This is a genomic window from Massilia sp. UYP34, assembly GCF_056279385.1.
In genome coordinates, this window is the sequence record NZ_JBWBRF010000026.1 from 1 (window position 1) to 42,472 (window position 42,472).

At 66.6% G+C, this 42,472-nt stretch carries 35 protein-coding genes, 1 tRNA gene, 1 other RNA gene and 1 riboswitch; of the genes, 19 read left to right on the forward strand and 18 right to left on the reverse strand.

Going from position 1 to position 42,472, the window contains the following annotated elements:
- Positions 1–37: 37 nt before the first annotated feature.
- From ACZ9AQ_RS22405 to ACZ9AQ_RS22455, 11 genes are all read right to left on the reverse strand, one after another.
- Positions 38–3,013 (reverse strand): type VI secretion system Vgr family protein, encoded by a 2,976-nt coding sequence (locus tag ACZ9AQ_RS22405; protein WP_429206911.1) that lies wholly within the window; start codon positions 3,011–3,013, stop codon positions 38–40.
- A gap of 444 nt (positions 3,014–3,457) precedes the next feature.
- Complete coding sequence (locus ACZ9AQ_RS22410; protein WP_429206910.1) at positions 3,458–3,715, reverse strand: hypothetical protein; 258 nt, start codon at positions 3,713–3,715, stop codon at positions 3,458–3,460.
- A 96-nt stretch (positions 3,716–3,811) separates the two neighbouring features.
- A tRNA-Lys gene (locus ACZ9AQ_RS22415) sits at positions 3,812–3,887 on the reverse strand.
- A 94-nt stretch (positions 3,888–3,981) separates the two neighbouring features.
- Entirely contained in the window at positions 3,982–4,737 is a 756-nt protein-coding gene (gene ybgF, locus ACZ9AQ_RS22420; protein WP_429206909.1) for a tol-pal system protein YbgF, read from the reverse strand.
- Positions 4,738–4,848: 111 nt separating this feature from the next.
- Entirely contained in the window at positions 4,849–5,373 is a 525-nt protein-coding gene (gene pal / locus ACZ9AQ_RS22425; RefSeq protein WP_109344256.1) for a peptidoglycan-associated lipoprotein Pal, read from the reverse strand.
- Positions 5,374–5,407: 34 nt separating this feature from the next.
- Positions 5,408–6,679, reverse strand: a complete 1,272-nt coding sequence (gene tolB, locus ACZ9AQ_RS22430; RefSeq protein ID WP_429206908.1) for a Tol-Pal system beta propeller repeat protein TolB — start codon at positions 6,677–6,679, stop codon at positions 5,408–5,410.
- A gap of 31 nt (positions 6,680–6,710) precedes the next feature.
- Positions 6,711–7,676 carry a cell envelope integrity protein TolA gene (tolA, locus tag ACZ9AQ_RS22435; RefSeq protein WP_429206907.1) on the reverse strand — a complete coding sequence of 322 codons (966 nt, stop codon included), beginning with the start codon at positions 7,674–7,676 and terminating at the stop codon, positions 6,711–6,713.
- A 10-nt stretch (positions 7,677–7,686) separates the two neighbouring features.
- The gene (locus tag ACZ9AQ_RS22440; RefSeq protein ID WP_429206906.1) at positions 7,687–8,118 is read right to left on the reverse strand and encodes a biopolymer transporter ExbD; all 432 of its coding nucleotides are present in this window, start codon (positions 8,116–8,118) and stop codon (positions 7,687–7,689) included.
- Positions 8,119–8,148: 30 nt separating this feature from the next.
- Entirely contained in the window at positions 8,149–8,832 is a 684-nt protein-coding gene (gene tolQ, locus ACZ9AQ_RS22445; protein WP_429206905.1) for a protein TolQ, read from the reverse strand.
- A 20-nt stretch (positions 8,833–8,852) separates the two neighbouring features.
- Positions 8,853–9,257, reverse strand: a complete 405-nt coding sequence (gene ybgC / locus ACZ9AQ_RS22450) for a tol-pal system-associated acyl-CoA thioesterase (RefSeq protein WP_429206904.1) — start codon at positions 9,255–9,257, stop codon at positions 8,853–8,855.
- 263 nt (positions 9,258–9,520) lie between these two features.
- The gene (locus ACZ9AQ_RS22455; RefSeq protein ID WP_429206903.1) at positions 9,521–10,267 is read right to left on the reverse strand and encodes an SDR family oxidoreductase; all 747 of its coding nucleotides are present in this window, start codon (positions 10,265–10,267) and stop codon (positions 9,521–9,523) included.
- A gap of 169 nt (positions 10,268–10,436) precedes the next feature.
- Positions 10,437–10,556, forward strand: a riboswitch (ZMP/ZTP riboswitch).
- Between the two features lie 109 nt (positions 10,557–10,665).
- On the opposite strand from ACZ9AQ_RS22455, the gene glyA reads away from it, so the two are divergent.
- The 9 genes from glyA (at position 10,666) to ACZ9AQ_RS22500 (ending at position 17,587) form a co-directional block, all read left to right on the forward strand.
- Positions 10,666–11,913 carry a serine hydroxymethyltransferase gene (gene glyA / locus ACZ9AQ_RS22460; protein WP_429206902.1) on the forward strand — a complete coding sequence of 416 codons (1,248 nt, stop codon included), beginning with the start codon at positions 10,666–10,668 and terminating at the stop codon, positions 11,911–11,913.
- Positions 11,914–11,977: 64 nt separating this feature from the next.
- Positions 11,978–12,445 carry a transcriptional regulator NrdR gene (nrdR, locus tag ACZ9AQ_RS22465; RefSeq protein WP_137173569.1) on the forward strand — a complete coding sequence of 156 codons (468 nt, stop codon included), beginning with the start codon at positions 11,978–11,980 and terminating at the stop codon, positions 12,443–12,445.
- Between the two features lie 111 nt (positions 12,446–12,556).
- A complete protein-coding gene (pilV, locus tag ACZ9AQ_RS22470) occupies positions 12,557–13,093 on the forward strand; it encodes a type IV pilus modification protein PilV (protein ID WP_429206901.1) in 537 nt (178 codons plus the stop codon).
- The gene (locus ACZ9AQ_RS22475; protein ID WP_429206900.1) at positions 13,090–14,046 is read left to right on the forward strand and encodes a PilW family protein; all 957 of its coding nucleotides are present in this window, start codon (positions 13,090–13,092) and stop codon (positions 14,044–14,046) included. The genes pilV and ACZ9AQ_RS22475 overlap by 4 nt, the downstream gene beginning before the upstream one ends.
- 6 nt (positions 14,047–14,052) lie before the next feature.
- Entirely contained in the window at positions 14,053–14,736 is a 684-nt protein-coding gene (locus tag ACZ9AQ_RS22480) for a pilus assembly PilX family protein (protein ID WP_429206899.1), read from the forward strand.
- A complete protein-coding gene (locus tag ACZ9AQ_RS22485) occupies positions 14,733–15,185 on the forward strand; it encodes a type IV pilin protein (protein WP_429206898.1) in 453 nt (150 codons plus the stop codon). Before ACZ9AQ_RS22480 ends, ACZ9AQ_RS22485 begins: the two co-directional genes overlap by 4 nt.
- Before the next feature lie 44 nt (positions 15,186–15,229).
- On the forward strand, positions 15,230–15,787 hold the full coding sequence (locus ACZ9AQ_RS22490; RefSeq protein WP_429206897.1) for a GspH/FimT family pseudopilin: 558 nt from the start codon (positions 15,230–15,232) through the stop codon (positions 15,785–15,787).
- Positions 15,788–15,796: 9 nt separating this feature from the next.
- Positions 15,797–16,933: a bifunctional diaminohydroxyphosphoribosylaminopyrimidine deaminase/5-amino-6-(5-phosphoribosylamino)uracil reductase RibD gene (gene ribD, locus ACZ9AQ_RS22495; protein WP_429206896.1), complete on the forward strand. Its 1,137-nt coding sequence runs from the start codon at positions 15,797–15,799 to the stop codon at positions 16,931–16,933.
- A 30-nt stretch (positions 16,934–16,963) separates the two neighbouring features.
- Positions 16,964–17,587, forward strand: a complete 624-nt coding sequence (locus tag ACZ9AQ_RS22500) for a riboflavin synthase (protein ID WP_429206895.1) — start codon at positions 16,964–16,966, stop codon at positions 17,585–17,587.
- 50 nt (positions 17,588–17,637) lie between these two features.
- Here ACZ9AQ_RS22500 and ACZ9AQ_RS22505 read toward each other — a convergent pair whose 3' ends face one another.
- Together ACZ9AQ_RS22505 and ACZ9AQ_RS22510 are read right to left on the reverse strand one after the other, a co-directional pair.
- Entirely contained in the window at positions 17,638–20,583 is a 2,946-nt protein-coding gene (locus ACZ9AQ_RS22505) for a M16 family metallopeptidase (RefSeq protein ID WP_429206894.1), read from the reverse strand.
- A gap of 147 nt (positions 20,584–20,730) precedes the next feature.
- Complete coding sequence (locus ACZ9AQ_RS22510) at positions 20,731–23,421, reverse strand: two-component system response regulator (protein WP_429206893.1); 2,691 nt, start codon at positions 23,419–23,421, stop codon at positions 20,731–20,733.
- A gap of 329 nt (positions 23,422–23,750) precedes the next feature.
- On the opposite strand from ACZ9AQ_RS22510, the gene ribBA reads away from it, so the two are divergent.
- Genes ribBA through nusB form a run of 3 tightly spaced genes read left to right on the forward strand, consistent with a single transcriptional unit; the run spans position 23,751 to position 25,865 of the window.
- Complete coding sequence (gene ribBA / locus ACZ9AQ_RS22515; protein WP_429206892.1) at positions 23,751–24,863, forward strand: bifunctional 3,4-dihydroxy-2-butanone-4-phosphate synthase/GTP cyclohydrolase II; 1,113 nt, start codon at positions 23,751–23,753, stop codon at positions 24,861–24,863.
- 32 nt (positions 24,864–24,895) lie between these two features.
- Positions 24,896–25,375 carry a 6,7-dimethyl-8-ribityllumazine synthase gene (gene ribH, locus ACZ9AQ_RS22520; RefSeq protein WP_005671273.1) on the forward strand — a complete coding sequence of 160 codons (480 nt, stop codon included), beginning with the start codon at positions 24,896–24,898 and terminating at the stop codon, positions 25,373–25,375.
- Between the two features lie 19 nt (positions 25,376–25,394).
- Positions 25,395–25,865: a transcription antitermination factor NusB gene (gene nusB, locus ACZ9AQ_RS22525; protein ID WP_429206891.1), complete on the forward strand. Its 471-nt coding sequence runs from the start codon at positions 25,395–25,397 to the stop codon at positions 25,863–25,865.
- Positions 25,866–26,075: 210 nt separating this feature from the next.
- On the opposite strand, the gene ACZ9AQ_RS22530 is transcribed toward nusB, so the two are convergent.
- A complete protein-coding gene (locus ACZ9AQ_RS22530) occupies positions 26,076–26,981 on the reverse strand; it encodes a transglycosylase SLT domain-containing protein (protein ID WP_429206890.1) in 906 nt (301 codons plus the stop codon).
- Positions 26,982–27,497: 516 nt separating this feature from the next.
- On the opposite strand from ACZ9AQ_RS22530, the gene ubiD reads away from it, so the two are divergent.
- The 6 genes from ubiD (at position 27,498) to ACZ9AQ_RS22560 (ending at position 33,807) form a co-directional block, all read left to right on the forward strand.
- Positions 27,498–28,982, forward strand: a complete 1,485-nt coding sequence (gene ubiD, locus ACZ9AQ_RS22535) for a 4-hydroxy-3-polyprenylbenzoate decarboxylase (protein ID WP_429206889.1) — start codon at positions 27,498–27,500, stop codon at positions 28,980–28,982.
- Between the two features lie 77 nt (positions 28,983–29,059).
- Positions 29,060–29,158: signal recognition particle sRNA small type (gene ffs / locus ACZ9AQ_RS22540), an RNA gene on the forward strand.
- Between the two features lie 183 nt (positions 29,159–29,341).
- Positions 29,342–31,513 carry a DNA polymerase III subunit gamma/tau gene (locus ACZ9AQ_RS22545; protein ID WP_429206888.1) on the forward strand — a complete coding sequence of 724 codons (2,172 nt, stop codon included), beginning with the start codon at positions 29,342–29,344 and terminating at the stop codon, positions 31,511–31,513.
- Between the two features lie 49 nt (positions 31,514–31,562).
- Positions 31,563–31,892: a YbaB/EbfC family nucleoid-associated protein gene (locus ACZ9AQ_RS22550; protein WP_005671283.1), complete on the forward strand. Its 330-nt coding sequence runs from the start codon at positions 31,563–31,565 to the stop codon at positions 31,890–31,892.
- Between the two features lie 48 nt (positions 31,893–31,940).
- Positions 31,941–32,531 (forward strand): recombination mediator RecR, encoded by a 591-nt coding sequence (recR, locus tag ACZ9AQ_RS22555; protein ID WP_429206887.1) that lies wholly within the window; start codon positions 31,941–31,943, stop codon positions 32,529–32,531.
- A gap of 106 nt (positions 32,532–32,637) precedes the next feature.
- Positions 32,638–33,807, forward strand: a complete 1,170-nt coding sequence (locus tag ACZ9AQ_RS22560; RefSeq protein ID WP_429206886.1) for a glycosyltransferase — start codon at positions 32,638–32,640, stop codon at positions 33,805–33,807.
- Here the strand turns inward: ACZ9AQ_RS22560 and ACZ9AQ_RS22565 are convergent.
- Positions 33,798–34,115, reverse strand: coding sequence for a hypothetical protein (locus ACZ9AQ_RS22565; RefSeq protein ID WP_429206885.1), 318 nt, complete (start codon positions 34,113–34,115; stop codon positions 33,798–33,800). The two genes, ACZ9AQ_RS22560 and ACZ9AQ_RS22565, sit on opposite strands and share 10 nt — an antisense overlap.
- A 277-nt stretch (positions 34,116–34,392) precedes the next feature.
- Here ACZ9AQ_RS22565 and ACZ9AQ_RS22570 point away from each other — a divergent pair, with 277 nt between their 5' ends.
- A complete protein-coding gene (locus ACZ9AQ_RS22570; RefSeq protein WP_429206884.1) occupies positions 34,393–36,885 on the forward strand; it encodes a penicillin acylase family protein in 2,493 nt (830 codons plus the stop codon).
- A 196-nt stretch (positions 36,886–37,081) separates the two neighbouring features.
- Here ACZ9AQ_RS22570 and ACZ9AQ_RS22575 read toward each other — a convergent pair whose 3' ends face one another.
- The 3 genes from ACZ9AQ_RS22575 to ACZ9AQ_RS22585 all read right to left on the reverse strand — a co-directional run.
- Positions 37,082–39,280, reverse strand: a complete 2,199-nt coding sequence (locus ACZ9AQ_RS22575; RefSeq protein WP_429206883.1) for a putative bifunctional diguanylate cyclase/phosphodiesterase — start codon at positions 39,278–39,280, stop codon at positions 37,082–37,084.
- 1 nt (position 39,281) lies between these two features.
- The gene (locus ACZ9AQ_RS22580) at positions 39,282–42,188 is read right to left on the reverse strand and encodes a hybrid sensor histidine kinase/response regulator (protein ID WP_429206882.1); all 2,907 of its coding nucleotides are present in this window, start codon (positions 42,186–42,188) and stop codon (positions 39,282–39,284) included.
- A gap of 54 nt (positions 42,189–42,242) precedes the next feature.
- Positions 42,243–42,472: hypothetical protein (locus ACZ9AQ_RS22585; RefSeq protein WP_429206881.1), on the reverse strand; the 230-nt coding region annotated here is incomplete at its 5' end.

Genomic DNA, 42,472 nt, shown 5'->3' on the forward strand with positions numbered 1-42,472 from the left:
TTGGACGGGGCCTGCGTGGTCTCGGTCATGGTGGTTTTTATATGACGGATTTTTTCGGGATCGAGGGCGGCGCTTCAGCGCCGGTGCGCGGCAGCGATCCGGGCAAGCCGAAGGTGGAGGCAACGGCGGCGGACCTGCCTGCACTTGCGGCGCCATAGGTGTGCAGGGCCGTCGCGCCGCCCGCGGATTTGCCCGCGAGATTGCCCGTAACATGGGCCATGCCCGCCTGGCCCACCGACGCCAGCAATGCTTGCGCGCCGCCTTTTGGCAGCGACTGCACTGCGTCCGCCGCTTGCTGCGTCGCTTGCGCAATCGCGCCGAACTTGCCGGCCGCACCGTTGAGCGTGCCTGCTGCCGCACCGGCGCCAGTCTCGGACAGCGCCACGGCCGGCCATTCGGTTCCCTGGCCGAAGTAGCTGCCTTCATCCCACGGGTCGCGCGGGTCCTTGCCGTAGCTGACTGTGGCCATCCCCATTGGCAGGCCAGCCACGCTGGCAAAGCCATTGCCGTCGAGCGTCCCCTGGTGGACGCCTCCTTCGGCGTCGACGACGGTATAGTCGCCTCCCTGGATGCCTTGTTTCGTGCCGCCTTCCGGGTTCACGTACTGGTGATACAGCGCAAGCTGTCCCGGGGGCAGCTGGACGGGCTGCGGCAAGGCCGGCGTGCCTTCGCTCTTGCCGGGGTCGAAGCTGTGATGCGCCGCGTGCTGGCGCAAGGTGCCGCCCGTGCCATGGACGATCCCCGATGCGTTCCAGCGGCTGAAACTGGTGCCGCCGTTGATCACCACTTCTTCCTTTGCCGTGATCGTGATCCGGTTGGCGGTATGGGTGATGTTGAGCTTGGCCAGGATGTTGACGCTGTCCTTCAAGGCCGTGATGTCGATGTCGGCGCTCGCCGCCACCAGCTTCATGCCGGCCTTGTAGGCAAACATGCGCACCGCTTCCTTGACGCTGACGAGCAGGCTCTTGCCCGCGCTCAGGCTGGCATGGCCGCCGCTGGTCAGGGCGGTGTGCTCCACGCTCATCAGGTGGGTGGAGCCTTGCGTGCTGGTTTCGATGCCGGCGGGGCTGGCCAGAACCAGGTGGGGAGCCTGGAATTCCGGGAATTCGCCTTGTGCCGGGGCACCTCCCTTGCCCTTGATGGCGTCGACCTGCGCCTGCAGCGCGGCGACGACCTGATCCTGGTCGCCTGCCTGATGCGCCTGCGCCTGTTGCGCAACCTGCGACAGGCTGTCGTGCAACTCGTGGCCTTGCGCCATACGCGCCAGCGTCTCCGCCATGTCGGCGATATGGGCGCGGGCGTTCGGCCGTCCTTCGGTGCTGAGCAGCAGGCCCTGCTGCGCCCGCACCGCACCAATGCCGTCGGTGCGCAGCTCGAAACCCTGGCCGCGCGCATCCTTGCGTCCGGCGTTGTCGTCGATGCGGTTGATATGGCCAAGACTGAGCTGGCTGGCCAGATGGTCGCTCTTGAGCTGCGCCTGGATCTTTCCCTGTGTGTCATCGAGCACCAGGTGATTGCTGCGTCCGCCGGGCGTGTTGCCGCCCTCGGCGGTCAGCTCCCGGCTCCTGAGCCCCGTCAAGGCCTGCTGTTCGGGCAGCTTCCACGGCGGCATATAATTCTGGTTATATACGCAGCCGGTCACAATCGGATGGTCGGGATTGCCATCGAGCCATTGCACAATCACTTCCGATCCCACCCGCGGATGGCTGGCTAGACCCTTTTCGCCGCCGGCCCAGTTGCTGCTTACCCGTACCCAACAGCTGCCGCTTTCGTCCCGGTCCCAGTGAAACTTGACCTGGATGCGCCCGTACTGGTCCACGTTCAGGCTCCCCTGGCCTTGTGGACCGACCACGGTGCCGGTCTGCAGGGCCAGCAGCCTGGTATCCGTGCTGTTGAAGCCGCGCCCGGGCCGCCAAGGCAAGGCCTTGCTCAGGCAGAGCAGGCGGTTCTTGTACTCGGCGGGCGCACTCTTACCTTGCAGGTAATTGTTGCTGGCTTCGTGGTGCACTTCCAGGATCAGGAACTCGCTGTCGGCGCTTTCGCTGAAATGCTCAAACAGCCTGAACCACCTGCCTGGGGCGACGCACCGGTTGTTGCCTTGTGCTTCGACCAGCCTGGCGCGGGCTTCGATTTCTTCCATGCGCAATTGGGCAAGCTGGTAGGCGCCGGACTGGTGCTTGAATCCGTAATGCCCCTCGTAGCCGTGCACCTCCAGTCGCGGAATATCGCCCTGCTGGTTGATGGTGACGGTATCCGCATGGATCGGGCGCGGATTCTTGAAGTCGAAGCCGCTGACCACCGCTTGTCCCGAGGCGCACTGGCGCCGCGGGCTCCAGTCGCCGATGGCATCCTCGTCGACCGCACCGCCGGCGCGCTGAAAGCGGATGCCGGGCGATGGCCCGTCGATCGGCGCCGCGGCGTGGGTGTCGTCAGAGACCGTGAGCGTATGACCTTCGCTGCCGTGCTCGTACCAATAGCTGTAGCCCGCCGCTTCCCAGCGCCGGCACAGGTAGTTGTGATCGGTCTCGTCCCATTGCGTGGCCATCGTGAACTGCGGCTGTTCGCCGGCGACTTTCCACTCCCACACAGGCAGGCGACCGTAGCCGGTGAAGATCGTTTCCGCCTGCTCGCGCAAGCCTTGCGCATGGAACAGCCGGTTGTTCCGGCGCAGGCGCGTGTACGCCAGCCATGGCTCGAGGATGGCTTCATAGAAGGCCACGCCGCCATCCGTCTTGACCAGCATGAACGACGTGACATAACCGGTGAACGGACGCAGGCTGCCGTCAGCCTGAACGAGCGAGACGCACAGCAGCTTGCCGTGCATCGACTCGAGTTCGATCCTGGCGTCGTCGCTCAGGAGTTCCACCTTGAATGCGAAGTCGCGCGACAAGTATTCCGTGCCGACGAACCGGTTCACCATCAGCCTGGCCTGCGGGCCGTCGTTTTTCGGGAACGAGATGCGCAGCAGGCGGGTGTGTTGGTGAGATTCCAGCAGTGCTTGCAGGTCAGTCATCGTGTTTACTCATCGATGCGGGTACAAGGAAATTTTTGTAATTATTCAGGTACTTGCAACGACGAAACTTGCGTAGTCTCAACGATGAGAGCGCGAAGTGAAACGCTTAGCTGGCGCTACCAGGCGAACGAGTTCGACAGGCAATCGACCGCATCAGATTTTTTGGGGGGAAAGCTGTGGGCTGATATCGCATGTGCAGTGCGATGAAACCGAAGGGGTTGCTGACGGACGGGCCGTTCGGTGCGCTCGATGCGTTGATGCGGCATCTGCAGGACGAGCTACCGAGAATGGTGGCCGCGACCAGGTCGACCGAGGATGGGAGGGGGAGGGGAGCTGGCGCTGGACGCGCTTTTTACCGAGCACCGCAAGGCGGTGCTGGAATTCCTGTGTCGCCAGAAGGCGCGCCCAGCGGCCAAGCCGCCTGCATACGCGCCAGGGATGGAATCAGGGCGCTTTCTTCTTCTGCACCTGACGCTGCTGCTGCTTGCGCTGCGTCTGGTTGCGGTTCTGCTTGGCCTCGTACAGCGCCACGGCGTCCAGCTTGGCCTGGGCGACCGTACGCAGCTCTTCGTTGTCGTCGTGGGCGACGAAGTAATCGTTGGCCTGCGCGTCGACCACCAGCTTGATCGCGGCTTCGTCGTCGAGGTTGTAGATCTCGGTAAGCAGGGTCGTTACTTCATCAAGAAAGTCTTCATAAGTCATGGCGCGATCGTCCTGGAACAAAAAGGGAATAATAGAATGAAAAACAGGCTGAAAACAAAAACGCCAACCCGAAGGCTGGCGTTTTCGTTGAATCTTTGGTAGGCCGTGCGTGGCTCGAACACGCGACCAACGGATTAAAAGTCCGCTGCTCTACCAACTGAGCTAACGACCCGAAGAAACGAGATTATAGGGCCCGTCCTCGAAGCTGTCAATTGCCGAGCCCGATCGGTGCCAGCCCAATCAGGGCGATGCCATCGCCCTGACGGTTATTTCAGCGACGCCAGCCGATCGCGCGCCGTCTGCGCCGCGCTCGAGTCCGGATACCTGGACACCAGCGTCTGCAGCGACTTCTTCGCGTTCTTGTTGTCCTTCAGGAGGGCGTAGCTGCTGGCGATGTTCAGCATGGCGTCCGGCACCTTGGCGCTGTCGGCATACGTGGTGGTCACGACCTGCTGGGCCGCGATCGCCCTCTTGTAGTCGCCCAGCGCGTAATAAGTGTTGCCCAGCCAGTACTGCGCGTTGGACGCATAGGGCGATTGCGGATACTGCTTCACGAATTCCTGCAGCGCGCTCGATGCGCCTTTGTAGTCGCCGGACTGGAACAGGGCGGTGGCGGCCTCGTAGGCGGTCTTCTCGGTGGGCATCACTTCGGCGGTCTGGCCGTCGATGACTTCCTGGCGCGGCTCGAACCGTTTCAGGCGCGCGTCGAGGTCGGCGTACAGCTGCTTCTGGCTTTCCTGGGCCTTGGACAATTCGTTCTGCAGCACTTCGATCTGGCCGCGCAGACGGGCGATCTCGCGCATGGTCTGCTCGTGCTGGTTCAGCATCTCGATCTGGACCGTCTTGTCCGATTTGCCGTCGATGCGCGTGGTCAGGTCGCGCGTGATGTTGTCGACCTTGGTGCGCAGGTCCAGGATGGCCTTGCGCGCCTCGTTGTCATCGAACGGGCCGGCCACGGCATGCAGCGGCATCCACAGGGCCAGCACGAGGCAGGCGAGGCGGGACGGAGACAGTTTGATCATAAGCGTTGCTCTTTCTAAACCGGTTGCTGAGATAAAACGGGGCGGGTAGCAGTCTGCACTGCGTCCCGCCCCCTGTCAATCAACGCTGATCGGCTGGATCAGCCGGATTGATTACTGATAAACGATGTCAGCGCGGCGGTTTTCAGCCCAGGCTTCTTCGTTGCTGCCGGTTGCTTTTGGCTTTTCTTCGCCCAGCGAGACAGCTTCCATCTGGCCTTCCGACACGCCCAGCGACGCCATCGAGCGACGGACGGCTTCGGCACGCTTCTGGCCCAGGGCCAGGTTGTACTCGGTGCCGCCGCGTTCGTCGGTGTTGCCCTGGATCAGGACTTTACGCGAGGTGTTCTTGGTCAGGTAGCCCGAGTGGTTCTGCACCACTGGCTGGCCGTCGGCGCGGACCACGAAGCTGTCGTAGTCGAAGTAGACGCTGCGGTTGGCCAGGACGCCTTTTGGATCGTTCAGTGGATCGACGGTGCCGGTTTCCACTGGACGGATGTCACGGCTGTCAGCCACTGGTGCTGCTGGCTCTGGCGACTTTTCAACGACTGGGGTTTCGTCCAGTTTGGTTGGCGACGAGCAAGCGGCCAGCAGGGCGGCAGCGGAAGCGATGAAAGCGAGACTCTTGAAGTTGCGCATGGATTTTCTCCTGTTCTGGTTAAGGTTTTACTTCTTACTTCATGAAAGGACCCCAGCTGGGCTCCCGAATGTTTCCCGCTTTGGTCGTCAAGCGTTGCTTGACCCGTCCATCCACAGACACCACTGCAAGCGAGACGCGCCCGCCGCCCTTGGTTGCATACATGATGTACTTGCCGTTAGGCGAAAAACTCGGTTCGGTGGCCCCATCGGCCAGGCGAAGTTCCCGGCCGGTCGCCAGGTCCATCGCATATAAGGAGAAAGCGCCGCCGCGCTGTGAAATCCAGGCCAGCGTCTTGCCGTCGGACGACACGCGCGGGCTGATATTGTAATTGCCGTTGAAGGTCACGCGGGTGGCATTGCCGCCCGCGACGCTCATCTTGTAGATCTGGGGACCGCCGCTGCGGTCGCTCGTGAAATAAATGGTCTGGCCATCCGCCGAGAACTGAGGCTCGGTATCGATCGCCGGATTGTTGGTCAGGCGACGATGGCCGCTGCCGCTCGAATTGACGCTGTAGATTTCGGTATTGCCGTCCTGCGACAGGGCGACGGCCAGGGTGGAGCCGTCCGGCGACCATGCTGGCGCGGAGTTGTTGCCCTTCTGGTTCGAGATCACGTTGCGGCGACCGGTCATCAGGTCTTGCAGGTAGACCACCGGCTTGCGGTTTTCCATCGAAACGTAGGCAACCTTCATGCCGTCCGGCGACCAGGCCGGCGAGATGATCGGCTCCTTGCCCTGGGTGGCGATGATCTCGTTCTCGCCGTCGGCGTCGGCCACGGCCAGCGCGAAGCGGTTGGCCGCGCGGTCTTCCTTCACGTACGCGATGCGGGTCGAGAAGATGCCGCGCACGCCGGTCAGTTTTTCGTAGACGTCGTCGGCGATGCGGTGCGCCTGCAGGCGGGTGTAGCGCGGCTGCACTTCACCGCCCAGTTGCGAGATTTCGCCGCCCTTGACGGTGTCGAGCAGCTTGTAGCGGATCGCAAAGCGGCCGTCAGGCTGGCGCGCCACGCTGCCGACCACCAGCGCGTCGGCGCCGCTGGCCTTGAACGCGCCCAGGTTCACCTGGCCGGCGTCGGCATCGCTGATCACCCGGCCGGCGTCGATGACCTTGAACACGCCGCTGCGCTCGAGGTCGGCGCGGATGATGGCCGACACCTTGTCGGGGGCGACGGATTCGTCGGCAAAGGCGGCAATGGCCACAGGGATCTGGTTGCTGCCGACGCCGGCGATTTCGATCTGGATCTGCGCATTGGCTGTAGTCCCTATTGCGAGGGAAACGCTGAACAGCAAAATGTGAAGTTTTTTCATGGTGTCTCTAGTAAAACTGGTTCGAACCGAATCAATCGTAATCTTTCATCGAGAAATTCACGTCAAGCGTACGCTCCACGGTCCCGTCCTTCTTCTTGGGAAGCGGAGATGCTTTCTTGATACCATTTTCCACTGCTCTGTCAAATTCCGGCACACCGCTGCTTTTCACCAGGCGCACCGACATGATTTCGCCGGTTGGCAGTTGCTCCACCCGGAAAGTGGCGCGCGGATTGCCGGCCACGTCGGTATTGCCCGGGTACGCCGTCGCGCTCTTGATCGCGGCCGTGATCGCGGCGACATAGCCGCCATCGCTGCGCGGACCGGTCGATTTCGCCGCCGTGCCGGTGCTGCCCATGGCGCCGGCCATGCGCTTGAGCTCTTCCTGACGGAATTTCTCCAGCTTGGCGGCCTCGGCCTTGGCGGCAGCGGCTTCCTTCCGCTTTTTCTCGGCAGCAGCAGCGTCGGCCTTCTTCTTCTCTGCGGCTTCCTGCTTCTTGCGTTCGGCTTCCGCGAGTTTCTTCTTCTCGGCTTCGTCGCGCTTCTTCTGCTCGGCCTTCTGCTCGATCTCTTCGCGCTTCTTCTCTTCGGCTTCCTTGCGCTTCTTCTCTTCGGCAGCAGCCTTCTTCGCTTGTTCTTCCTTGCGCTTCTTTTCCTCGCGCAGCGCGATCTCCGGATCCGGCGTCGGCGCAGGACGCTCCACCACCGGCTCCGGTGGGGGCGGCGGCGGCGGTTCCGGCGCGGGCTCGGGTTCGGGCTGCGGCTCGGGTTCCGGCGCCGGCTCGGACGGCAATTCGGGCGCCGCCGCGGTTTGCACCGACATATCCCATACCTCGGCCTCGACCGAGACCGGATTGACCTTCTGCCAGCTCACGCCGATCGCCAGGAAGGCCAGCAGCGCCGCGTGCACCGCCACCGCCAGCAAAAACGATGGCAGTGGTTTCGGTTCGGGCGGCACGTAGTAGGGCGTGCCGTCGTTGACTGACTTCTTTGCGGTCATATCTTCGGCGTCACTGGGTGGCCAGGCCGACCCGGTTGATGCCCATCTTCTTGGCTTCCGAAATCAGCTGGATCACGTCGTCATACTTGCTGTCGCGGTCGCCTGCAATCAGGACCGGAAAGTCCGGATGCTCTTCGTGCAGCGCGCGCAGGCGCTGCAGCAGGGCGGAGCGGTCGGCCACTTCGTCCGGGGCCACCTTTACCTTGCCGTGCACGCCGATCGACAGCTTGTTGCCGGGCTCGATGGAAATCTGGATATACGTGTCCGGCGGCAGCGCGGATTTCTCGGCGCGCGGCAGATTGACGACACTGGGCGCCTCATTCGCCGGCACCGCCATGAAAATGATGAGCAGCACCAGCATCACGTCGATATACGGCACGACGTTGATCTCGGACTTGAACTTGCGGCGACGTCCGCCGCGCATGCTGCTGGAAAATGCCATCCCGATGCTCTCCCGGTTCTCGTGGGCGGATCAGCGCGACTGGCGCTGGAGGATGTTCGAGAATTCCTCGACGAAGCTCTCGAAGCGGTTCGCCAGGCGGTCGATGTCGTGGGTGAAGCGGTTGTACGCGACCACGGCAGGGATTGCAGCGAACAGGCCGATCGCGGTCGCGATCAGCGCTTCGGCGATGCCGGGAGCGACCACCGCCAGGGTGGCCTGCTCGACGCTGGCCAGGCCGCGGAACGAGTTCATGATGCCCCACACGGTGCCCAGCAGGCCGATGTACGGCGAGACCGAGCCGACCGACGCCAGGAAGTTCAGGTGGGTGTCGAGCGAATCGAGTTCGCGCTGGAACGAGGCGCGCATGGCGCGGCGGGCGCCGTCGAGCACCGAGTTCATGTCCAGGGCTTCGCGCGACGCCTGCTTGCCCTTGATGAACTCGCCCATGCCGGCCTCGAAGATGCGGGCCAGCGGGCCGCTCTGGTCGCGCTGGCTGCTGGCGCTCTGGTGCAGGGTGTGCAGGTTGCCGCCGGCCCAGAAACTGCGCTCGAACTGCTCGGTCTGCATGCGCGCGGCGCGGATCGCGAACACCTTGCGGAAGATATAAGTCCAACTCACGATCGACAGCACCAAGAGCAAGGCCATGATCAGCTGCACCAGTATGTGGGCATTGGCGATCAGGGATACAAACGAGAGGTCGTGGGTTGCGGTCATGGCTCAACTTATAAGATTTTTCAGGCGGCACGCATTTTAGCAGCCACGTCGTCGGGCAGGGGGCGGGGACGCGTGGTTCTGACGTCAACGCAGCCGATTTTCACGCTGGCCGAATTGAGCAGCACCTCGCCGCGCCATGCTTCCTGGAGAAACTGGACCGAGGCGCCGCCCACTTTCGTCACGCTGGTGCGGATGCTCAGTTCATCGTCGAGACGGGCGGCGAAGCGGTAATCGAGAGTCATGCTCCTGACGACGAACGCCGTGTGGTCCGCGTCGATCAGCGCTTGTTGCTCGATCCCGAGCGCGCGCAGGAACTCGGTGCGGCCGCGCTCGAAGAACTTCAGGTAGTTGGCATAATAGACAATGCCTCCGGCGTCGGTATCTTCGTAATAAACCCTGACTGGCCAGTTGTACACTGAAGGCATTCTTTGGTGCCAAATAAATGAAATCGGGAAACATTTTACGCGACTTTCCACTTTAATATGTACGCTGACGTACGTTGCAAGCGGAAAAATTTTGCGTTTGGATAGCACGGGCTCGTGCTTTTGAGCAGTAGTAGACTTGAAACGTGGTTAAAAGACCAATCACTGTAACACTTTCTCACAAATGACAGGCGGGTGATTGGTCTTGCTGGGCCGGGCATGCGGATGAGGCAATACATGCGCGACGGGAGGCGTGCGCCGCCCGGTCAACCCCGGCGTACGTTCAACGGCGAGAACCCCTGGCAAGTCGGCATCAGCTCGATGCTGTTGACGTTGACGTGCGGCGGCAGCGTCGCGATCCAGAAGGCGGTGTCGGCGATGTCCTTCGCGGTCAGCGGTTGCGTGCCCTCGTAGACCCTGGCCGCGGCGGCGTCGTCGCCCTTGAAGCGCACGTTCGAGAATTCGGTGCCGCCACACAGGCCGGGCGCGATATTGGTGGCGCGCACGCCGGTTCCGGCCAGGTCGGCGCGCAGGTTCAGCGTGAACTGCTCGACGAAGGCTTTGGTTGCGCCATACACATTGCCGCCCGGGTAAGGATAGTGGCCGGCGACCGAACCGATATTGATCACCAGGCCGCTGCCGCGCGCCACCATGTCCGGCAGCACGGCGCGGGTCATGGTCACCAGGCCCTGGCAGTTGGTCGCGATCATGGTTTCCCAGTCTTCCAGCGGCACTTGATGGGCCGGCGCCGTGTTCAGCGCCAGGCCGGCATTGTTGACCAGCACGTCGATGGGTTGCCAGTCGGGCGGCAGGCTGGAGAGAGCAGCCTCGATCGAGGCGCGGCTGGTGACGTCCAGGGTCACGGCCAGCGCCTGGTCGCCCAGTTCGCGCGCCAGGTCCGCGAGGCGGTCGGTGCGGCGCGCGGCGAGGACGACGCGGTGGCCGTGCGAGACGAAGGTGCGCGCCATTTCGGCGCCGAAGCCGGCCGATGCGCCGGTGATGAAGACGATCATGATGGGTCCTTGGATGGCAACAGAGTGACAGGCGGGAAAGGCAAGGCGCGCTGCCGAACCATAAAATTGTAGCCGAAACGACCACGAGCGCGCTGGAGGCCGCGGTTTCTCGGCCGGCACAGCGGTTTCCTTGCCCTGCGATGGGGAGTTCAGTACAATTTGGAGTCCTTACGTCTCACGTAACTGGCGAAATACCGCGTGTGCGTACCAATCGGATGCGCGGCGCGGCAAAGGTGGGCACCCACCGGGGAACGTGAGACGCCATACGCCGTTCGCCTGGGCAGCCATCAACCGGTACGCGTTCGATCGCGGCTGCCTGCGCCCGTGCCTACGGCCCGCCCCGGCTCCCGCCATTCGACGCCACCAGTTGCCTGGATTACTATCGATTGGAGTTTTACATGTTTGCCAAAGACCATACGCTCGCCAATATCGACCCGGAACTGTGGGATGCAATTCAAAAAGAAAACGTTCGCCAGCAAGACCACATCGAGCTGATCGCTTCCGAGAACTACACCTCGCCGGCCGTGATGGAAGCGCAGGGCTCGCAGCTGACCAACAAGTATGCCGAAGGCTATCCGGGCAAGCGCTACTATGGCGGCTGTGAATACGTCGACGTCGCCGAGCAGCTGGCGATCGACCGCCTGAAGCAACTGTTCGGCGCCGAAGCCGCCAACGTCCAGCCGAACTCGGGTTCGCAAGCCAACCAGGGCGTGTTCTTCGCCATGCTCAAGCCGGGCGACACCATCATGGGCATGTCGCTGGCCGAAGGCGGCCACCTGACCCACGGCATGGCGCTGAACATGTCGGGCAAGTGGTTCAACGTCGTCTCGTACGGACTGACCGCCGAAGAAGACATCGACTACGACGCGCTCGAAAAGCAGGCGCACGAGCACAAGCCGAAGATGATCATCGCCGGCGCGTCGGCATTCGCGCTGCGCATCGATTTCGAGCGCATCGCCAAGGTGGCCAAGGACGTCGGCGCTTACTTCATGGTCGACATGGCCCACTACGCCGGCCTGATCGCAGCCGGCGAATACCCGAACCCGGTGCCGTTCGCCGACTTCGTCACCTCGACCACCCACAAATCGCTGCGCGGCCCGCGCGGCGGCATCATCCTGATGAAGGCCGAGCACGAGAAGGCCATCAATTCGGCGATCTTCCCGGGCATCCAGGGCGGTCCGCTGATGCACGTGATCGCCGGTAAAGCCGTCGCGTTCAAGGAAGCGCTGTCGCCGGAATTCAAGGAATACCAGCAGCAGGTCGTCAAGAACGCCAAGGCACTTGCTGAGACTCTTATCGCACGGGGCCTGCGCATCGTGTCGGGCCGCACCGAATCGCACGTGATGCTGGTCGACCTGCGCGCCAAGGGCCTGACCGGCAAGGAAGCGGAAGCGATCCTGGGCCAGGCTCACATGACCTGCAACAAGAACGGCATCCCGAACGACCCGCAGAAGCCGTTCGTCACCTCGGGCATCCGCCTGGGCAGCCCGGCCTTCACCACCCGCGGCTTCAAGGAAGAAGACGCGGTCACCGTGGGCAACCTGATCGCCGACGTGCTGGACAACCCGCATGACGCCGCGACCATCGAGCGCGTGAAGGGCGAAGTCAAGAAGCTGACCGACAAGTACCCGGTCTACGCGCGTTGATCGCATCTCCCCCGGCCGGTTCGCCGGCCGGGTAACAGCAGCATCCTTGCAGTAACCCGGCGCCATGAAATGTCCCTTTTGCCAGCATGAAGAAACACAGGTCCTCGATACCCGCGTATCCGAGGAGGGGGACGCCATTCGGCGCCGGCGCCGCTGCGGCAAGTGCGACAAGCGCTTCACGACCTACGAGCGCATCGAGCTGTCGATGCCGATCATCGTCAAGAAGAATGGCAGCCGCACCGAATTCGCCTCCTCCAAGCTGCGCGGCAGCCTGATGCTCGCCCTGAGGAAGCGCCCGGTGGCGGCCGAGGCGATCGACCGCGCCGTCGCGTCGATCGAGGAAAAGCTGCTCACCAGCGGCCGGCGCGAAGTCGAGAGCGTGCATGTCGGCGAGCTGGTGATGGAAGAGCTCAAGCGCCTCGACAAGATTGCCTACATCCGCTTCGCTTCCGTCTACAAGAATTTCGAGGACCTGGATTCCTTCCAGGCGGCGCTGGCCGAAGTCGGGCATCAGCGCAAGCTCGACAACTGACGTCGTTTCCAAGTTCCGTTTCTTGCCCGGCGCACGCTTGCGTCCACGCATGAGCGCCTGAGTCCGGCCTGATAACTTCTCTGCTCGCACATCGTTAGCGAAAGGAGTGGCATGCAGGCGCGTCTCCCCGGCAGCCCGGGCGGCTTCACCATGGTCGAAGTCCTGGTGGCCTTGTTCGTGCTCGCGATCGGCGTGGTCGGCGCCAGCGCGGCGCAGCTGGCCGCGCAGCGCACGCGCCAGCATGCCGCATTGACCTCCGAGGCGGCGCTGGTGGCCACGTCACTGGCCGCGCGCATGCAGGCCAACACCCACGTGGCAAGCCTGCCGGACGGCTCCAATCCCTATCTGCCGTTTGACTACCAGGCGCTCGCCGCCGGCCTGCCGGCGGGCGGCGCCCCGTGTTTCGGCGCGGGCGCCTGCGATCCCCTGGCGCTGGCCGCCTTCGACCTGCACGAGACGCGCCGGGCGCTGCACCGGGGCTTTCCCTCGGGCCGCATCGTGCTCTGCCGCGACGGCGCGCCGTGGGATGCCGGGCACGGCCGCTACCGATGGGCGTGCAGCGGAGAAGAGACGGCGCCGGTGGCGATCAAGATCGGCTGGCATGGCACGCAGGACGGGCCGGGCTACGTGTTGCTGGTGGCGCGATGAAGGCCCGCAAGAAGACAGGCGGCCCACGCCACCGCTACCGCCAGGCCGGCCTGACGATTGCCGAACTGATGGTGGCGATGGCGCTCGGCCTGGCGGTGCTGCTGGCGAGCGGCTCGCTCTTGATTACCAGCGTGCGCGCGCACGCCGCCGTCACGGAGGCGACCGAGATGGACGACAGCGGCCGCTACGCCGTGGATGCGCTGGCGCGCGCCATCCGCCTGGCGGCGCACGTCGACTGGGCGGCGCATCCGGGCGCCGATCCGGCGGCGCCGGCGCGGCTGGCCGGCCTGGACGCCAGTTCGCTGGAGCGGTCCGGCCCCGGCATCGAGGCAACCCTGCCCGACGAAGCCAACGGCAGCGACGTGCTGGCCGTGCGCTTTTCCGGCAGCGGCGCGCCGCCCGGTGGCGACGGCGCCACCCTCGATTGCGCCGGTTTCCCCGTGCACCGCGACGAAGAAGGCTGGAGCATCTTCTATGTCGCGCGCAATGCCCAGGGCGATGCCGAGTTGCGTTGCAAGTACCGGGGCGCGAGCAACTGGTCGTCGGATGCGGTGGCGGGCCGGGTCGACGGCTTCCAGGTGCTGTACGGCCTGGATGCCGACGGCGACCGCGTCCCGGAGCGCTACGTCAATGCGACCGAGCTGGGCGCGCTCGATGCGGCGCTGGCGCCGGTCGGGGCCACGCCCGACGAACGCGCGGCCGATTTGCGCCGGCGCACGCACTGGAAGCGGGTGGCGCTGGTGCGGGTCGCGCTGCTGCTGCATGGCCCGCGGCTCGATCCCGGCGCTCACTCCGACATCGTCTACGACCTGTTCGGTCCGGACCATGGCGCCGCCTTTTCCACGGGCGACCAGGGCACCCGGCTGATGGGCGCGGCGCTCGACGACGGACGCGCGCCACGCATGCGCAAGGTCTATGGCGCGACGATCGCGTTGCCGGTGGCGCCGGATTGAACCCGCATGCGCACTTTCAACTCACGCAGGGAAGGCGGCGTCGCGCTCCTGACCGCCCTGGTGCTGATGCTGGCGGTGCTCATGACCGGCATCGCCTCCACCCGCGGCGCCCTGCAGGGAGCGCGTGCCGCCGCGCACGAACGCGACCGCGTGCTGGCGCTGCAGATGGCCGACGCCGCATTGCTCGACGCCGAGCGCGACATCGAAGGCGGCGCCGAACCCGGTTCGGCGCGGGCCAACGCCATCGCCGGCGGCAGCGCGGACGCCTTTGTCGCCGGCTGCGCTGGCGGGCGGCCGTACAACGGCTTGTGCGCCCACGCGGCCGATCCCGACCTGCTATCCGAACTGCTGGCCGACGACGACGGTCCGGCGATCCTGTTCGGCAGCTTCACCGGACTGAGCATGCCGGACGGCGAGGGCGCGCTGCCGCTCGCGGCGCCGCGCTACCTGATCGAGCTGATGCCGGCGACGCCCGATGGCCAGTTGTACCGCATCACGGCGCGCGGCGCCGGCAGCATGCCCGGCACCCATGCCGCGCTGCAAGCCTATTACCGCAAGCCGCCCGATGGTGGGCGGGGGCGGCGCGTCGGATGGCGCGAGCTCGGCAACTGGAGTGAAGCGTACGCGATGCCGGCCGCCACCGCGGCCGGCCACCCGACTGGAACGGACAGGCGAAAGGGTAGACGATGAGGCGCGGCAGCAAGGGATTCACCTTGGTCGAACTGATGGCCGTGCTGGCCATCCTCGCCATCCTGGCCGCGCTCGTGTATCCCTCGTACACGCAACAGATGGTCAAGGCGCGCCGCCTCGAGGCCCAGCTGGCGCTGCTCGACATCATGCAGCGCCAGGAGCAGTACCGCGCGCTGCATCATTCCTATCTGGCGTTCTCGATCGATAGCGAGGCCGCTGATGCCGGCCAGTTCCCGACCTGGACCGGCAACGGCGCCGCCGCCAGCGCCCATGAGCTGGACGGCTATGCCTGCCCCGGCCAGGAGATCGCCCACTGCATCGAGCTGCGCGCCCGGCCGGGCACCGCCAATGTCGACGCCGGCTTTGCCGACCCCGACTGCGGCGTCTTGACGCTCGACAGCACCGGCCGACAAACGGCCAGCGGTCCGGCGGCGCGCTGCTGGCCATGACGCTCGCCGTGAGACGGGGGATGAGGCAGTCGAAGAGACGGCCGATGAGCCGGCGTCGCTGCGCCGGCCTGTCCCTGGCCGAGCTGGTGGTGGTGCTGGGCATGGTCGCGGTCACGGCGGCGGTGGCCGCCCCCAGCCTGCACGACCTGGTGCGCGGCCAGCAGCTGCGCACCGCCGCCGGCGACCTGCATGGCGCGATCCAGTTCACCCGGTCGCAGGCGATCGCGCGCAACGAGCGGGTCAAGCTCACGCCCAACGACGAGGCGGGGCGCGACTGGTCGCGCGGCTGGACCGTCTACGTCGACCGCGACGACGACCGCCGGCCGGGCGAGGGCGACGAGATCCTGGCCGTGCGTCCTGCTCTTCCAGACGGCATGCAGGTCAGCTATTCCTTCACCAGCCCTGCGCCGCCCCAATACATCGCCTACAATGGCGCGGGGCGCAGCTGCAGCGATACGAACAGCGCGGCAGCGCGCCTCGGCACGCTGTCGCTCTTCCATGGCGGCGGGGTGCGCCGTATTAAAATCAATATGCTCGGGCGTGCGCGCCTGTGCAATCCCGCCCGCGAGGACGGGTGCGACGGCGCCGCGGCGCCGCCCTGAAGGAAAGACATGGCCACCAAAGATATGGCTGACAGCTACAGCGAACTGATCCTGAACGATACCGACGGCATGGCCCTGGCCCTGGACTGGGCGGCGCGCGGCATGTACATCACCGCGCCGAATCCGCGCATCGGCTGCGTGATCGTCAGGGACGGCGTCGTGATCGGCGCCGGCCACACCCAGCCCGCCGGCCAGGCACACGCCGAGATCCAGGCCTTGCGCGACGCCGCGGCGCGCGGCAACGACGTGCGCGGCGCCACCGCCTACGTGACGCTGGAGCCATGCAGCCACCACGGCCGCACGCCGCCATGTTCAAGCGCCCTGGTGCAGGCCGGCTTGAAGCGGGTGGTGGCGGCCATGGTCGACCCGAATCCGCTGGTGGCAGGGCGGGGCCTGGCCCAGCTCGAAGCCGCCGGCATCGAGGTCAAGGCCGGCGTGCTGGCCGAGGCTGCGCAGGAACTGAACGTCGGCTTCTTCTCGCGCATGGTGCGCGGCCTGCCGTGGGTGCGCCTGAAGGTGGCGGCCAGCCTGGACGGCGCCACCGCGCTGGCGGGCGGCGAAAGCCAGTGGATCACGGGCGAGCAGGCGCGCGCCGACGGCCACGCCTGGCGCGCGCGCGCCGGCGCGATCGTGACCGGCATCGGCACGGTGAAAGCGGACGACCCCCAGCTGACCGTGCGCGGCGTCGACACGCCGTTGCAGCCGCGCCGCGTGATCGTCGACAGCCGCCTCGAGATCGACCTGGGCGCGCGCATCCTGCAGGGCGAACCGTGCTGGATCGTGGCCGCCGTCGAGAACGCGGACAAGTCCGCCGCCCTGCGCGCCGCCGGCCACGAGGTGCTCATGCTGCCCAATGCGCGCGGCAAGGTCGACCTGCCGGCCCTGATGCGCGAGCTGGGCCGGCGCGAGATCAACGAGGTGCACGTCGAGGCGGGTTCCAGGCTGAACGCCTCGATGGTGCGCGAAGGCTGCGTCGACGAGCTGCTGGCCTACCTGGCGCCGAGCCTCATCGGGCCGGGGCAGGGCATGTTCGACCTGCCCGCGCTCGAGCGCCTGGCGGACCGTCGCCAGCTGCGCTTTCACGACGTGGCGCGCGTGGGCGACGACCTGCGCATCCTGGCCAGGTTCATCGAGCCGGCCGCCTGAACTGAACAAGAACCCACACGAAGGAATCACATGTTTACTGGAATCGTCGCCGCCGTCGGCAACATCACTTCCGTCGCGCCGCTGGCGGGCGGCCTGGACGCCGGCGTGCGCCTGGTCGTCGATGCCGGCCCGTTGCCATTGGCCGACGTCGCCCTGGGCGACTCGATCGCCATCAACGGCGCCTGCATGACCGTGGTCGAGAAGACCGACCGGGCGTTCACCGTCGACGTCTCGCGGGAGAGCCTGAACAAGACCGTGGGCCTGGAAGCCCAGGGTGAAGTCAATCTCGAGAAAGCGCTGACCCTGGCCGAGCGCCTGGGCGGCCACCTGGTCTCGGGCCACGTCGATGGCCTGGGCGTGGTGCACAGCTTCGAACCGGTCGGCGAGTCGTTCGAGCTGATCGTCGATGCGCCGCAGGAGCTGGCCAAGTTCCTGGCCTACAAGGGCTCGGTGGTGGTCAACGGCGTGTCGCTCACCGTCAACCGGGTCGACGACCTGGAAGCCGGTGGCCAAAAAGTCTGTCGCTTCTCGATCAACCTGATCCCGCACACGATCGAGGTCACCACGCTCAAGCACCTGAAGGCCGGTTCGCAGGTCAACCTCGAGATCGACCTGATCGCGCGCTACGTCGAGCGCATGCTGTCGGCACGGTGACGAAGCGCCGGACAACGGCCAGATGGCCGCGCCCGGCGTGACGAGACGAATCAGCTCCCGGGGACGGCCTGCATGCCGGCTTTCCGCGCCCGCGGCGCCTTGGCCACCTTGGCTGCGGCCTGCGTTTCCGGATTGAGTACCACCTGCACGTAGTTCTTCCTGTCGAAGTAGCGCCGCGCGGCCATTTTGATGTCGTCCGCCGTCAGGGCCTGCACCTGTTTTTCCACGGCGAGGATCGATGCCGGATCGGTCCCTTCGGTCAGGCTCGACTGCAGGTTCGCCACCCAGTAGCCGTTTTCGCGCAGCGAGCGCCGGTGGTTCTGGATCCAGCCGGTCTTGACCTTGTCCAGTTCGGCCGCGTCCGGGCCGTGTTCCTGCAGGCGCGCGATCTCGGCGAAGGTCGCGGCGATCACCTTGTCCACGTGTTCCGGTCCGGTCGGCAGGCTGATGCCGACCGAGTAGTTCCCGTACGGGATCTTGCTCAGGGTGCCGCTGGCGCCGCCGCCGTAGATCATCGCCATCTTCTCGCGCAGCACTTCGATGATGCGCAGATTGGTCACTTCGATCAGCGCCGACAGGCGCAGCTGCTCGGCTTCGGTGAATTCGGCCGGGCCGGTGAAGTTGAGCGCGATCGTGCTCTTCGGCTCGGTGCCGCTGCGCACCTCGCGCTTGACCACGCCAGTGGCCGGACGCAGGCCGACGTCGCGGTAGGCGACCGGGATATCCGGCGTCGGCAGGGTGCCGAGGTAGGTCGCCAGCAGCGGCCGGATCCGTTGCTCGTCGAAGCTGCCGACCAGGATGAAGGTCAGGTCCTTGGCACTCGAAAAGCGCTGGCGGAAGATGTCGATGCTGCGGTCCAGGTCGATCTTGGCGTATTCCTCGGCGTCGAGCGTGCGCGGCGCGCGCGGGTGGTTGTTGTACAGCGCCGCGACCAGCGCGTCGTTGAAGTAGCGTCCCGGCAGGCCGCTCTGGTTGCGCGCGATCTCGGCCTGCTTGTCGATATAGGCGTGGAACAGGCCCTCGTCGCGGCGCACGTCGGCGAACTTCAGCCACAAGAGCTGCAGCATGGTCTCGATGTCGGTGGCGCCGGAGGCGCCCGCGATCACGTCGGTATAGCTGCCCAGGCCCACGGTCACGCCGGCCGCCTTGCCGGCCAGGATCTTGCGCATGTCGAGCGGGGTGAAGTCCTTCACGCCCATGCTCGCCACGATCGCGTTCGAGAAGCGCGCATTGAGGATGTCGCGGTCGGGGAACAGGCTCTGGCCGCCGGGGCGGGCCGCGCTCAGCATCACTTGGTCGTTGCGAAAGTCGGTGGGCTTGAGGATGACTTTGACGCCGTTGGACAGGGTCAGGCGGGTCAGGCCCAGCGCCTTGTCGTGCTCCTCGGCGGTGATGTTTCCAGGCTGCGCCGGGCGTTCCATCAGGCGCGTCGCCAGCAGTTTCTCGTCGTGCCGTGCAACCGGCGTACGCGCGGCTTCGCTGACGGCGGCCAGCAGCTGCGCGCCGGTCGGCGCGGCCGGCTGCTTGTCTCCCTTGCTCACGCCCGTGTACAGCACCAGCTTGCCCGAGTCGGCCGGAATGGTACGCCGCGCATAGTCGTTCATCTCGGCGAGCGAAATGCCCGGCACCAGCTGCTGCACGTAGCGCCACTCGGTGTCGATGCCGGGAATCGCCTCGTCCTGCAGGAAGTTGCGGATGTATTCGGCGGCGTAGGTGCTTGAATCGCTCTTGGCGCGCTCGTTCCACGCCTGCTCGTAGGTGCGCATCAGGTTCTTCTTGGCGCGTTCCAGTTCCTGCTCGCCGAAGCCGTGCTGGCGCGCGCGCTCATTTTCCTGCACCAGGGCCGCGATCGCCGGCAGGGCGCCGCGCGGGCCGATGGCGGCCGACGAATTATAGGAGTGGTAGCGCGGCGTCAGCTTGCCGAGCGAACTGCTCGCGCCCAGGTACGGCGCGTCCGGCAGCTGCGCCAGCTCCGCCAGGCGCTGGTTGAGCATGGTCCCGAACAGCGATTGCACCAGCTCGGCGCGGTAGGCGCCGATGGTGCCCAGCTCGCGCACCGGCTGCACCGGGTAGCGGATCAGGACCGCGTTGCCGTTGGCTTCCGGGTCGGTGACGACCAGCGCCTCGGTGTCGGCGCGCGCCGGAATCGCGGCGTAGTCGCGGGGACGCGCAGCGGCCGGGTTCTTCAGGCGCGTGAAATGTTGTTTGACGAGCTTTTCGGCGCGCGCCGGGTCGATGTCGCCGACCACCACCACCGCCATCAGGTCGGGGCGGTACCAGTCGCGGTAGAAGCGTTTCAAGGCGTCCGGCTTGAAGTTGCGCAGCACGTCTTCACGGCCGATCGGCAACCGCTCGGCATACTTCGAGCCGTTGAACAGGCGCGGATAGATCTGCTTGCCCATGCGGTCCGAAGCGCCTTTGCCGAGGCGCAGCTCTTCGAGCACGATGCCGCGTTCCTTCTCGATCGCATCCGGGTCGAAGCGCACCCCGTGGGCCCAGTCTTCCAGCACCTGGAACGCCTTGGAAACGTGCTCCGGCTTGTCGGTCGGGATCGGAAGGATGTAGACGGTTTCGTCGAACGAGGTATACGCGTTCAGGTCGGCGCCGAAGCCCACGCCGATCGACTGCAGATAGGACACCAGCTCGTGCTTGCGGAAATTGGTGGTGCCGTTGAAGGCCATGTGCTCCACAAAATGGGCCAGGCCGCGCTGGTCCTCGTCCTCGAGGATGGAGCCGGCCTTGACCACCAGGCGCAGTTCGAGCTTGCGTTCGGGGCGCGCATTGCGCTGGATGTAGTAGGTCAGGCCGTTGTCCAGTTTCCCGACCTTGACCTGCGGGCCGACCGGGATGGGCGATTCCATCTGCAGCGCCGGCGTCTGCGCCGCCTGCTGCGCCGGCGCCTGGCCTGCCTGCGGCGCGCCATGCGCCAGCGGGGACAGGCCCAGGACCGCGGCCAGCGCCATCGCCGGCAGGCCGCGTACGAAGTTGTTGCTCATTCAATGGTTCCCGGATGAATTGGTTCTTGCATTCTACATGGCGCAAGGGCGTGCACGGATGGGCTTAAGGTTGCCCTAAACCTGCGCCGAACTTACTTCGAACCTGCCCCGGACCGGCCCGGGACATGTCCTGGACTCGCCCTGCCTTCAGAGCACGATCCGTCCCTTCGCCAGCAGTTGGGCCATCTCGAAGGCCGGCACCGGCCGTCCATACAGATAGCCCTGCAACACGTCGCAGCCGAGGGAGCCGAGGAAGTCGCGCTGGCCGACTGTTTCCACGCCTTCGGCCACCACCGCCAACGACAGGCCCTGGGCCAGGGCGATCGTCGCCTGGGCGATGGCGGCGCTGCGCCGTTCGGTGGCGATGTCGCGCACGAACGTCTGGTCGATCTTGAGTTTGTCGAGCGGGAAGCGCGACAGGTAGCCGAGCGACGAGTAACCGGTGCCGAAGTCGTCCAGCGACAGCGAGACGCCCAGCGCGCGCAGCTCGGCCATCTGCGCCTCGGCCGCGGCGCTGTCGCCCAGCATCACGCTTTCGGTCAGTTCGACCTCAAGCCATCGCGCTTCGAGGCCGCTGTCGTGCAGGGCGGTGCGCACCACCTGGGCCACGGCGCCGGTCTTGAACTGGCTGGCCGAGACGTTGACCGCCACCCGCACCGGCGCCAGGCCGGCGTTTTGCCAGGCCTTGTTCTGGAAGCAGGCCTGGCGGATCACCCATTCGCCGATCGGGTGGATCAGTCCCGTGTCCTCGGCCAGCGGGATGAAGTCGGCGGGCGAGACCGGCCCGATCTCGTCGCTGTGCCAGCGCAGCAGGGCTTCCATGCCGACCACGCGGCCATCCAGGCGCGAGACCTGGGGCTGATAGTGCAGCGACAATTCGTCGCGCTCGATCGCGCGCCGCAGGCGCGTCTCCAGCGCCAGCCAGCGCAGCGCTTCGGCGTTCATCTCGCCCTTGAAGAACCGGAAGCCGTTGCGGCCCGACTCCTTCATGTGGGTCAGCGCGGCGTCGGCCGCCTTGAGCAGGTCGCCCGGGCCGTCGCCGTCGCGCGGATAGACGCTGATGCCGATGCTGCCGGTGACCACCACGTCGTGTTCGCCCACCAGCAGCGGCCGGGACACGGCTTCCATCAGGCGCTGGGCGCAATAGATCACGTCGTCGGTGTCGTCGAAGCTGGTCAGCAGCAGCACGAATTCGTCGCCCGACAGGCGCGCCACGGTGTCGGTCGGGCCGGCCAGTTCGCCGGCGCGGCGCGCCACCTCGCGCAGCACGGCGTCGCCGGCCGCATGGCCGAGGCTATCGTTGATGCGCGACAGGCGGTCGACGTTGAACAGCAAGAGCGCCACCTGGCTCGCATCCTGGCGCGCAGCAGCCAGCGCCTGCTGCACGCGATCGTTGAACAGCGTGCGGTTCGGCAGCAGGGTAAGCGAATCGTGGCTGGACAGGAAATCGAGTTGATGGTGGGCCGCTTTCAGCGCCGACAGGTCGGTCGACACCGACACGTAGGCGGTGCGCCGGCCCTGCTCGTCGTGGATCGCGCTGATGCTCATGCTGGCCGGGTAGATCTCGCCATTCTTGCGGCGGCTCCAGATCTCGCCGCGCCACTGGCCATCCCGTTCCAGACAGGCCCACATGCCGGCGTAGAAGGCGGCGTCGTGGCGTCCCGACTTCATCAGGCGCGGATTTCTACCCAGGACCTCGGATTCGCGGTAGCCGGCGGTCTCTTCGAAGGCCGGGTTGGCAGCGACGATGTTGGCGTCGGCGTCCGTCATCAGGATCGCTTCCCGGGTGCTGTCGAACACCTGGCGCGCCAGTTCCAGCCGGTGTTCGCTGTCGCGCAGCGCGGCGTCGGCGTCGGCGCGCGCCAGCGCCTCGAGCTGCAGCTGGGCGGCGTGGTGCTGCACCACCTCGTACAGGTTCAGGTTTTCGTAGGCCACCGCCAACTGGGCCGCCAATGCCGTGGCCCAGCGCTCTTCCTCGTCCGAGAATGGCGCCGCGCCGACCCGGCGCGTGCAATACAGCCAGCCGAGCGGATGCTGCAGGTCGTGCACCTGCAGGCCCAGCAGATGGTCGACCTCGGGGTGGCGCCGGGGCAGGGTGGCCAGCAGGGCGTCGTCGCCGTCGAGCCGCAGCGGCGCGCGGGCGCGCAGCAGCATGCCGGGCAAGTCTTGCTCGTCCAGCGCGCAGGCCGCGAGCAGGCCGCCTTCCACCCCATGGGTGGCCAGGTGGCGCACGCTGCGTTCGGTGCTGGCCAGCAGGCACAGGGCGACGCAATCGGCGCCCAGCACGCGCCGCGCGGCGTCCACGAAGGCATCGGCCAGGGCCTCGACGCGGCGCTCGCCCGCCAGCATCATGCACATGCGTTCCAGCTCGGACAGGCGCGCGCACAGGTCGAACGGCAGGTCGCGGTCATGCTCGCGGGCGAAAGGCAGCGCCGGCGCCGGCCCGCCGTGCGCCACGCCCAGCTCGGCCGCCACCGCGTCGAGAATGCGCTGCGGGTCGGAAGGCTTGCTCAATACCGTGGCCACGCCGCAGCGCGCCGCCATGGCCATCGTCTCGCGCTCCGAATAGACGGCCGAGAAGAAGATGACACGGGTCGCGCGCAAGGCGGGATCGGCGCGCAGCTGCTGGACGAACTCGTAGCCGTCCATGGTCGGCATCAGGATGTCGGTGATGATCAGGCCGGGACGCTCGGCGCGCGTGATGGCGAGCGCCCGGGCGCCGTCCTCGGCTTCGAGGATCCGGTGTTCGGTATAGCCGAGGAGGGCCGCGAGATAGCTCCGGTTGCTCGGTCGGTCGTCGACGATCAGGATCGTGGCCATCAGTGCCGCCCTTTGCATGGGGCGGCGCCTGGACGGCAGATGGGGAGAACTACCGGCATCGCAACTCCGAAAAATGGGCCGCACCCTCTGGGTGGGTAAGACCAAGATGTCTTGATAGTAATCCAGTTGGGCTTGGGCACGGTTACGATGTGGAATGTTAAAACAGCAAGCTTAACAATTTAAAGCCACAACATCACATGTTGTTGCTTAATCGTAACGTCGGTTGGCGCAGCCGGCTCGCCGCGCCGGCGATTTGGGCAGGACCAGGGGAGGACAATGCGGTTGAAAGCCTGTAAATCCATTAAAATAGCGGATTACGCATAACCCCCCGTTTCAAGGAATCCCGTATGTCTATATCCAGCACCGAGGACATCGTTGCCGAACTGCGCGCCGGCCGCATGGTCATCCTGGTCGATGAGGAAGATCGCGAAAACGAAGGCGACCTCGTGCTTGCAGCCGACTTCGTCACGCCCGAGGCGATCAATTTCATGATCCGTCACGCGCGCGGCCTGGTCTGCCTGACCTTGTCCGAGGAGATCTGCGACCGCCTGGCCCTGCCGATGATGACGTCGCGTAACGGCACCTCGTTCGGCACCAATTTCACCGTGTCGATCGAAGCGGCCGAAGGCGTCACCACCGGCATCTCGGCTGCCGACCGCGCGCGCACCATCCAGGTGGCGGTGAACAAGGGCACGACGCCCGACGACCTGGTGCAGCCGGGCCACATCTTCCCGCTGCGCGCGCAGAAGGGCGGCGTCCTGATGCGCGCCGGGCATACCGAAGCGGGTTGCGACCTGACCCACATGGCGGGCCTGACCCCGGCCTCGGTGATCTGCGAGATCATCAAGGAAGACGGCACCATGGCGCGCCTGCCCGACCTGATCGAGTTCGCCAAAGAGCACAACCTCAAGATCGGCACCATCGCCGACCTGATCCATTACCGCAGCCAGAACGAGTGCCTGGTCGAGCGCGTGGCCGAGCGTACGCTGTCGACCGAGGCCGGCGAATTCCGGCTGGTCGCCTTCCGCGACGCGCCGAGCGGCTCGGCTCACCTGGCCCTGGTCCACGGTGAACCGTCGCCCGAGAAAGAAGCGCTGGTGCGCGTGCACCAGCCGGTGTCGATCCTCGACCTGCTCGAAAACCGCGCCACCACCCACTCGTGGGACATGGCTTCGGCCATGAAGACGATCAAGGCCAGCGACGCCGGCGTGATCGTGCTGCTCAACTGCGGCGAAAGCGCAGACCAATTGTTCGCCCAGCTGGCGCCGCAGGACGGCAAGGCCAGCCGTCTAGGTGCGCGCGCCGCGTCGATGGACTTGCGCACCTACGGCATCGGCGCCCAGATCCTGCGCGCCCTGGGCGTGGGCAAGATGCAGCTGCTGGCCAATCCGCGCAAGATGCCGTCGATGACCGGTTTCGACCTGGAAGTCACCGGCTACGTGCCGCGTCCGCAAGCCTGAACAATCAACCAATCAACAAGAAGAGGTCAGCCATGACGGTAGGAACTTTTGAAAGCAATCTGCAGGGCGAAGACCTGCGCATCGGTATCGTGCAGGCCCGTTTCAACGCCGACGTCGGCCATGGCCTGCTGTCGTCCTGCCTGGCCGAGCTCAAGCGCCTGGGCGTGGCCGACGAAGACATCCTGCACGTGACCGTGCCGGGTGCGCTCGAAGTGCCGCTGGCGCTGCAGCGCATGGCCGTGACCGAGCAGTTCGACGCGCTGATCGCCCTGGGCGCGGTGATCCGCGGCGAGACCTACCACTTCGAGCTGGTGTCGAACGAATCGGGCGCCGGCATCACCCGCATCGGCCTCGACTACGGCATCCCGATCGCCAACGCGATCCTGACCACCGAGACCGACGAGCAGGCCGAAGTGCGCATGGCCGAGAAGGGCGGCGATGCGGCGCGCGTCGCGGTCGAGATGGCCAACCTCCTGATGGCGCTGGACGAGCTGGTGCCAGAGGACGAATAACAGTAAAGGCAAGAAAACAATGACTGACAAGAGTACGCATGCCAACCCGAGCAAGAACCGCACGCCGCGCCACCGCGCGCGCGAATTCGCGCTCCAGGGTCTGTATCAATGGCTGCTGAATAATGAATCGGCGCAGGTGGTCTCGACCAATATCCGCGGCGCCCACGGCTTCGACAAGGCCGACAGCGAGTTCTTCTCGGCGCTGCTCAACGGCGCGATCAGCACCTCGGTCGAGCTGCGCGAAGCGATCGCCCCGCTGATCGACCGCACGATCACCGAGCTGTCGCCGATCGAGCACGCGGTGCTGCTGCTGGGCGCCTATGAGCTGAAGAACCACCCCGAGGTTCCCTACCGCGTCGTGATCAACGAGGCGGTCGAGCTGACCAAGTCGTTCGGCGGCATCGACGGGCATAAATACGTCAACGGCGTGCTGGACAAGCTGGCGTCGCGACTGCGCCCGGACGAAGTGGCGGCGAACGAGCGTCGCTGATCGCTTCGCGTGCGGATCGACGAGAAAAGCCACCGTGCGCGAGCCGGTGGCTTTTTGTTTGGACCGTGATTTCGGACACGCAAATCAGCACGTCGTTCCCGCGCAGGCGGGAACCCAAGTCATGCGAGCAGCCCGAAACAACATATATATAGAACAGACGCAAAAAAGCCACCGCCGTAGCGATGGCATCCAAGGACTTCCCTCGTGCTCTTACAGGCCGGCCAGCTGCTCCACGTTGGGCACCTGCGCGCCGGTGTGGGCGGCGGTGGTAGTCTCCGGCAGCGGCTTGGCTTCCGGCTTGGGCGTTTCCGATTCCGGCTGCTTGGCGACGACGATGGTCGCCGGCGCCGGGGTCGCACGCGGGGTGCGCACCGGGACGTTCTGGCCTGTCGACACTTTCTTCAGCAACTTGTACTCGTTCAGTACCTTGTTGCCATAGCCCGAATCGGTTTCCAGGTTGGCCGCGCCGACATAGGTCTTCAGGCCGCCTTCGATCGAGCCGGTACGCTTGACGTAATCCTTCAGGATCAGGGCGCCGACACGGATGTTGGCGACCGGGTTCAGGGCCGCCTGCGGGCCGCCCACGTCCTCGAACTTGTCGTGGTGGACCTTGGCCATGACCTGCATCAGGCCCTTGGCGCCCATCGCGCTTTCGGCGAACGGGTTCAGGCCCGATTCGATCGCCATCACCGCCAGGATCAGCAGCGGGTCGAGCTTGAGCTCGTGCGCCGTCAGGTAAGCGGTCGACACCAGCATATTGGCGGCGTCGCCGGCCACGCGATAACGCTTCGACAGCCAGTTGGTGACGTATTGCTGCTGCTTGCTGTTGCCCAGCGCCGCGTGCGAATCGCGCAGATGCGTCGTTTCGACGGCCACCGCTTCGGCCACCGCCTTTGGCGTCGCCACGACGGGCGCCACCGGTTCTGCCACCGCAATGGCGACTGGCTGCGGATGCAGCATTTCAGAGACGCGCTTGGCGAAACTGTCATTGGTGTACAGCAGCGCCAGAATGCTGATGGCGGTCAGACCGAATACGGTCAGGGTAGTGCGTGCGGTTTTCAAGAGACCGCTTGCCGTTTTGCTCGCGGAAGACCACGTGATTGGCTGGCTGGCCATGGATTGCACGAGCTTTGCGCTCGTGATAAAACGATGAAACATCGAATTTTCCCCTTGTCGCGGCAAAAGAGATCCCGTCGTGTCGCGCGGAGCGAAACGCAGAACGTGCTTTGCCGTGCATCAGAAAATCGTTTGTCGCCGCGACGCGGCCGACTAACGCCGTCATTGCTTTGCTTCAGCTGGCTGCTAACCCGGAGGGCAGAGACCAGTGGCTCAACAACTGTTTCGGGGGAGTTGGGCAGACGCCCAAGAGAAACACTCCTTAAAATGTCATATGGGGCCCCGACCCCGTGAATGCATGAGAACGGCTAAAATGTGGCAAAAAATGTAAGGCCGGCTCATCAAGTAGGACGGATTGTAGGGGTGGAGCTTATATCAAGTCAACCCTAGCACGCGCGCCTCTTATAACTTTTGGATCTGACAACGTCGGCTTCCAAATGGAAATACTTGACGAATCAATCACTTGGCACCACCCTCTCACTTACGTTCTGCAATCAAAGAAATGCACAAAACTTGATGAAATATACAGACTTGCGAGATTTTATGGCCCAGCTCGAGCGCATGGGCGAGCTGAAACATGTTGACATTCCGGTATCGACCAACCTCGAAATGACCGAGATCTGCGACCGCACGCTGCGCGCCGAAGGCCCCGCGCTGCTGTTCCGGCAGCCGACCGGGCACACGATCCCGGTCCTCGGCAACCTGTTCGGCACGCCGAAGCGGGTGGCGCTGGGCATGGGGGCGGACGATATCACCGAGCTGCGGCAGATCGGCCACGTGCTGGCGCGCCTGAAGGAGCCCGAGCCGCCCAAGGGTTTCAAGGACATCATGGGCATGGGCTCACTCGTCAAGGCGGTGTGGGACATGGCGCCGAAGGAAGTGAAGGGTGCTCCCTGCCAGGAAATCGTCTGGGAGGGCAAGGACGTCGATCTCGGCCGCCTGCCGATCCAGCACTGCTGGCCGGGCGACGTGGCGCCCCTGATCACCTGGGGCCTGGTGATCACCAAGGGCCCGAACAAGAAGCGCCAGAACCTGGGCATCTACCGCCAGCAGGTGCTGGGGCCTAACAAGGTCATCATGCGCTGGCTGGCGCACCGCGGCGGCGCGCTCGATTTCCGCGAACACGCGCTGGCCAATCCGGGCCAGCCGTATCCGATCGCGGTGGCGCTCGGCGCCGACCCGGCCACCATCCTGGGCGCCGTGACGCCGGTGCCGGACACGCTGTCCGAATATCAGTTCGCCGGCCTGCTGCGCGGCAGCCGCACGGCGCTCACCAAGGCGATCGGCAGCGAGTTGATGGTGCCGGCTTCGAGCGAGATCGTGCTCGAGGGGCATATCTACCCGGATCAAAACCATCCGTCCGGCTTCGAGCATGCGCTCGAGGGGCCATATGGCGACCACACCGGCTACTATAATGAACAGGACAGTTTCCCGGTGTTTACGATCGACCGCATCACGATGCGGCGCGATCCGATCTATCACTCGACCTATACCGGCAAGCCGCCCGATGAACCGGCCGTGCTGGGCGTGGCGCTGAACGAAGTCTTCATCCCGCTGCTGCAGAAGCAGTTCACCGAAATCCTCGATTTCTACCTGCCGCCGGAAGGCTGCAGCTACCGCATGGCGGTGGTGCAGATGAAGAAGCAGTACGCGGGTCATGCCAAGCGGGTGATGTTCGGCGTGTGGAGTTTCCTGCGCCAGTTCATGTATACCAAATTCATCGTCGTGGTCGACGAGGACGTCAATGTGCGCGACTGGAAAGAGGTGATCTGGGCCATCACGACCCGCGTCGATCCGACCCGCGACACGGTCATGGTCGACAACACCCCGATCGACTACCTCGACTTCGCCTCGCCGATCAGCGGGCTGGGCAGCAAGATGGGTATCGATGCTACCAATAAATGGCCGGGCGAGACCAACCGCGAATGGGGGACGCCGATCGTGATGGCGCCTGCGGTGAAGAAGAAGGTGGACGAGATCTGGCAGCAGCTGGGAATCTGATTGCGCCAGGCGGGGACGCCAGTTGCGGCGCCCCCGTCATTTCCCCAAACGGCATGCGCTGGGGTATAATGAGCGCTGGCGGGCCCCTGCGCATTGTGGCATGGTTTACCTGGTCAGGTCGGGAACGAAGCAGCCAAAGCCGTTTACCGCAAGTGCCGCAGATCAGGCTCGCCTCCTGTCTCCTTCTCGTAGCTTCTCGTCGTATCTCCTCGTCGCATCTCCTTTCTTCCGCCGTATCTCCCTTTCTTGTCGTATCGCGTTGGCGTTTGCACGCCTGTGCCTCCGTTTTGCATTCCCGTTATACAAGCGCCTGCCCGCGGATTGTTCGCGACGACCGCCATCTGCGGTAAAATCGTGGCATGTCCTATCAAGTCCTCGCCCGCAAATACCGTCCCAAGAACTTCGACACGCTGGTTGGCCAGGAGCACGTCGTCCGTGCGCTGACCCATGCCTTGCGCACCGAGCGGCTGCACCATGCCTATCTGTTCACGGGCACGCGCGGGGTCGGCAAGACCACCCTGTCGCGCATCCTGGCCAAGTCGCTCAATTGCATCGGGCCGGACGGGCAGGGCGGCATCACCGCCGAGCCATGCGGGCAATGCGAGGCCTGCCGCGCGATCGACGCCGGCCGCTTCGTCGACTATATCGAGATGGACGCGGCGTCCAACCGCGGCGTGGACGAGATGGCCCAGCTGCTGGAACAGGCGGTCTACGCGCCGAGCAATGCGCGCTTCAAGGTCTACATGATCGACGAGGTGCACATGCTCACCAACCACGCGTTCAACGCGATGCTCAAGACGCTCGAAGAACCGCCGCCGCACGTCAAGTTCATCCTGGCGACCACCGATCCGCAAAAGATCCCCGTGACGGTGCTGTCGCGCTGCCTCCAGTTCAATCTCAAGCAAATGCCGCCGGGCCATATCGTCGGCCACCTCGAGAACATCCTGGGCCAGGAAGGCGTGAGCTTCGAGCAGCCTGCGCTGCGCCTGCTGGCGCAAGGCGCGCACGGCTCGATGCGCGACGCGCTGTCGCTCACCGACCAGGCGATCGCCTATGCGGCCGGCCAGGTCACGCTCGATGCGGTGCAGGGCATGCTCGGCGCGCTCGACCAATCCTACCTGGTGCGCCTGCTCGACGCGCTGGCGGCGTCGGACGGCGCCGACCTGATGGCGGTGGCCGACGAGATGGCCAGCCGCAGCCTGTCGTACAACGGCGCGCTGCAAGACCTGGGCACCTTGCTGCACCGGATCGCGCTGGCGCAGTCGGTGCCCGGCGCCGTGCCGCAGGACTTGCCCGAGCTGGCCGACATCATGCGCCTGGCCGGGGTGTTCGATGCCCAGGAAGTGCAGCTGTATTACCAGATCGCCGTGCACGGCCGTAACGAGATCGGCCTGGCGCCGGACGACTATGCCGGCTTCACCATGACCCTGCTGCGCATGCTGGCCTTTCGCCCCGGACAGGGCGGGGCAGAAGCATCGGCCGCACCGCCCGCAGCGGTAGGCGCGGCGCCTGCGCGCGCCGCCGCCGCGGCCGCCGCCAGCCATGCGGCGGTGACGCCGCGCCCGGCAGCGCCGTCGGCCACCGCATCTGCTACCCCCTCGGCTGCACCGCCAGCGCCGGCGCCCGCGCAGCCCAGTGCGCCGACGGCCGCCGCCGCCCCCGGCGCGCCGGCAATGACGTCGGCGCGGGCCGCGATCAATGCGGCGCTGGAGGCGGCGCGCGCCGCCTCGGGCATCCGCACCCCACCCAAGCGGCCGGCGGCCGAACCGGTCGCGCCGGCGCCAGCGGCGCCGCCGTCCCCGGCTGCGCCGCCGGCGGCGCCCGGACCGTCGGCCGCGCTGCCGTCCCATGGCGTCGGCATGCAGGCGCGCGCCGCTTCCGCGCCGCCGCCGTGGGAGGGCGGGCAGCCGCAGGCCATGGCCCGGCAGCAGCCGGCAATGCAGGCCCGCCAGCCGCAGCCGCAGCCGCAGCCGCAGCCGCAGCAGCAGTCGCAGCCGGAAGACGACGTGCCGTCCTGGGTAACCGATTTTTCCGATGACACCGCCGTCGCCGCCGAGGCGGCGGCCGTGGTCGCGCCCGCGTCCCAGGTGCGTGCGCCGGCCGCGCCGCCGCACGCCTACGTCGTCACGCCGGTGCCCGAGATCGATTGGGACGGCAACTGGCCGGCGCTGGCCGGCAGCCTGCCGCTGCGCGGCGTGGCCCAGCAGCTGGCGCTGCAGACCGAACTGGTCGCCTGCGTCGTGAACGACCGCGCCGTCACCTTCAAGCTGCGCGTGCCGGTCGATACGCTGCGCGCCAGCGGCAATAGCGAGAAGCTGGCGACTGCGCTGCAAGAACATTTCCCCGACTTCCGCGTGAGCGTGGAGTCCGAGATCGGCCCGGTATGGTATACAGCTGGGGCCGAACAGAAAGCGGCGCGCGAAGAACGCCAGCGCCTGGCCGAGTCCATCGTCGCCGCCGATCCTTTCGTGCAGGAGCTCGAGCGACGCTTCGACGCGTTCGTCGTGCCCGGCTCGGTCAAGGTCGCCTGAGCGTGTCGCTGCCGATCAATCACCCATCCGACTTTTGGAGAAACCCACCATGATGAAAAACCAGCTCGCAGGCTTGATGAAACAGGCGCAAGCCATGCAGGACAATATGAAGAAGGCGCAGGAGCAGCTGGCTCAGATCGAAGTCGAAGGCCAGTCGGGCGCCGGCCTGGTGAAGGTCGTCATGACCTGCAAGAACGACGTCAAGCGCGTCACCATCGACCCGTCGCTGCTGGGCGACGACCGCGACATGCTGGAAGACCTGGTTGCGGCCGCGTTCAACGACGCCGTGCGCAAGGCCGAGGCCACCGCCGCCGAAAAGATGAGCGGCCTGACCGCCGGCATGCCGGGCCTGCCGCCCGGCTTCAAGATGCCTTTCTGATCCATTGATACCAGTCCCGGCCGGTGCCTGCCGGCGGGACGCTCCCCCATGTCGACCTCGCTCGAATTTCTCATCGAATCGCTGCGCCGCCTGCCGGGCGTGGGCCCCAAGTCGGCCCAGCGCATGGCGTTCCACCTGTTGCAGCACGACCGCGAGGGCGCCGCGCAACTGTCGCGCGCGCTCTACCAGGCGGTCGACACGGTGCACCATTGCGCCAAGTGCAATACCTTCTCCGACATCGAAATTTGCGCGCTATGCGCCGACGCGGAGCGCGACCATACCCTGCTGTGCGTGGTCGAGACCCCGGCCGACCAGATCATGATCGAGCAAACGCTCACCTGGCGCGGCCTGTACTTCGTGCTGATGGGCCGGCTGTCGCCGCTGGACGGCATCGGCCCGCGCGACCTCGCCCTGGACAAGCTCGTCAACCGCGCCACCGATGGCGTCGTCGGCGAAGTGGTGCTCGCAACCAATTTCACCAACGAGGGCGAAGCCACGGCCCATTACATCAGCGAAATGCTCAAGGCGCGTGGCCTGAAGGTCAGTCGCCTGGCGCGCGGCGTGCCGGTGGGCGGAGAGCTAGAGTATGTCGACGCCGGCACGATCGCGCGCGCCATGCTCGACCGCCGCAGCGCATAATGTCCGCCATCTCGATCCGGTAGCGCGGTCCCTGGACACATGGCCTGCGTGCGCGCAAACCTGGTTGGCGGGCCGTTGCTATCGTGTTCCTTTCTGCGGACCATCCATGCACCTCGTCGATCTCACGATGTTCTATGCCGCGGAAGGCGGCGGCGTCAGCACTTACCTGAACGCCAAGTCGCGCTGGCTGCGGCGCCGGGCGCGGGCGCGGCATACCATCCTCAGTCCCAACATCGAGACCGAGGCCTCGCCGACGCGCCTGCGCGTGCCCGGCCTGGCCTTGCCCGGCTTCCATGGCTATCGCATGCCGGTGTCGGTGGCCGCGATCGAACGCCGCCTGTGCATGCTGCAGCCCGACCTGGTCGAAGTCGGCGACGCCGGGCACTGCGCCTGGGCCGCGCTGCGCGCGCGCGACCGGCTGGGCATCCCGGCCGTGGCCTTCTATCACTCCGATCTGCCGCGCCTGGTCGAAAACCGCTTCGGCCCGCAGGCGGCTCTGTTCGTTCGGCGCTACCTTGCGCGCCTCTATAGCCAGTTCGACCTGGTGCTGGCGCCGAGCCGGCTGATGGTCGGGCAACTGCGGGCGATGGGAGTGGAGGGAGCGCTGCACCAGCCGCTCGGCATCGATTGCGGCGTCTTCCGTCCGGACCTTCGCGACGGCGCCTTGCGCGAGCAACTGGGGCTGGCGCCCGGGGTATGCCTGCTGGTCTATGCCGGACGCTTTACGCCAGACAAGAAACTGGATGTGCTGATCGCGGCGATGCACCGGCTCGGTCCCGGTTTCCACCTGCTGATGGTGGGCCCCGGCGAGGCCGCGCTCGACGCCGCACGGGGCGCCCGGGTCAGCCGCCTGCCGTTCCAGCGCGACCAGCGCGCGCTGGCCAGCATCCTGGCCAGTTGCGACCTGCTGGTGCATCCGGGCGATTGCGAGACCTTTGGCTTGATCGTGCTCGAGGCAATGGGGTGCGGACTGCCGGTGGTGGCGGCGGGCGCCGGCGGCCTTGCCGAACTGGTCGACGACGACACGGGCGAGCTGGCGCGGCCCAACTGCCCCGACAGCCTGGCCGAAGCGATCAGGCACGTGGCGACCCGCGACCTCGCGGCGCTCGGCGCCAATGCGCGGCGCAAGGTCGAAACGTCATTCGACTGGGAAGCGGTGTTCGCCCAACTGCAAATGCATTATTGCAGCTTGCTACCGCAGGACGCACCGGACTGCGGACCCTGGCGCCAGGCGCAGGGCGCGCAGTCCTATGCGCGGGCGGGTTATTACCAGTAGGGGCCCCAGTAGCCGCCACGATAGCGCGGACCCCAGGCGCCATACGCGCCGACGCCGGTGCCGACGCGCTGCAATTCCTCGCGCGTGCCCAGGTGCAGCACGCATTCGCGCCAGGGATCGGTGTTCGCGCTATAGCCGAGCTGGCTGCACGCCGGACCGTAGATACTCATGAGTTGCGCCATATCAGCCTGCGCGCGCGCCGCCTTTTCTTGCGGCGTCGAACAGGCCGCGGCCAGCAGGGCCAGACCGATGGCGGCGGATGCGCGCGCGATGGCAGGCATCCGCGCGCCTTTGTTGACGTTTTGCATGACAGTTCCTCCCGCCGCCTCGCGCGGCATGATTCCAGAATAGCATCGCCGATACGCGCAGCGTGTGCGATAGCCAACGAAGCATGAGATTTCTTCAGCTGCCTCAGGTTCGGATATGGGGACGGATGGGGCTGCCTTCAACGACAACAGCAGGTACGGTGCGGGGAGCGTCGCGGTGCGCACGTCGTGTCGCGCGCGGTCAGGTATTTTCTCGAGCCGACCGGCTTCGGCCGTGAGTTTTCTGGCAAGATACGCCCCCAAAACGAGGAGGAGACGTATGAACGGTTCGCCGGGCAAGTCCCGATGGAAGACCTGGACCCTGCGCGGGGCCGGGGCGCTGCTGGCGCTCGTGCTGCTGGCCTTGCTGGCCGCCTGGCTGTTCCTGCGCGCCAGCCTGGCCCAGCTCGACGGCGAGCGCCGCGTGGCCGGCCTGGCCGGCGACGTCACGGTCGAGCGGGATGCCGGCGGGGTGCCGCTGATCAGCGGCGCCAGCCGGCTCGACGTCGCCTATGCGACCGGCTTCGTGCATGGCCAGGAGCGCTTCTTCCAGATGGACTTGCTGCGCCGCACGGCGGCCGGAGAGCTGGCCGAGCTGTTCGGCCCGGCGGCGCTGCCCACCGACCGCACGCACCGTCTGCACCGCTTCCGCGCCCGCGCGCTGGACACGCTGGCGCGCCTGCCGGCGCCGGAACGTGCGCTGCTGGAACGCTATGCGCAAGGCGTCAACGAAGGCCTCGACGCGCTCGGCGCGCGGCCCTTCGAATACGCGCTGACCGGCGTGGCGCCGCGGCCGTGGACGGCGCCCGATTCGCTGCTGGTGGTGTGGGCCATGTACATCGACCTGCAAGGCGCCCAGCAGGCGCGCGAACTGGCGCGTGGCTGGCTGCGCACGCACAGCGACGCGGCGCAGCTGGCTTTCCTGCTGCCCGAGGCGAGCGCGTACGATGTGACCCTTGACGTGACCCTCGATGCGACCCGCGGCGCCTCACCGGGCCAGGGCGCGGCAAGGGTGGCGAGCCCCTTGCCGCCGCGGGCGCCGGCCTGGTGGGGCAAGGCGCCGCAGGCATCGGGCGCGCCGGTCAGGCTGGCCGGCCTGGAAGTCACCGATTCGGTCGGCAGCAACAACTATGCGCTGGCCGGCAGCCGGAGCAGCACCGGCGCGGCCATCGTGGCCGACGACATGCACCTGGGCCTGCGGCTGCCGAACATCTGGTACCGCCTCGCGCTGCGCTTTCCCGATCCAGGCGCGCCCGGCGGCCAGCGCCGCCTGGCCGGCGTCAGCCTGCCCGGGGCGCCGCCGTCCGTCATCGTCGGCAGCAACGGCCAGGTGGCCTGGGCCTTCACCAACAGCTATGCCGATTCGCTCGACCTGGTCGAACTGCGGGTCGACCCGGCCCGTCCGAACCAGGTGGGTCTGCCGGGCGGCTGGGAGACGCCGCGCGCGCATGTCGAGACGATCGCCGTGAAAGGCGCCGCGACCGAGCGCATGGTCGTGCGCGAGACCTCGCTCGGCCCGATCCGCGAGGTGGCGGGACGCAGCTATGCGCTGCACTGGATCGCCCACGATCCGGCCGCGCTCAACATGAATCACCTGAAGCTCGAGAGGGTGGCCAGCGTCGAGGATGCGCTGACCGCCGCCGCCATCAACGGCATCCCGGCCCAGAACTTCGTCGCCGGCGACGTGCAGGGAAACATCGGCTGGACCATCGCCGGCCTGCTGCCGCGCCGCGCCGCCGAGGGTCAGGCAGCAGCAGCGGGCGGCCTTGCAGCCGGCGTTGGGGCTGGATTCCCGCTCGCCGCCGGCAGCACGGCCCAGACCTGGAGCGAAGCGCTGCCGTACGCCGACTACCCGCGCATCGTCAATCCCGCCGATGGCCAGATCACGACCGCCAACAGCCGCCAGCTGCTTGGGGCGGGCTCCTCGCTGCTGGGCGACGGCGGCTACGACCTGGGCCAGCGCAACCGCCAGCTGCACGAGGGTTTGCAGGCCATGGGCGGCCAGGTCGACGTGCGCCGCGCCTTCGACGCGGCCCTGGACGACCGCGCGATCCTGGTCGGCCAGTGGCGCCAGCGCGCCCTGGCCGCGCTCGATGCGCACGCGCTCGCCGGCCAGCCGCAGCGCGCCGAGTTCCGGCGCCTGCTGGAGACCAGCTGGAGCGGGCGCGCCAGCGTGGAGTCGGTCGGCTATCGCCTGGCGCGCGACTTCATGTGGGCCGTGCACGACCTGCTGTACGGCGGCGTCAATGCTGCGCTCAAGGAGATCGATCCCAAGGCCAGCGCGGCCGCGGCCAGCGCGCGCTGGCCGGCGGTGGCGGCGCGCCTGCTGGACGAACGGCCGCAGGGCTGGCTGCCGGCCGGCCATGCCTCATGGCGCGACCTGGAGCTGGCCGCGGTGGACCGCGCCATCGCGGCCCTGCTTGACGCCGGCACGCCGCTGGCCGAAGCCACCTGGGGCCAGCGCAACACCGCCGACATCGCGCATCCGATCAGCATGGCCGTGCCCGCGCTGCGCCGCTGGCTCGCCGCGCCGGGCCAGCCGCTGGCGGGCGACGCCCACATGCCGCGCGTGGCCGGACCGAAGTTCGGCCAGTCGGAACGGCTGACCGTGTCGCCGGGACGCGAAGAGGAGGGCTTGTACAATATGCCGGGCGGGCAGAGCGGGCATCCCTTGTCGCCGTTCTTCCTGCTCGACCACGCGGCCTGGGTCGAGGGCAAGCCGGCGCCGCTGCTGCCGGGGGCGGTGAAGCATACGCTGCGGTTCGTGCCGTGAGCGCAAGGCCGAATTCCCGCTTTTGTAAACCCTGGCACGTCGTTCCTGCCCTCGCCGGGCGCCTTGGCGGGAACCTCAGGTTGCATGCAGCCAGGCTGCGTTCGATCCAAGTCACAGCGGTACGAACTTAGGTTCCCGCCTGCGCGGGAACGACGGTTCTGAGGCTGCTGGCCGGCGATACGGCGCGTCGCCACCACTACTTCGCCGGCAAGGCCTGCTGCGCATGCCGCAGCATCTCGGTGATCTTCTCGGCGCTGGACGGATGACCCAGGTAGTAGCCCTGCACCATGTCGCAGCCATACTCCTCGAGCAGCATGAGCTGCTCGCCGGTCTCGACGCCCTCGGCCACCACCACCATCTTGAGGCCGTGGGCCATGGCGATGATGGCGCGCGTGATGGCGGCGTTCTCCGAGTCCTGCGGCAGGCCGGCGATGAAGCTGCGGTCGATCTTGAGGGCCCGCACGTCGAAGCGCTTCAGGTAATTCATCGATGAATAGCCGGTGCCGAAGTCGTCGATCGACAGGTGCACGCCGATGCCGCGCAGCTGCTCGAGCGTGACCAGCGTGGCGCGCGCATCGTCCATCAAGGTGCCTTCGGTCAGCTCCAGTTCCAGCAGGCGCGGTTCGAGCCCGGTCTCGGTCAGGGCCGACAGCACGATCTGCGACAGGTTCTCGTCCTTGAACTGCTTGGCCGACAGGTTGACCGCGATGCGCAACAGGCGCCGCGTCAGGCGCTGCCAGGCGCGCGCCTGGCGACAGGCGGTGCGCAGCACCCATTCGCCGATCGGGACGATCAGGCCGGTCTCCTCGGCCAGCGGGATGAATTCGGTCGGCGGCACCAGTCCGCGTTCGGGATGGCGCCAGCGCACCAGGGCCTCGACCCCCACGATCTCGGAAGTGCGCACGTCGCGCTGCGGCTGGTAGACCAGGTACAGCTCGTCGTTCTGCAGCGCGCGGCGCAAGCCCACCTCGAGCTTCACGTGGCTCATGATCTGCATCGTCAGCGAAGAGCTGTACAGCTTGGCGTTGTTCTTGCCGCAGTTCTTGGCGTGGTACATCGCCGTGTCGGCGAATTTGAGCAGCGAGCCGCAATCGTCGCCATCCTCGGGAAACAGCGAGATGCCGATGCTGGCGGTGACGAAGATCTCGTTGCCCTCGATGAGAAAGGGCCGCCGCATCGCTTCCTTGACGCGGGTGGCGACGTTCAGCGCATGCTCGACCCGCTCCAGGTCGGGAATCAGGATGGTGAATTCGTCGCCGCCCAGGCGCGCGAGGTTGGCGGCGTCGCCGGCTCCCCGCTGCGCGCCGTGCTGGGCACCGTGTTCGATGCCTTCGCCGCGCGAGACCAGGTCGCTGGGACGGGTGGTCTCGCGCAGTCGGTCCGAGACCATCTTGAGCAGCTGGTCGCCGGCGTTGTGGCCCAGCGTGTCGTTGATGCGCTTGAAGGCGTCGAGGTCCATGAACAGCACCGCGAACTTCTTGTTGCCGATCTTGGCGCGCTGCAGCTCGCGCTCGAGCGTCTCGAGAAAGGCCTGGCGGTTGGGAATGCCGGTCAGCCCGTCGCAGTAGGCCAGGCGCCGGATCTGCTCCTCGGCGCGCTTGCGTTCGCTGATGTCGCGCACCAGGCCCAGCACCTCGGATGGGCTGGTGGCCACCAGGCGCGCCTCGAAGTGCAGCACCTCGCCGCAGTCGATCAGTTCGTACTCGACCGAGCGCACCTGCTGGGTGGCGAGCACGGTCTTCATCTGCTCCAGCATGCGCGCCGCGATCTCGGGCGGCAGGGTGTCGGACAGGTGCTTGCCGATGAAGCGCGCGCTCATCGGAGGAGCGCTGGCCGGGTGTCCCGGACACGACTGGCCGGGCCGCTCCTGGCCGGGCCGTTCCTGGCCGGGTTCGTAGTCGAGATAGAAGCCGTCCGCGTTCAGGCGAAAGAAGGTGTCGGGGATGGCTTCGAGCACGGCGCGGTTCTGGGCGTCGGCGATGCGCAGGCGCGCGATGGCGTCGCTGGCGCGCAGCACGTACAGCACGCGGTGGCCGAGGATCGGCCAGTTGATCGGCTTGGAGACGAAGTCGGTGGCGCCGACCTCGTAGGCCTGGGTCACGGCCTCGACGTCGTCGCTGCCGGTGACCATGACGATCGGGACGCAGGCGCCATCCTTCTCGGCGGCGCGGATCGTGCGGCAAGCCGTGAAGCCGTCCATGCGCGGCATGTCGACGTCCATCAGGATCAGGTCGGGATGGCGCGCGCGCGCCAGTCCGACCGCTTCCAGGCCGTCGCCGGCCTCGATGCCGTCCATCCCGACCTGGGCCAGCATCTCGAGCATCAATAGGCGCATGACGGGATCGTCGTCGGCGACGAGCACGGTCCCGCGCTGGGTGGAGGCAAATGCAGGCATCTCAGGATTCCTTTTCAAGCAGGGCGTGGAGCGACTGGCGCACCGATTGGAATTCGCGCTCCATGTCGGCCAGCAGGGGCGCGGCGCCGTCGACGGCGCCGCTGCGGCCGAGTTGTTCGAGGTCGCGGCAGGCCGCGGCCAGGCGCGCCGCACCGATGTTGGCGCTGGCCGACTTGAGGCCGTGGGCGATGCGGCGCAGGGCTTCGGCGTCGCGCGTGGTTACTGCCTGGCGCAGCGCCTGCAGGTGGCGCGGGGTGTCGCCCACGTAGGCGTTGATCACCTTCTGCACCAGAACGTCACCGGCGTCGCGGCTCAGCGCGCGGATGTTGTCGAGGGCGGCGCGGTCGACCGGGTTGTCCCGCGGCGGCGGCTGCGGCGATGGAGGCAGTGATGGAGGCAATGCGGGCGACGGCTGGTAGGCCAGGGCCGGCGCGGCGTCGTCGTCGTGGTGGCGCTCGGCCAGCACCGGCAGCGCCACCCAGCGCCCGATCACGGCCGCCAGCTGCTGCTGGGTGAAGGGCTTGGACAGGTAGTCGTCCATGCCGGCCGCGAGGCAGGCTTCGCGGTCGCCCTGCAGCGCGTTGGCGGTGATCGCGATCACCGGCAAGGTGCGCGCGCGGCCCGCCTCGCGCTCGTGGCGCCGGATTTCCCCGGTCGCCGCGAAGCCGTCCATCACCGGCATCTGGCAATCCATCAGCACCGCGTCCCAGCCGCCTTCGTGCACCGCATGCAGCGCTTCCTGGCCGTTGGTGGCGCAGTGGGTTTCCAGGCCCAGACTCTCCAGCATGGCCCTGGCCACTTCGACGTTGACGGGATTGTCCTCGGCCAGCAGCACGCGCCGCGCGCGCCGTACCGGCTGCTGGGGCGCCATCGGGGCCGGCCTGGCGGTCCCGAACGCCGCCGTCGCGGCATGCGCCCCAGCCGGCGCGGCGGCGGCAGCCGGATGATGCAGCCGCGCCGCGCGCGCCGTCAGGCAGGCGTACAAGTCGGCCGCGCGCGCCGGCTTGACCAGCTGGTAGGCCACGCCGGCCTCGCGCCGCTGGACCGGATCGGCGGCCAGCCGCTCGGGACTGAGCAGCACGAAATGGGTATTGATCGGGGTCGAACGCGCCATCCCCTCGGCACGCACCGAGGCCGCCAGCGCCAGGCCGCTGGTCTGGGTCAGCTCCATGTCGAGCACCGCCGCATCATACGGGCGGCCGGCGCGCGCCGTGCTCACCAGGTGCTCGAAGGCGGCCGCCGCGCTGCCCACGCCCTCGCACGTCGCGCGCCAGGTTTCCAGCTGCTGCACCAGCTCGTTGCGGCTGGCGTCCTGTTCGTCCACCACCAGCACCCGCAGCCCCTCCAGCGTGTGCTGGCGGTGGCCGGGGGCGTCGGGATCGACGCGGCGCTTGTCGAAGCCGAGCGTGAACCAGAAGATCGAGCCCTGCCTGGGCGCGTTCTCGACGCCGATCGTGCCCTTCATGAGTTCGACCAGCTGCTTCGAGATGGCCAGGCCCAGGCCGGTGCCGCCATACTTGCGGGTGGTGGAATCGTCGGCCTGCGAGAAGGCGTTGAAGATGCGCGCGCGCGCGTCGCGCGAGATGCCGATGCCGGTGTCGTGCACCTCGAAGCGCAGCGTCACCCGCTGCGCGTCTTCGCCGGCCACCCGCACCCGCGCCATGATGCGCCCCTCGTTGGTGAACTTGATCGCATTGCCGAGCAGGTTGGCCATGATCTGGCGCAGCCGGTTCGGGTCGCCGCAAATCGCCACCGGAATGTCGTTGGCGATGTCGAAGTCGCAGCCCAGGCCCTTTGCAGCGGCCTGCGGGGTGTAGACGTTGTGGATGTCGTCCAGCAGGTCCCACAGGTTGAAGTTGATGTATTCGATGGTCAGCTTGCCGGCCTCGATCTTGGAGAAGTCGAGGATGTCGTTGATGATCACCAGGAGGTGCTCGCCCGAGCGCTTGACCAGCTGCGTGTAGCTGCGCTGGGCGTCGGTCAGCTCGGTGGCCAGCAGCATCTCGGTCATGCCCAGCACCCCGTTCATCGGGGTGCGGATCTCGTGGCTCATGGTGGCCAGAAAACCGCTCTTGGCGCGGCTGGCCGCTTCGGCCGCGTTCTTGGCCTTTTCCAGCTGCTCGGTGCGCACGCCGACCTGGCGTTCCAGTTCGTCGCGATGGTGCAGCAGGGCCGCCCCGCGGTCCTCGATCTGGGCCAGCATGGTGTTGAAGCTGTCGATCAGCACGCCCAGTTCGTCGTTGCGCTTGTGTTGCACGCGCAGGCCGTAGTTCTGGCTGGCCGAGACCTTCTGCGCGGCCTGGATCAACTTGGCGATCGGCTCGGCGATGCTGCGCTTGAGCGGCCGCGCCAGTCCCAGCGAGACCAGCAGCGCGGCCCCCATCGCCAGCCCGATCACGACCAGGCTGGCCAGGATGTCGAGCCACATCGGCAGCAGGTCGGCCTCGATCATGATCGCGCCGACCGCCAGCTCGCCGTGGCGCACCTCCTGCACCACGCGCATGTGGCGCGACAGCAGGGAGCGGCCGGCGCGGTTGGCATCGATCAGCGTCTCGGGCCCGAGGTCGTCCAGCACGGGCAGTGCGGCGCCCAGGCGCGACGGCGCACGGTACTCGGCCAGCGCACGGCCGAAACGGTCGTACAGCACCGCCGCCGAGATGTGCTGCTGCGCTTCCAGCGCCGCCAGGGTGGCGCCGGCCTGGCGCCGGTCGACCAGCAGCAGGTCGCCGGCCGTGGCGGCGCCGATCACGCGCGCGAAGGCGGCCAGTTGCAGGCTCTCGGCCTGGCGGTGATTGATGATGGAGGTGACGGCGAAGGCGCAGAACACGAACAGCAGCGCAGTCGCCGTCGAGAGCAGCGAGAGGATGTTCAACTTCCGGTTCAGGCTCGAGCGCTCGAAATTCTGCATCGTGATTCCCGCAAACGGCACAGCGCAGCGGATCCGGCAACGGTGCAGATCCTCCTAGCGGGCAAGAGCCCGCAGGAAAAAAATATACGGCCTAGGTGAGAGGCCAGTTTTGCGAATCCGCAAATGTGGCAAACGGAACAATTCCATCGCGCAATTACCATCGACGGGAACAAAAGAAAGGGCGCCGCAGTGAACTGACCCCCAAAAGTTGGACACAACTTTTGGGGGTTTTTCATGACCAAGTACGATGAGCAGTTCAAGCTCGCAGTCGTGCAAGAATATTT

Coding starts and splice junctions, on each gene's coding strand:
- ACZ9AQ_RS22490 (WP_429206897.1), top strand. CDS start 15,230: ATGAGCCGGCGTCGCTGCGCCGGCCTGTCCCTGGCCGAGCTGGTGGTG.
- tolA (WP_429206907.1), bottom strand. CDS start 7,676: ATGACCGCAAAGAAGTCAGTCAACGACGGCACGCCCTACTACGTGCCG.
- ACZ9AQ_RS22565 (WP_429206885.1), bottom strand. CDS start 34,115: ATGCAAAACGTCAACAAAGGCGCGCGGATGCCTGCCATCGCGCGCGCA.
- ACZ9AQ_RS22485 (WP_429206898.1), top strand. CDS start 14,733: ATGAGGCGCGGCAGCAAGGGATTCACCTTGGTCGAACTGATGGCCGTG.
- ACZ9AQ_RS22570 (WP_429206884.1), top strand. CDS start 34,393: ATGAACGGTTCGCCGGGCAAGTCCCGATGGAAGACCTGGACCCTGCGC.
- ybgC (WP_429206904.1), bottom strand. CDS start 9,257: ATGCCTTCAGTGTACAACTGGCCAGTCAGGGTTTATTACGAAGATACC.
- ybgF (WP_429206909.1), bottom strand. CDS start 4,737: ATGATCAAACTGTCTCCGTCCCGCCTCGCCTGCCTCGTGCTGGCCCTG.
- recR (WP_429206887.1), top strand. CDS start 31,941: ATGTCGACCTCGCTCGAATTTCTCATCGAATCGCTGCGCCGCCTGCCG.
- ACZ9AQ_RS22575 (WP_429206883.1), bottom strand. CDS start 39,280: ATGCCTGCATTTGCCTCCACCCAGCGCGGGACCGTGCTCGTCGCCGAC.
- tolQ (WP_429206905.1), bottom strand. CDS start 8,832: ATGACCGCAACCCACGACCTCTCGTTTGTATCCCTGATCGCCAATGCC.
- ACZ9AQ_RS22500 (WP_429206895.1), top strand. CDS start 16,964: ATGTTTACTGGAATCGTCGCCGCCGTCGGCAACATCACTTCCGTCGCG.
- nusB (WP_429206891.1), top strand. CDS start 25,395: ATGACTGACAAGAGTACGCATGCCAACCCGAGCAAGAACCGCACGCCG.
- ACZ9AQ_RS22455 (WP_429206903.1), bottom strand. CDS start 10,267: ATGATCGTCTTCATCACCGGCGCATCGGCCGGCTTCGGCGCCGAAATG.
- ACZ9AQ_RS22480 (WP_429206899.1), top strand. CDS start 14,053: ATGCGCACTTTCAACTCACGCAGGGAAGGCGGCGTCGCGCTCCTGACC.
- ribH (WP_005671273.1), top strand. CDS start 24,896: ATGACGGTAGGAACTTTTGAAAGCAATCTGCAGGGCGAAGACCTGCGC.
- ACZ9AQ_RS22405 (WP_429206911.1), bottom strand. CDS start 3,013: ATGACTGACCTGCAAGCACTGCTGGAATCTCACCAACACACCCGCCTG.
- ACZ9AQ_RS22475 (WP_429206900.1), top strand. CDS start 13,090: ATGAAGGCCCGCAAGAAGACAGGCGGCCCACGCCACCGCTACCGCCAG.
- pilV (WP_429206901.1), top strand. CDS start 12,557: ATGCAGGCGCGTCTCCCCGGCAGCCCGGGCGGCTTCACCATGGTCGAA.
- ribBA (WP_429206892.1), top strand. CDS start 23,751: ATGTCTATATCCAGCACCGAGGACATCGTTGCCGAACTGCGCGCCGGC.
- ACZ9AQ_RS22530 (WP_429206890.1), bottom strand. CDS start 26,981: ATGGCCAGCCAGCCAATCACGTGGTCTTCCGCGAGCAAAACGGCAAGC.
- nrdR (WP_137173569.1), top strand. CDS start 11,978: ATGAAATGTCCCTTTTGCCAGCATGAAGAAACACAGGTCCTCGATACC.
- ACZ9AQ_RS22545 (WP_429206888.1), top strand. CDS start 29,342: ATGTCCTATCAAGTCCTCGCCCGCAAATACCGTCCCAAGAACTTCGAC.
- ACZ9AQ_RS22505 (WP_429206894.1), bottom strand. CDS start 20,583: ATGAGCAACAACTTCGTACGCGGCCTGCCGGCGATGGCGCTGGCCGCG.
- ACZ9AQ_RS22560 (WP_429206886.1), top strand. CDS start 32,638: ATGCACCTCGTCGATCTCACGATGTTCTATGCCGCGGAAGGCGGCGGC.
- ACZ9AQ_RS22580 (WP_429206882.1), bottom strand. CDS start 42,188: ATGCAGAATTTCGAGCGCTCGAGCCTGAACCGGAAGTTGAACATCCTC.
- glyA (WP_429206902.1), top strand. CDS start 10,666: ATGTTTGCCAAAGACCATACGCTCGCCAATATCGACCCGGAACTGTGG.
- ACZ9AQ_RS22440 (WP_429206906.1), bottom strand. CDS start 8,118: ATGGCATTTTCCAGCAGCATGCGCGGCGGACGTCGCCGCAAGTTCAAG.
- ribD (WP_429206896.1), top strand. CDS start 15,797: ATGGCCACCAAAGATATGGCTGACAGCTACAGCGAACTGATCCTGAAC.
- ACZ9AQ_RS22410 (WP_429206910.1), bottom strand. CDS start 3,715: ATGACTTATGAAGACTTTCTTGATGAAGTAACGACCCTGCTTACCGAG.
- pal (WP_109344256.1), bottom strand. CDS start 5,373: ATGCGCAACTTCAAGAGTCTCGCTTTCATCGCTTCCGCTGCCGCCCTG.
- ubiD (WP_429206889.1), top strand. CDS start 27,498: ATGAAATATACAGACTTGCGAGATTTTATGGCCCAGCTCGAGCGCATG.
- ACZ9AQ_RS22550 (WP_005671283.1), top strand. CDS start 31,563: ATGATGAAAAACCAGCTCGCAGGCTTGATGAAACAGGCGCAAGCCATG.
- tolB (WP_429206908.1), bottom strand. CDS start 6,679: ATGAAAAAACTTCACATTTTGCTGTTCAGCGTTTCCCTCGCAATAGGG.
- ACZ9AQ_RS22510 (WP_429206893.1), bottom strand. CDS start 23,421: ATGCAAAGGGCGGCACTGATGGCCACGATCCTGATCGTCGACGACCGA.